The 57,671-nt window shown below is 26.8% G+C and carries 69 protein-coding genes (1 of these 69 running past the window's edge); 10 read left to right on the top strand and 59 right to left on the bottom strand.

What is annotated here, in order from left to right; all coding sequences use genetic code 11:
* Positions 1–305 precede the first annotated feature (305 nt).
* From EJJ37_RS04475 to EJJ37_RS04555, 20 genes are all read right to left on the bottom strand, one after another.
* A complete protein-coding gene (locus EJJ37_RS04475) occupies positions 306–548 on the bottom strand; it encodes a DUF370 domain-containing protein (RefSeq protein ID WP_133014399.1) in 243 nt (80 codons plus the stop codon).
* A 4-nt stretch (positions 549–552) separates the two neighbouring features.
* Positions 553–777, bottom strand: a complete 225-nt coding sequence (locus EJJ37_RS04480) for a hypothetical protein (protein ID WP_133014400.1) — start codon at positions 775–777, stop codon at positions 553–555.
* A complete protein-coding gene (locus tag EJJ37_RS04485; protein ID WP_133014401.1) occupies positions 777–968 on the bottom strand; it encodes a hypothetical protein in 192 nt (63 codons plus the stop codon). Before EJJ37_RS04485 ends, EJJ37_RS04480 begins: the two co-directional genes overlap by 1 nt.
* 91 nt (positions 969–1,059) lie before the next feature.
* Positions 1,060–2,115: a nucleoid-associated protein gene (locus EJJ37_RS04490; RefSeq protein ID WP_133014533.1), complete on the bottom strand. Its 1,056-nt coding sequence runs from the start codon at positions 2,113–2,115 to the stop codon at positions 1,060–1,062.
* A gap of 105 nt (positions 2,116–2,220) precedes the next feature.
* Positions 2,221–2,433 carry a hypothetical protein gene (locus tag EJJ37_RS04495; RefSeq protein ID WP_133014402.1) on the bottom strand — a complete coding sequence of 71 codons (213 nt, stop codon included), beginning with the start codon at positions 2,431–2,433 and terminating at the stop codon, positions 2,221–2,223.
* A gap of 202 nt (positions 2,434–2,635) precedes the next feature.
* A complete protein-coding gene (locus EJJ37_RS04500; protein WP_133014403.1) occupies positions 2,636–3,034 on the bottom strand; it encodes a YopX family protein in 399 nt (132 codons plus the stop codon).
* 35 nt (positions 3,035–3,069) lie between these two features.
* Positions 3,070–3,999, bottom strand: a complete 930-nt coding sequence (locus EJJ37_RS04505) for a DNA cytosine methyltransferase (RefSeq protein WP_133014404.1) — start codon at positions 3,997–3,999, stop codon at positions 3,070–3,072.
* A 34-nt stretch (positions 4,000–4,033) separates the two neighbouring features.
* Positions 4,034–4,174 (bottom strand): hypothetical protein, encoded by a 141-nt coding sequence (locus EJJ37_RS20060; RefSeq protein ID WP_166484660.1) that lies wholly within the window; start codon positions 4,172–4,174, stop codon positions 4,034–4,036.
* A gap of 119 nt (positions 4,175–4,293) precedes the next feature.
* Positions 4,294–4,509 carry a hypothetical protein gene (locus EJJ37_RS04510; protein ID WP_133014405.1) on the bottom strand — a complete coding sequence of 72 codons (216 nt, stop codon included), beginning with the start codon at positions 4,507–4,509 and terminating at the stop codon, positions 4,294–4,296.
* Between the two features lie 60 nt (positions 4,510–4,569).
* Positions 4,570–4,773, bottom strand: coding sequence for a hypothetical protein (locus tag EJJ37_RS04515; protein WP_133014406.1), 204 nt, complete (start codon positions 4,771–4,773; stop codon positions 4,570–4,572).
* Positions 4,774–4,839: 66 nt separating this feature from the next.
* Positions 4,840–5,559, bottom strand: coding sequence for a hypothetical protein (locus EJJ37_RS04520; protein WP_133014407.1), 720 nt, complete (start codon positions 5,557–5,559; stop codon positions 4,840–4,842).
* Positions 5,559–5,702 carry a hypothetical protein gene (locus tag EJJ37_RS20065; RefSeq protein ID WP_166484661.1) on the bottom strand — a complete coding sequence of 48 codons (144 nt, stop codon included), beginning with the start codon at positions 5,700–5,702 and terminating at the stop codon, positions 5,559–5,561. Before EJJ37_RS20065 ends, EJJ37_RS04520 begins: the two co-directional genes overlap by 1 nt.
* 246 nt (positions 5,703–5,948) lie before the next feature.
* Positions 5,949–6,737: an ATP-binding protein gene (locus EJJ37_RS04525; protein WP_243124837.1), complete on the bottom strand. Its 789-nt coding sequence runs from the start codon at positions 6,735–6,737 to the stop codon at positions 5,949–5,951.
* A complete protein-coding gene (locus tag EJJ37_RS04530) occupies positions 6,670–7,548 on the bottom strand; it encodes a phage replisome organizer N-terminal domain-containing protein (RefSeq protein WP_133014408.1) in 879 nt (292 codons plus the stop codon). Before EJJ37_RS04530 ends, EJJ37_RS04525 begins: the two co-directional genes overlap by 68 nt.
* 83 nt (positions 7,549–7,631) lie before the next feature.
* On the bottom strand, positions 7,632–7,961 hold the full coding sequence (locus EJJ37_RS04535; protein WP_133014409.1) for a DUF6906 family protein: 330 nt from the start codon (positions 7,959–7,961) through the stop codon (positions 7,632–7,634).
* Positions 7,962–8,123 carry a hypothetical protein gene (locus EJJ37_RS20070; protein ID WP_166484662.1) on the bottom strand — a complete coding sequence of 54 codons (162 nt, stop codon included), beginning with the start codon at positions 8,121–8,123 and terminating at the stop codon, positions 7,962–7,964.
* A gap of 142 nt (positions 8,124–8,265) precedes the next feature.
* On the bottom strand, positions 8,266–8,820 hold the full coding sequence (locus EJJ37_RS04540) for a hypothetical protein (protein ID WP_133014410.1): 555 nt from the start codon (positions 8,818–8,820) through the stop codon (positions 8,266–8,268).
* Positions 8,821–8,960: 140 nt separating this feature from the next.
* Positions 8,961–9,782 (bottom strand): ORF6C domain-containing protein, encoded by an 822-nt coding sequence (locus EJJ37_RS04545; protein ID WP_133014411.1) that lies wholly within the window; start codon positions 9,780–9,782, stop codon positions 8,961–8,963.
* Between the two features lie 56 nt (positions 9,783–9,838).
* A complete protein-coding gene (locus tag EJJ37_RS04550) occupies positions 9,839–10,153 on the bottom strand; it encodes a histidine kinase (protein ID WP_133014412.1) in 315 nt (104 codons plus the stop codon).
* 5 nt (positions 10,154–10,158) lie between these two features.
* The gene (locus EJJ37_RS04555; RefSeq protein WP_133014413.1) at positions 10,159–10,368 is read right to left on the bottom strand and encodes a helix-turn-helix domain-containing protein; all 210 of its coding nucleotides are present in this window, start codon (positions 10,366–10,368) and stop codon (positions 10,159–10,161) included.
* A gap of 91 nt (positions 10,369–10,459) precedes the next feature.
* On the opposite strand from EJJ37_RS04555, the gene EJJ37_RS04560 reads away from it, so the two are divergent.
* Positions 10,460–10,756 (top strand): hypothetical protein, encoded by a 297-nt coding sequence (locus tag EJJ37_RS04560; protein ID WP_133014414.1) that lies wholly within the window; start codon positions 10,460–10,462, stop codon positions 10,754–10,756.
* Positions 10,757–10,797: 41 nt separating this feature from the next.
* Here EJJ37_RS04560 and EJJ37_RS04565 read toward each other — a convergent pair whose 3' ends face one another.
* Entirely contained in the window at positions 10,798–11,034 is a 237-nt protein-coding gene (locus EJJ37_RS04565; protein WP_133014415.1) for a hypothetical protein, read from the bottom strand.
* A 65-nt stretch (positions 11,035–11,099) separates the two neighbouring features.
* Positions 11,100–11,774, bottom strand: coding sequence for an ORF6N domain-containing protein (locus EJJ37_RS04570; protein WP_133014416.1), 675 nt, complete (start codon positions 11,772–11,774; stop codon positions 11,100–11,102).
* Positions 11,775–12,003: 229 nt separating this feature from the next.
* Between EJJ37_RS04570 and EJJ37_RS04575 the strand changes: the two genes are divergently transcribed.
* From EJJ37_RS04575 to EJJ37_RS04590, 4 genes are all read left to right on the top strand, one after another.
* Entirely contained in the window at positions 12,004–12,666 is a 663-nt protein-coding gene (locus tag EJJ37_RS04575; protein ID WP_243124838.1) for a helix-turn-helix domain-containing protein, read from the top strand.
* A gap of 16 nt (positions 12,667–12,682) precedes the next feature.
* Complete coding sequence (locus EJJ37_RS04580) at positions 12,683–13,138, top strand: ImmA/IrrE family metallo-endopeptidase (protein WP_133014417.1); 456 nt, start codon at positions 12,683–12,685, stop codon at positions 13,136–13,138.
* Between the two features lie 61 nt (positions 13,139–13,199).
* Positions 13,200–13,445 carry a hypothetical protein gene (locus EJJ37_RS04585; protein ID WP_133014418.1) on the top strand — a complete coding sequence of 82 codons (246 nt, stop codon included), beginning with the start codon at positions 13,200–13,202 and terminating at the stop codon, positions 13,443–13,445.
* A gap of 22 nt (positions 13,446–13,467) precedes the next feature.
* Positions 13,468–14,574, top strand: a complete 1,107-nt coding sequence (locus tag EJJ37_RS04590) for a tyrosine-type recombinase/integrase (RefSeq protein WP_166484668.1) — start codon at positions 13,468–13,470, stop codon at positions 14,572–14,574.
* Between the two features lie 57 nt (positions 14,575–14,631).
* On the opposite strand, the gene gpr is transcribed toward EJJ37_RS04590, so the two are convergent.
* A complete protein-coding gene (gpr, locus tag EJJ37_RS04595) occupies positions 14,632–15,606 on the bottom strand; it encodes a GPR endopeptidase (RefSeq protein ID WP_133014420.1) in 975 nt (324 codons plus the stop codon).
* Between the two features lie 175 nt (positions 15,607–15,781).
* On the opposite strand from gpr, the gene rpsT reads away from it, so the two are divergent.
* Complete coding sequence (gene rpsT, locus EJJ37_RS04600) at positions 15,782–16,045, top strand: 30S ribosomal protein S20 (RefSeq protein WP_133014421.1); 264 nt, start codon at positions 15,782–15,784, stop codon at positions 16,043–16,045.
* A 115-nt stretch (positions 16,046–16,160) separates the two neighbouring features.
* Here the strand turns inward: rpsT and holA are convergent, their stop codons facing one another.
* The 4 genes from holA to EJJ37_RS04620 form a co-directional block, all read right to left on the bottom strand.
* Entirely contained in the window at positions 16,161–17,192 is a 1,032-nt protein-coding gene (gene holA / locus EJJ37_RS04605) for a DNA polymerase III subunit delta (RefSeq protein ID WP_133014422.1), read from the bottom strand.
* A 244-nt stretch (positions 17,193–17,436) separates the two neighbouring features.
* A complete protein-coding gene (locus EJJ37_RS04610; protein ID WP_133014423.1) occupies positions 17,437–17,625 on the bottom strand; it encodes a hypothetical protein in 189 nt (62 codons plus the stop codon).
* Positions 17,626–17,674: 49 nt separating this feature from the next.
* Entirely contained in the window at positions 17,675–17,884 is a 210-nt protein-coding gene (locus tag EJJ37_RS04615; protein ID WP_133014424.1) for a hypothetical protein, read from the bottom strand.
* Between the two features lie 121 nt (positions 17,885–18,005).
* Entirely contained in the window at positions 18,006–21,941 is a 3,936-nt protein-coding gene (locus EJJ37_RS04620; protein ID WP_166484663.1) for a SpaA isopeptide-forming pilin-related protein, read from the bottom strand.
* A gap of 278 nt (positions 21,942–22,219) precedes the next feature.
* Between EJJ37_RS04620 and EJJ37_RS04625 the strand changes: the two genes are divergently transcribed.
* Positions 22,220–22,954 (top strand): LytR/AlgR family response regulator transcription factor, encoded by a 735-nt coding sequence (locus tag EJJ37_RS04625; RefSeq protein ID WP_133014426.1) that lies wholly within the window; start codon positions 22,220–22,222, stop codon positions 22,952–22,954.
* A gap of 32 nt (positions 22,955–22,986) precedes the next feature.
* Entirely contained in the window at positions 22,987–24,783 is a 1,797-nt protein-coding gene (locus EJJ37_RS04630) for a sensor histidine kinase (protein WP_133014427.1), read from the top strand.
* An 88-nt stretch (positions 24,784–24,871) separates the two neighbouring features.
* On the opposite strand, the gene EJJ37_RS04635 is transcribed toward EJJ37_RS04630, so the two are convergent.
* The 6 genes from EJJ37_RS04635 to EJJ37_RS04660 all read right to left on the bottom strand — a co-directional run bounded on the left by EJJ37_RS04635 (position 24,872) and on the right by EJJ37_RS04660 (position 31,398).
* On the bottom strand, positions 24,872–26,566 hold the full coding sequence (locus tag EJJ37_RS04635) for a ComEC/Rec2 family competence protein (protein ID WP_133014428.1): 1,695 nt from the start codon (positions 26,564–26,566) through the stop codon (positions 24,872–24,874).
* A gap of 121 nt (positions 26,567–26,687) precedes the next feature.
* Positions 26,688–27,008 carry a hypothetical protein gene (locus EJJ37_RS04640; protein WP_133014429.1) on the bottom strand — a complete coding sequence of 107 codons (321 nt, stop codon included), beginning with the start codon at positions 27,006–27,008 and terminating at the stop codon, positions 26,688–26,690.
* A gap of 44 nt (positions 27,009–27,052) precedes the next feature.
* Positions 27,053–27,469, bottom strand: a complete 417-nt coding sequence (locus EJJ37_RS04645) for a YbaN family protein (RefSeq protein ID WP_133014430.1) — start codon at positions 27,467–27,469, stop codon at positions 27,053–27,055.
* A gap of 51 nt (positions 27,470–27,520) precedes the next feature.
* Complete coding sequence (locus EJJ37_RS04650) at positions 27,521–27,820, bottom strand: nitrous oxide-stimulated promoter family protein (protein WP_133014431.1); 300 nt, start codon at positions 27,818–27,820, stop codon at positions 27,521–27,523.
* A gap of 106 nt (positions 27,821–27,926) precedes the next feature.
* Positions 27,927–29,597 (bottom strand): amino acid ABC transporter ATP-binding/permease protein, encoded by a 1,671-nt coding sequence (locus tag EJJ37_RS04655; RefSeq protein WP_133014432.1) that lies wholly within the window; start codon positions 29,595–29,597, stop codon positions 27,927–27,929.
* Between the two features lies 1 nt (position 29,598).
* Positions 29,599–31,398 (bottom strand): ABC transporter ATP-binding protein/permease, encoded by a 1,800-nt coding sequence (locus EJJ37_RS04660; protein WP_133014433.1) that lies wholly within the window; start codon positions 31,396–31,398, stop codon positions 29,599–29,601.
* 173 nt (positions 31,399–31,571) lie between these two features.
* Between EJJ37_RS04660 and EJJ37_RS04665 the strand changes: the two genes are divergently transcribed.
* Complete coding sequence (locus EJJ37_RS04665) at positions 31,572–32,381, top strand: EcsC family protein (protein WP_133014434.1); 810 nt, start codon at positions 31,572–31,574, stop codon at positions 32,379–32,381.
* Between the two features lie 77 nt (positions 32,382–32,458).
* Here the strand turns inward: EJJ37_RS04665 and EJJ37_RS04670 are convergent, their stop codons facing one another.
* From EJJ37_RS04670 to EJJ37_RS04755, 18 genes are all read right to left on the bottom strand, one after another.
* Entirely contained in the window at positions 32,459–32,743 is a 285-nt protein-coding gene (locus EJJ37_RS04670) for a DUF2325 domain-containing protein (RefSeq protein WP_133014435.1), read from the bottom strand.
* Positions 32,744–32,802: 59 nt separating this feature from the next.
* Positions 32,803–33,441, bottom strand: coding sequence for a DUF3793 family protein (locus tag EJJ37_RS04675; RefSeq protein ID WP_133014436.1), 639 nt, complete (start codon positions 33,439–33,441; stop codon positions 32,803–32,805).
* A gap of 7 nt (positions 33,442–33,448) precedes the next feature.
* Positions 33,449–33,865, bottom strand: coding sequence for a flavodoxin (locus tag EJJ37_RS04680; RefSeq protein WP_133014437.1), 417 nt, complete (start codon positions 33,863–33,865; stop codon positions 33,449–33,451).
* A 226-nt stretch (positions 33,866–34,091) separates the two neighbouring features.
* Entirely contained in the window at positions 34,092–34,256 is a 165-nt protein-coding gene (locus EJJ37_RS04685; RefSeq protein WP_133014438.1) for a FeoB-associated Cys-rich membrane protein, read from the bottom strand.
* 28 nt (positions 34,257–34,284) lie between these two features.
* The gene (gene feoB / locus EJJ37_RS04690; protein WP_133014439.1) at positions 34,285–36,432 is read right to left on the bottom strand and encodes a ferrous iron transport protein B; all 2,148 of its coding nucleotides are present in this window, start codon (positions 36,430–36,432) and stop codon (positions 34,285–34,287) included.
* A 33-nt stretch (positions 36,433–36,465) separates the two neighbouring features.
* Positions 36,466–36,687: a FeoA family protein gene (locus EJJ37_RS04695; protein WP_133014440.1), complete on the bottom strand. Its 222-nt coding sequence runs from the start codon at positions 36,685–36,687 to the stop codon at positions 36,466–36,468.
* A 12-nt stretch (positions 36,688–36,699) separates the two neighbouring features.
* Positions 36,700–36,909, bottom strand: a complete 210-nt coding sequence (locus EJJ37_RS04700) for a FeoA family protein (RefSeq protein ID WP_133014441.1) — start codon at positions 36,907–36,909, stop codon at positions 36,700–36,702.
* A gap of 204 nt (positions 36,910–37,113) precedes the next feature.
* Positions 37,114–37,272 carry a DUF1540 domain-containing protein gene (locus EJJ37_RS04705; RefSeq protein WP_133014442.1) on the bottom strand — a complete coding sequence of 53 codons (159 nt, stop codon included), beginning with the start codon at positions 37,270–37,272 and terminating at the stop codon, positions 37,114–37,116.
* A gap of 139 nt (positions 37,273–37,411) precedes the next feature.
* Entirely contained in the window at positions 37,412–37,768 is a 357-nt protein-coding gene (spoVAE, locus tag EJJ37_RS04710; RefSeq protein WP_133014443.1) for a stage V sporulation protein AE, read from the bottom strand.
* A gap of 20 nt (positions 37,769–37,788) precedes the next feature.
* Positions 37,789–38,808: a stage V sporulation protein AD gene (gene spoVAD / locus EJJ37_RS04715; protein ID WP_133014444.1), complete on the bottom strand. Its 1,020-nt coding sequence runs from the start codon at positions 38,806–38,808 to the stop codon at positions 37,789–37,791.
* Between the two features lie 18 nt (positions 38,809–38,826).
* Positions 38,827–39,291, bottom strand: a complete 465-nt coding sequence (spoVAC, locus tag EJJ37_RS04720; protein ID WP_133014536.1) for a stage V sporulation protein AC — start codon at positions 39,289–39,291, stop codon at positions 38,827–38,829.
* A 192-nt stretch (positions 39,292–39,483) separates the two neighbouring features.
* Positions 39,484–40,242, bottom strand: a complete 759-nt coding sequence (sigF, locus tag EJJ37_RS04725; RefSeq protein ID WP_133014445.1) for an RNA polymerase sporulation sigma factor SigF — start codon at positions 40,240–40,242, stop codon at positions 39,484–39,486.
* Positions 40,243–40,259: 17 nt separating this feature from the next.
* Positions 40,260–40,682 (bottom strand): anti-sigma F factor, encoded by a 423-nt coding sequence (gene spoIIAB / locus EJJ37_RS04730; RefSeq protein ID WP_133014446.1) that lies wholly within the window; start codon positions 40,680–40,682, stop codon positions 40,260–40,262.
* Positions 40,683–40,698: 16 nt separating this feature from the next.
* Positions 40,699–41,034, bottom strand: coding sequence for an anti-sigma F factor antagonist (gene spoIIAA, locus EJJ37_RS04735; protein ID WP_133014447.1), 336 nt, complete (start codon positions 41,032–41,034; stop codon positions 40,699–40,701).
* Between the two features lie 303 nt (positions 41,035–41,337).
* Positions 41,338–43,641 (bottom strand): AAA family ATPase, encoded by a 2,304-nt coding sequence (locus EJJ37_RS04740; RefSeq protein WP_133014448.1) that lies wholly within the window; start codon positions 43,639–43,641, stop codon positions 41,338–41,340.
* Positions 43,642–43,822: 181 nt separating this feature from the next.
* Positions 43,823–44,497, bottom strand: coding sequence for a deoxyribose-phosphate aldolase (deoC, locus tag EJJ37_RS04745; RefSeq protein ID WP_133014449.1), 675 nt, complete (start codon positions 44,495–44,497; stop codon positions 43,823–43,825).
* A 121-nt stretch (positions 44,498–44,618) separates the two neighbouring features.
* Positions 44,619–45,665, bottom strand: a complete 1,047-nt coding sequence (locus tag EJJ37_RS04750) for a DNA polymerase IV (RefSeq protein ID WP_133014450.1) — start codon at positions 45,663–45,665, stop codon at positions 44,619–44,621.
* Between the two features lie 8 nt (positions 45,666–45,673).
* Positions 45,674–46,627: a DUF4003 family protein gene (locus EJJ37_RS04755; RefSeq protein WP_133014451.1), complete on the bottom strand. Its 954-nt coding sequence runs from the start codon at positions 46,625–46,627 to the stop codon at positions 45,674–45,676.
* Positions 46,628–46,882: 255 nt separating this feature from the next.
* Here EJJ37_RS04755 and EJJ37_RS04760 point away from each other — a divergent pair, with 255 nt between their 5' ends.
* The gene (locus EJJ37_RS04760) at positions 46,883–48,190 is read left to right on the top strand and encodes an aspartate kinase (RefSeq protein ID WP_133014452.1); all 1,308 of its coding nucleotides are present in this window, start codon (positions 46,883–46,885) and stop codon (positions 48,188–48,190) included.
* 94 nt (positions 48,191–48,284) lie between these two features.
* Here the strand turns inward: EJJ37_RS04760 and EJJ37_RS04765 are convergent, their stop codons facing one another.
* From EJJ37_RS04765 to EJJ37_RS04795, 8 genes are all read right to left on the bottom strand, one after another.
* The gene (locus EJJ37_RS04765) at positions 48,285–48,623 is read right to left on the bottom strand and encodes an arsenate reductase family protein (RefSeq protein ID WP_133014453.1); all 339 of its coding nucleotides are present in this window, start codon (positions 48,621–48,623) and stop codon (positions 48,285–48,287) included.
* 168 nt (positions 48,624–48,791) lie between these two features.
* Positions 48,792–50,774 carry an FUSC family protein gene (locus EJJ37_RS04770; RefSeq protein WP_133014454.1) on the bottom strand — a complete coding sequence of 661 codons (1,983 nt, stop codon included), beginning with the start codon at positions 50,772–50,774 and terminating at the stop codon, positions 48,792–48,794.
* A gap of 195 nt (positions 50,775–50,969) precedes the next feature.
* Positions 50,970–51,917, bottom strand: coding sequence for an NTP transferase domain-containing protein (locus EJJ37_RS04775; protein ID WP_133014455.1), 948 nt, complete (start codon positions 51,915–51,917; stop codon positions 50,970–50,972).
* A gap of 474 nt (positions 51,918–52,391) precedes the next feature.
* Positions 52,392–53,147 (bottom strand): class I SAM-dependent methyltransferase, encoded by a 756-nt coding sequence (locus EJJ37_RS04780; RefSeq protein WP_133014456.1) that lies wholly within the window; start codon positions 53,145–53,147, stop codon positions 52,392–52,394.
* Positions 53,148–53,376: 229 nt separating this feature from the next.
* Entirely contained in the window at positions 53,377–53,919 is a 543-nt protein-coding gene (locus tag EJJ37_RS04785; protein ID WP_133014457.1) for a GNAT family N-acetyltransferase, read from the bottom strand.
* An 80-nt stretch (positions 53,920–53,999) separates the two neighbouring features.
* Complete coding sequence (locus EJJ37_RS20980; protein ID WP_275547908.1) at positions 54,000–54,125, bottom strand: hypothetical protein; 126 nt, start codon at positions 54,123–54,125, stop codon at positions 54,000–54,002.
* A gap of 577 nt (positions 54,126–54,702) precedes the next feature.
* On the bottom strand, positions 54,703–55,629 hold the full coding sequence (locus tag EJJ37_RS04790; protein WP_133014458.1) for a hypothetical protein: 927 nt from the start codon (positions 55,627–55,629) through the stop codon (positions 54,703–54,705).
* 61 nt (positions 55,630–55,690) lie between these two features.
* Positions 55,691–57,671 carry the 3' portion of an ATP-dependent DNA helicase gene (locus EJJ37_RS04795; protein ID WP_133014459.1) on the bottom strand. Its footprint extends 62 nt past the window's final position, so 1,981 of the gene's 2,043 nt are visible here — the last part of the coding sequence; its start codon lies beyond the right edge, outside the window — the gene reads right to left on this strand; its stop codon occupies positions 55,691–55,693.

The following is a 57,671-nucleotide window of genomic DNA, read 5'->3' on the forward strand; positions in this document are numbered from 1 at the left end:
ATTTAACTGTTCTGCAATCTCTCTTGCATTTAATCCATTGCAATATAATTGCCCTACTAACTCTTTGTTCATTTCTATTCCCCCTTAAAAAATTATATAGTTTACCCCAACCCATTCAAAGTGGACACTTTGAATTTTTAATGCGAAATATACTTGCAAACTTTATGTTATTTCTGATTTATTTTCGTTATACTGATTTTAATATAAACATAAAAAAATAGCACCTCACATTTTTTTATGTTTTCTAATGTTTTAGTGCTATTTTTATTGAATTTCTAAATATTCTATTTATGTTTTCTTATTATTTATTCATTTTCCATACTTAATCTCTTTTTTATTACTTTTGTACCAAATGCAGATGCAACTACATTACCTTTTTTAGTTATTATTATCGATAATGTTTTTCTTCCTTCTGTTGCATCTATAAATTTATCATATTCTCTCGCCACCTTAATTTTACGTTTCATCGGAGCACTATTAGGCTCCATTACTGCTAAAACTTCTTCCGCATTTAAACTATTCCCATATCCAATCTCTATTAACTTCATCTTTTTACTCCTTATTTTCCATACTTAGCTTTTCTTTTAGCATATAATATTTTTCTATTCTTAACTCTTTTTTATATTTTTTATATTTAATATATTTGTCATAATTTATAGAATTAACATACTCTTCCGCCCACCTTACAACTTTTTCAAATATTCCTTTTGTCTTTTCCATAAGCTTATATACAAATTCTTTCATCGCTTCTGCTAAATTATTTAACGCTTCTTCCATTACTCTTCACTCCCAAATTTAATATTTCTTAAACTATATATTTCTGCCCACTCTTGTATCTCTTCAATTTCTTTGTGACATTCTTTACAGAAATTAATAACCATTTGTTTGCCTTTATATTCTATCGGAATCTCATCACACAATTTTCTTTCATTACAAGCTATACACTCGGTCATAACATTAAATTCCATAAAATCGCTCCTTATTTATTGATACTGATTTTTATATGAGAATGAACACTTAAAACTATGCTGCAATAAATGCTCATTCCCTATTGTTTTATTATTTTTCTATATAATTAATTACATGCTTAATTATCATGTTAATACTTCCATCACCGTTTCTTTTAATTTCAAACTTACTAGGATCTTTATATGCTTCTCTATCGATATATAAATCTATATCATTATCAATTTTAATTCTTACTCTCTTAAGCTTCTTCTCAACAAACTGTTTATCTACTTTAATTTCTTCAGCTATTCCATTGCCTTCAATGAATGTTTCAAAGTCCTTCTTCTTATTTGGCTCATCTCTAAATAATTTATCTGCTAATTCATTAATATTTATATTATCCTCTTTTTGCAATTTATCCTTAACCCATGTTCTTATCTTTTCTGCTTCTTCTGCATTTTCAGTTATATTAAATCTTATCCATCTTTCAACTGCATTAATGAATGCTTTAGTTTCTGTTCTACTATCACTAACTTGACTGCAACCTAAGAAAATATTTGAAAAATAATTTTCACTATATCCATCATCTATTTTTCTTGATTTATCATTATCCATTACCCATAAATCAAATTTTTGACCTTCTTTTATAGGTTTTATAAATGCTGCTTTTTTAATCTTTTGCCCTCCGCCTGGTAAAGTTGAGCTATGTTTTATAAGTTCAACCTCAAATTTATCGTCTATAGACTCTACTTGATGTGTAAAACTATTAACATAACCTAAATTAAGTATTCCTAGCATTGGTCCTTGGTCAGTTAGTATTGTTGTAACTATAAGATCACAACTTAAAATATTTGAATCACCTTTCATAATATAAAACAAAGTATTAGCTAAATCTTTTGATATTTCTATTAAGTTTCCATTTATTCCATCTTTAAAATAATCTTCAACTATGTCTTTAATAGGACTTCTTTCATCACAAAATTTCGCTGGAACTAGATCATCACTTTTAAATATTTTATCTATATGCTTATATAAAAACTTGTACGTATCTTCTGTTAACTCTAACGCATACTCATTTAAAATTGGCTCATCTACATTTACATCTAATACATGAATTACTGCATCTTGTATATTAATATCATTAACTCTATCTCCTGTATCTATCATCATTCTTTGCTCCTTATACTCAAATCCATTTTTCTTTTTAGTCTTATTTGATTCATATATCATATTCTCTTTTCTCCTTTACTCATAATATTTTTGAATTGCTAATTATCTTATTGCTATATCAATTCTTCCATTCTTATAAATCCTAACTTTAAATTTATTTTTACAAAAAGGACATACTACATTTTGATTTTTGTACACCTCTTTTGCAATTACGTATTCATCACAATTCATACACGTAAACCAGTGAACTAACTCTCCATCTTTACAAGTTTTATTTCCTTCATCATCTAAAAATACTCTATCTATTTGTTTCACTTTAACTGTTCCTTTCCTAACAATATTTTTGAATTGTTCTTATAAAGAATCTTCTCGCAAACTCTTTAAATATTGATATACACTATTATCTTGAAATGGTCTCCTATTACTTTTCCATTCTGTATATCCACAAACATATTTATTATCTCTATTCATAGGTAAATTCCTCCTAATTAAATACATATTTTTTTTAAATTGTTCTCTAATTGATTTCATAAATATTCCCACAAACACAACTAATTTTTAACCAAAACCCTAAATCTTTTCTTAGTAGATTTTTATGTTTTTGTTCTCTAAAATCAACATAAAACCCTGTATGACTAGCATGTTCATCATCAAAAGGATTTTTATACTCTCCATACCTAACTACTCCTTTTACATCTTCGTTAAACTGGTAGGGTATTAAATCACCTTCATAAACATCTACATTATTTGCATCTTTTAAGCCTGTATATTGATTGATTTCATATTCTTCTAATATCATTCCATTATTTTTATAGATTTCTAATCCGCAACTATCAAATGTTATTATGAATTCTTTTAAATCAATGAATTTATTTTCCTTAAGATCTCTAATTCTAAATTTAATTTCTCTGCTCATTCTCTATCCCCCACACAATATTTTTGAATTGTTCTCTAAATCAACACCTTAAATATGCTTTCAAATATTGTTACTGGTATTGAATTACCCGCTTGTTTATATAAAGCTCCATTTAATTTACCTTCTCTTCCTGGATGTGCTTTTAATGCAGCTTCAAAATCTTCATCATCATATCCTTGCAATATCCAACACTCTCTTTCGGTAAGATATCTATACCTACCATCTCCCAAATCAATAACCCCACTATTAGGACATCTCATTTGTTTAGTAGTTATAGTCATACAATAGTCTTTTATAACTTGTACTCTTCCTCCAAAGCTACCATCTGTTGAATTAATCTTTTTTATCATACTAGGCTGACTTACTATATATTTATCTTCTGTAGTATCTTCTAAATATTCTTTTATATTTCTTAATGGCTTTCTTTCTAGCTTATCAAAATCAAATTTAGTTCCATCTAACATAGATATAGTAAATACCCTTTCTCTATGTTGTGGTAATCCAAAATCAAGACTATTAAGGGTTTGATAAGAATTTGTATATCCTAGTTTCTCCATTTCACTTAAATATCTATTAAAATTATGGATCATGTGCTTACTTAAAACATTTTTAACATTCTCCCATATTACAACTCTTGGTTTCCATTCTCCCATTTGCTTAATAATATTAATTGTTTCCCACATCAAGCTACTTCTAGTTTCTGAACCTTCATCCGCTCCAGCTTGTCTACCTGCAATGCTAAAATCTTGACAAGGGCTTCCATGAATTAATATATCCGGCTTAAGATTATATCCAACTACACTTTGAGTTTTGTATTCTAAATCTTTACTAAATATTGAATTATAACTTCTTACTGCCTTTTCATCTATCTCTACATAGTCAATTGCTTTTACAGGTACATCTAAGTTAATTAATGCTTTTCTAGGTGACCCTATACCTCCAAATAGCTCTAATATCTGTATCACTTTATCACCTCATTTGTTTCATAATATAATCAAATTATTCGCTTAACTCTTTTATCTCTTCTAAATGAGCTTCATCCTTAGTAAACTCTTCATCGCAAACAATGCATCTAAAACTATTATTTTCGCCTTTCAAAATATCAATCGCTCCACAATTCGGACATGTTATTACATACATTCAATATCAACTCCTTTTTAACTTGGCTTCTATCTGTAAATTTAATAACTAACTTTTTCATAATCATTACTCGTCTACAAATAACACTTATTCTAAATAACTAACTTTAATAATTATTTTTAAATGTTGCTATATCCAAAACTTACAATTTCTTGTAAAGCTATAATTGTTTCTTTATTATCAACTAAATCAGTAAGTGTAATATATCCCACGCCCTCATTTCTCATAACCTTCTGAAGACCGCTTAAATAAGCTTTCATATTTGATTCTTCTCCTTCATCCGGCTTAAAATATCCCATATCTCCATTTTTAAATCTTATTTTTATCTCTATCACCTTTATTTCTCTCTTTCATATTTACAGTAATTTAAAAGTCTTATTTCAAATTGTAATCTATTAATCTTCAAAACAATCCGTTATTTCAACTTCATCTATATCGCCATTATCATCTTCTACTATTTCTAAAACCTTTATATTTTTATGTTCTAACGAGTTTCCAATGTAATCCCATCCCATTTGCTTTCCTTCCTTCTCTGCTTTATCTAAGATGCTTTGAAATTCTTCATCACTTATCTTATCTTCATCAACTTCTATAAGCATTTCATGTTAAAACTTTATAACCTCATCAATATATAATCTATACTTCATTACTCTTCCTACAAATTATCAGTTTTCTTCACTAACACTCTTTACATGATCCATATAAAAAGCTGAATGCATTCCATTGAAAATTACATTTACTGTTTTATTACCTGGACCATATACCCTAACTACTTTTCCTATATACTCTTTATTTTGATATTTAACTTTAACTATACTTCCAACTTCTATAGTCTTAATATCGTTCTGATTTTTTTCTTTATCGTGCTGCAATTCTTCATTATCGTTCTTGAAAATAACCTCTTCGTCCTTGTATATAGGATTGGCCATATAATCAACTATCCATCCTTTGTTATTTATCAAATGAACATTTATTCCACAGCTACTGTCCTTTGTTATGACTATATAACTAGAATCACCAAATCTTTTTATAACCTTATCAATATTTCGAGTTTTCTTAAATTCCTCCAGTAATTGCTCTTGCTTATCATTAACCTTAAAATCTTCTTTAGCAAAAAGTATGTTATCCATTGGTAGTAATGCTCTTAATTCATTAGTTCTATAATCCTCTTTGCCATTTCTATAAAGCATAATTCTTTCTTTTTCAGTTTCTATGGAATATCTGCCACCAAAACATTTTATTATTCTTAAAGCTATGCTTTTATATTTATTAATAATTTCATCATCTGTATTTTTATCAATTTCAATAACTTTCTTGACTTCTTCCTTAGGTGTTATTACTGGAAGGTCAAATATTGATACTTGACCTTCTATTATTGATATCATTAATCTTGCTCCTGAATAACATCTATAATTATTATTTTTGTAGCATTATCTGCTACCCATTTACCTAATATCCCATAACTATCAAACTTCTTCTCCTTTGCTTCTCCGTTCCATCTATCTATATATATACAAGTTAATTCCATATAAATTTACCTTCCTTTAACGCTTTATTTACTGCTTCCTTAGCACTTAATCCTTTAAAGTAATATTCAACTGCTTTTATTAAAACTTTTTCTAAAATCTCTTTCTCCATAATCTACCTCTAATAAATATTTCCGAAAGAATCTTAAAACATTCTAAATTTGTAATCCCCACTACTCTTAATAGCCTGTCCAAAGCTCCTTTCTTTAATATTTTTTATTTATATAAATGCCCTAAAGCATTGATAACTATTGCTTATTTTTATTTTCAAAAGCTTTCATTCTATAATTAGAATCTTGCTTAAATGTAACTCCAAACTTTCCATCAAACCTTTCAAGTATTCTTTCTCCCATAGCTTCGTCTAGATTTCTTAGCATATTAGGAGTACATTCTGTAGAAAATAAAGTAGGTAAATTATTGAAATATCTATAATTTAATATTGGATATATATGTTTTGTGTCTACTTCTGTCAATCCACCAACTAATGCTCCATTCCTAACCTTATCTTTAAATAAATCATCTATTATTAGAACTTTAGCTTTTTTATACCTATCTGATATTTTGGTATAATACTCTGTATCTGTTGCACATGATTTTAATTCTCTTATAGCTTCTATATACGATATATATACAACCGGTATTTTTTTATCTACCAAAGCCTTTCCAATAGCAATTACTATATGAGTTTTCCCTGCTCCCGGTTGCCCCATTAATCCAAACCAATTTTTATCCGATTTTATAATTTCATCGAAATTTTCTATATATTCAACCGCTAGTTTTTTTGCTCTAATTGTAGTATCATTGTAAGCATTATAATTTCTTAGCAATTTTACATTCTCGGGATTAACTCCAAACGCTTCCCATATTCTTCGTGTATAATCCAATTGATAACATTCACATCTAGCAATTACTTTCCCCTCATCATTTAATAACCAAGTTGTATCTTTACACTTAGCACATTTATAACTATTAGTAACAGTCGAAGCTATATCTTGTTTCTTTCTCACTTGCTTCAATATTCGTTCTAATGCTTCCACTCTTGTCCGCTCCTTTATTTCTATAATTCCCCTCTAATACTTTTATAAAGTTATTCGGCTTAATAAACCAATCGAATGTAATACACCAACCCCTATCATTTTGCCCCTTTAAAAAGTCTGAATTATTTATACTTTCTATCGCTTCAATTACTTTTTCTATACCAACATCTTTAATCCTAGAATTCAATAACTTAGCTCTAGTGCTATTCGCTCTTATGCTTACTACCTTTGATAAATTTAATTTATTCCAAGCTTCAATTACTGGTAGTAATTTATTACTACTTAATATATCTTTAGATATATTCTTAATATCTATATCTCTTTCTTCTTCTTTTTCTCTTTCTTCTTCTTTTTCTAGAGGAACGACGTCTGACGAAGTATCGGCAGATATGTCGGTCGACGTATCGGCAGATATTGATGCAAGTAATTTTTGTTTTGCTCTTTTTTCCCTTTGATATAATCTATCTCTTTCCTTCCTCTTTTCATATGCATCTAAAGTTTGATGTTTGCTCCAATTAGGAATAGTTATAACCTTGTCTATAACCTCTATCATTTCAAAGTCAGCAAATGTTTTTAGTGCAAATCTTACTGTATTAATATCCCTTCTAAATATAGTTGCCAACATTTCATCTGTATAAGGTATTCTTTCATTTAATAAAAACACTCCGCTATTATTGTTTTTACCAGCTAAACATAATAGCTTAAACCAAATTACTATAATAGAGTCAGCTCCTGGTAAACTCTCTATTAAAAGTATTTTTTCATCATCAAATATATCTGTAACAATTTTTATCCACTTTACAGCTCCCATTTTTCTATCCTTTCTGTTATAATAAAAATGATTTGTTTTATTTGGACTTACCTTTACTTTGGTCGGTGAGGTATGTCCATTTTTTATTTCCTAAAATTCCATAAAACTTTTGTATGAATGTTATAAAATACATAGCTTTCTGCTGTTACTCTTTCAAGTAAAAACTCTCTAGGATCTAAACCTTCATTCATTAAAAATTTCTTTTGCTCTTCATTTAAATTTTTTAATTGGTTTATATCTAACCTCTTAATTACATTTACAGTATTATTTATCACATTCAATATCTTATTATCTGTATATTCAATTCCTAACGATTTACCAAATTCAATATCATCTTTAGCGACTTTAAGTAATAACTCATATTCTTTGTGAGTTAATTCTCCATGTAATTCTAGTAATTTATTAAATAACATTTATTCCACCTCACATTCTTTTAATTCTTGCCTTAAATAATTAATATGATCTGTATAAATATTTTTAAGTACTTCTGTACATTCCTCAGCAAATATATAGCTTTCTAATTTAACTATTCTTTCTTTTAACAAATCTCTTCTGCTTTTAATATTTTTTGTCATTACTAACTCCTTTTTATTCTTTTAATTAGCTTGTCTACTCCATCTAAAATAGATACAATTATCAAGATTAACCAAATAATAATTACTAACACTAGGGGCATTACAAAGGTGCATATGCCCCATATATTTAAGCCTTCCATTTTTAAAGTTCCTTTTCAATTTCTGAAATAGTAATCCAATCACTTTTTTGCTCTTCATTGAAATATATTTTATGTGCTTCACACCACTCTAATTGTTTCTTGGTAAGCTTCTCTTTAGTATTATCTTTATAAATTCCACTTGACGCTAATCCTAAAAAGAATACTAAACTACCTTTACATCTATCTTCTCCAATTTCATCAATTATGCTCTGATGTTCTCTATATCCACATTGAACAAACATACCTGCTTTAGTTAATATTCCTCTTATTCCTCTGCCATCATCAATAAATTTAGGTTCTGTAAACTTACTATAACTTTGTATATTGAATTCTTTATCTTCAATTAATTCAAACTCATTGCAGCCTATAAACTTCTTTTCTCCATATATAATTGATTCAAACAACTCGTCTTTTTCTTCATCTGAAAGTGTATTTGGTCCTAAACATTTTATAAACTTTGTTTTAAGCTCCTCTGTTGTTAAATTTTCATAGTAATACATCTCTCTAAATCTATTTGTAAACCATTCTCCATCAATGCTAAAATGTACTTCTTTCATAATTTTTAATTCCTCCTAAAAATAACTAATATATAATTTTTATAAACCTCTATATGTTTATCTTTATATTTCTTTGTTAATCTTATCTTTTGTTTAAACGTTTTATATGGAATTACTGTACATACTATATTGCTTATCATTTAAACTACTTCTTCAAAATTAATTTGATTATTTATTCTTATAATTTCTTCTTTTAAATAAAATGGTGGCTCATATGCTTGTACAATTTCTTTAGCCTTTTCTAGATACTTTCTCTTTATTGCTTTATATTTCTTTACATTAAATTGTTCTTTTACATGCTTCCAAATATTACTGTAAATTTTCCTAGATAAAGATTTATCTTTATATGCTAAACTATCTTTACCACCTAAAACTTGTGTTCCTTTACTTCTGACTATATCTACTAATTCATCTGGTTCATCACCTATAAGCGGTAAATCTTCTTTGAATGAATTAAAATCCTCTTTAAGCTCTTTAACTTCTTGCTTTACTTCTTTGGTATATCTAAAATTCAATTCCAAAGTTTCTTCCGTAGATAGTTGTTTAAATTGCTCTCTCATTTGGAAATATCCATCAACTAACTTATCGTATTGCTCCCATGCAAAATCATCTTCTAGGATTTTAAGAAGTTTTGAATATCCTCTTTCTGATAGTAGGTAAATATTATTTGCATTTGCATATGATTGATTACTATAACCAACTTCTAAACTCAGTGATTTATATTCACCCACTTTTAAATCAATAATATCTAATCCATCCTTAAACCATTTTCTATTATTGTTTATGTTTCTATTTATATACTTTTCCTCTCTTCCATGGATTTCAGCTATATCTCTAACTAACATAGATTTTTTATCTTTACCAAATCCACCTTCTATATCATGAAAGTTCATTCCATATATATTTACTAATCCATTAACTTTTATATTTGGTTTTCTTGAACCATGTTTTATATTTTCCATTTTTACTTCCTCCATATTATTTATTATGTTTGCTTAACTTCTTTAGGCACTTCATACTATTCTTCAAAGTCACTTAATAAATTTATAACCTTCGAACTTTCTGAAAGTATATTACCTAAAACTTTTCTTAAACTTTCATTTTCTTTCTTAAGTAACTCAATCTGATTTATCAAATTTCTTCGCTCAATAGGTGACATAGGGTCTATATTTATTCCTTCTAGTTTCTCAACAACTTTTGGATGAAACATTATGCCTGGAACTCCTACACAAGGCGATATAACCCCATCTTTTACATATCTTCTTATAGTCCCTTCATCCTTATCCCATCTATAAGCTAACTTTTTAAGACTTATTAATTGAATATCTTCCATACAAATTAACCTCTAATATCAAAATCTTCATATATTTCGTCTGTCGTACATTGATATACTCTAGCCATTCTTGCGATTAATAAAGCTGAAGGTTTTGCATGTCCTTGCTCTAGTTTATAGAATGTGCTTTTACTTATTTCTAATTGTTCAACTACATCATCTGTATCTGTCATTCCTAAAAATATTCTTCTTTTTTTTATTGGTGTTATTTTCATATTTATCCCCTTTCTTATGATAAATTTGTCAAATTAAGTCTTTTTATGGTATAATTTTCTTGTAATTTTAATTGAAAGTGAGGTATTATAGTTGAAAATAAATTTAAAATGTATTAGAGATATTCTAATCTCTATAAAAAATCAAAATTATAATTCAGTATCTTTAGAGTATAGTAACAAAGATATAGAATTTAATATTAATAAACTACTTCATGCGAACTTAGTTATCGTTATCAATAATAAACTTACACTTAGCGATAGTGGATTAACTCTACATGATATACTTATTAATGAATATAAGTTTAATAAGTTAGAAAAACGATTAGCTAACTTTGAATCAATTAGTCTCCTTCTAATTATTCAAGAAGCTAAATTTTTAAATAATTAATATTTATTTGCTAGAGTAAATCCTTAACTCTAGCTTTTTAATTAATCTACTACTATAACTGTATAAGCTTTAGCTTTAATATCTCTCCCATTAACATTTACAATTACATCCTTTGGTTTATCTATTTCTAGACTTGTAACTAACTCTCTATTAAATGCATAAGTTACAAAATCTTTGTAACTTATTAGATTAGAGTTTTCTAATTCTGTTCCTATTCTTGATGGTATTATTAAAATATTGTTTTCATCCTTAGCTTGAATTTTAATTTGTTTATTCATTTTTACCTCCTTATTTTGTAAGACAAATTTGTTACGTTAGGTGATTGGTTTGTCTTAGCTTATCTTTAATCAAAATAACTCATTTGCTTATACGGTCTGTCTTGTTTCGCTTTATTCACGCTTTCATCAATAAGCGACACTATACCCTTAGAAGTTTCAAAGTCTATATCTTCCCACTTCTTCACTCCAAGAACTAAAAATACTCTTGCTTTAACTCTTTCGTATTCGTGATTTACCTTATTAATTCCTAAAGCTTTCTTAATATACTCTGAATAATCACGTTTCTTAGAACAAGTTATCTTACATATACTTTTGTATTCTTCTATTGTTCCTTGCATTTGTTGTATTGTTTCATTAAGTCCACTTATTAGGTTTTGTTGGCTTTGATAATTAACTACTTCCTTTATTCTGAAATAGTTATTAACTAATTCTCTTTGAACTTTCCAAGCCAAATCATCTTGAAGTGACTTTACTAACATTAAGTAACCACTTTCAGTTAAAACTGTTATTCCTCGGTTTGGAATTTCTAAAGTAGGAATTTCGTACTTTAGAGATTTTTTAATTATGAAATAATCTTCATTTTCTATAAAATGTTTCTTATTCTCATAAAAATTACTTTTTGCAGTTCCTTCAACTCTTTCATGTAACATATCAATATCTTTGAATGTTACAACTCTTTGTCCATTAAATTCTTTTACTGATAAATCAGAATTGTTGATTTTTACAATTTGATTATTCATTTTTAACCTCCTTATTTTTTAAGACAAATCTATTATGTTAGATGATTGGTTTGTCTTATCTTGTCTTAATATTATCGTAAAAATAGATATTTTAAAACTGCTATTTATCGTTAAAATAGATAAATGAAGTTAATTATCTTTTATTTTCTCTTAATTTCTTAAAATATCGTAAAATTTTTATTGCTTTTATCGTTATTTGTGATAAAATTATCTCAAGAGGTGAATCGTTATGTTAGGTGATAAAATAAAAGAACTTAGAATAAAGAAAGGACTCACACAACAACAACTTGCTGATGCAACCAATATTAGTCGCTCAGCTATAGGAATGGTTGAAAAAAATAAACAAGGATTAGGAAGAGAGAATTTAATTACAATAGCTAATTTTTTTGAAGTTACTGTTGATTATCTTTTATCTAATGATATTAAAGTTGACATAGATTCAACGTCTAATAAATTAGGTGATAAAATAAAAGATTTAAGAAAAGATAGAAATTTAACTCAAGTTCAACTTGCAAAAGAGATTGGTATAGCTCAATCTACATTAGGTATGATAGAAAAAAATAGAACTCCTGCTGGTAGAAAAACATTAATAAAGTTAGCTGACTTCTTCGGAGTTACTGTTGATTATCTTTTATCTGATGATATCGATAATAAAGAAATAAATATAGATGATGTTAAAAATGTTAAATTATCAAAAAGAGCTGAAAAAGATATAGAAAAAGCACTACAACAAACATTGGAGGATTTATCCAATACACAAGATGGTCTTATGTTTAGTGGTGAGCCTATAGATGATGAAACTAGAGAGTTATTAAAAATAAGTTTAGAAAACTCTATGAGATTAGCTAAACAAATTGCTAAACAAAAATATACTCCTAAAAAATATAAATAAATACAAGGGTGATTTTATGTATACACAAAAGATTGTTGAGAATTTAAAAAGAAAATATAGGACTAATAACCCTTTTGAATTAGCCAAGTGTCTTAACATAATAATTATTTATGAGGAACTTGGCGAAATCAAAGGATATTACAATAAATATGCAAGGCAAAAAATGATTCATCTTAATAATAATCTAAGAGAAGAAGAATTATATTTTACTTGTGGTCATGAATTAGGACATGCTATTATGCACCCTAATTCCAATACTCCAGCTTTAAGAGCTAATACATTATACTCAATTAATAAACTTGAAATGGAAGCAAATCAATTCTCTGTTGATTTAATTATTGATGATGACCATATAAAAAAATATTTAGAAGAACATTTTTATACAGTAGATAACATATCTACTCTATTAGGTATAGATAAAGAAATTATTGAATTTAAAATAAAAAGAATATATAAAAACAAATTTTATTAAATATATTCTTTTTTTTATTTAACTTTATTTAGAACATAAGTTCATTTAAGGAGGTTCAAATATGAATTTTAATGAATACCAAATACCAAAAGAATATACAAATAAGTTTAAAGTTACTTCAAGAGATAAAAGACAGTTCAAGAAATTTTGGAATGACGAATTAATTAAGCTAAATAAAATGAATGAGTTATCTAATTATGATATTGAATTGATACATAAAACTATAATGGACTGTTTTTGGGAAGCTAAAAAATTTTCTAAAGAGAAATATACACCTTTAAAATATAAAAATAGTATTTATAAATAAAATTATGAAAGGATTGATCTACATGGATTACAATGTAACATATAGAAAGAAAAATGGAGGACTCCAAGTTATAGTATCTTATAAAGATTCTAAAGGCAAATGGAAACAAAAAAGTAAGCAAGGTTTTCCAGACACTAGAGATGGAAAAAAACAAGCAAGAATTGAAGCTGATAAAATAGTAGAAACTTTAAAATATATTTCTACTAATAATATCTCACTAGATTATTCTGAAATTACTTATAAAGAATACTGCACCCTTTATATTGAGCATATACGCCTTTATAAGGCTATTCAAACTGTAAAGGTATCAGAAGTCGCCTTACAGAAGTTTAGCGCCTTAGACTCTAAGTTATTAAGAAATATAACTAATGCGGATATCCAATTATGTATTAATGAATTAACTGCAAAAGGATTAAAATATAATACTATAAGAAGTTATTTAGCAAGATTATCTACTGCTTTTAATTCTGCAATAAAACAATTTCATATCTTACATAAATCTCCTATTGTTAATATAGAATTAAAAAAGCCTAAAAAAACTGAAAATATCAGAGCTTTAACTACAAAAGAATTTAATGATGTGATTAAAACTTTTGAAAGCTCCCCTTATGATGATTATACTGTAATCTTAATAATTGCAGGCACTTGCGGTTTGAGAATAGGAGAAATATTAGGTTTAACTTGGAATGATATAGATTTTAATAACAATACTATAGATGTTAATAAACAATGGAAAGTAATAGAAACGCAACCTTATAAAAAATTTGGATTCGGTGAATTAAAAACTCAAAACTCATATAGAATCGTTCCAATGCCTAAATATACTGCTGATTATTTAAAAAAATATAGAAATTCACATTCTATAAACTTTCAAAATAGATTAATAAAAAATAAAAGTAGTGATAGTGTAACTACTTTTGTAAATAAAAAATTAAAAATACTTGGATATAATATAACAATACATGACTTTAGACACACTTATGCTACAAAATTAATAGCTAATGGTGTTGATTTCAAAACAGCTGCTAAATTATTAGGTCATGAAGTTGAACAAACAATGAAAACTTATAGCCATGTTACTCAAGAAATGTTGGATAGAGCCAAAAATCTAATCAACAATATTTTTTAACGAAAATTTTTGACGTATTTTTGACGCTATCCTAATATCCCCTTTAAATTAGTACTTTTAATTCATAAATTTATTTATCTCTTCCATGTCCATATTGGGTTGAACTGCAATATTAATTCCATTTGCTATTATTTTTGATAAGGATTCAATAACTGTATCAACATCTTTTGGAGTAACCATTAAATCCCCAAATGATGGATTCAATATTTCTCTAATAAGCATATTCTTCTCATTTCTATCTACGCTTTTTAGCATATTATAAAAATCTTTTCCTTGTTGTGCTTTACTACATAAATCATCTAATAACAGATCCATAGTATCATTTGCTATAGTTGCAGCATCAACAACAGTTGGAACTCCTACAGCTAATACTTTAACCCCTAAACTCTTCTCATTTATTTGCATTCTATGATTTCCAACTCCAGCCCCCGGTGAAATTCCTGTATCTCCAATTTGAATAGTTCTGTTTACTCTTTCTAGCCTTCTAGAACCTAGTGCATCCACACATATTACTAGATCTGGTTTAATTTTATCAACTAATGATTTTATAACTTCTCCAGTCTCTATTCCTGTAATACCTAACACTCCTGGTGCTATTGCACATACTGGTCTCACAGAATCATCTATTGCATCTGGCATTACTTGTTTTAAATGTCTTGTTATCATAATTTTCTCTGCGACCTTTGGTCCAAGTGCATCTGGTGTAACATTCCAATTTCCAAGACCTACAACTAATACAAGTTTATCCTCAGAAATATCTACAAGATTCTTCATAACTCTTCCTACAACTAATGATAATTCATCCATTGATTCACCATCATAAGGGGTAAATTCAGGAAAATCTATAGTTATATAATGACCTTTTGGTTTACCTAACTCTTTTCCGGCTTCATCACTTTCAATAGTTACAGTAGTAATTTTAACCTCGCCTTCCATTTCTTCATCAACTTTAACACCATCAAGCTCTCTTTTATTTTCCTCTGTATACGCCTGTTTTGCTTCAATTGCAAGGTCTGTTCTAACACTTATCATAATATTCCTCCTAAAATTTATTACTCCTCAAATGTATTTTCCCAAATAAGTTTTAATTTCATACTTGAACTTAAAAACTTTAGGTGTTATAATATGATTTGTTGAAAATGAACTCGTACGCAGATTTCCCCAAAAAACTGCAGAGGCCCTATAAAATATCAAGGGGGTGAATTGAATGGCAAATATTAAATCAGCACAAAAAAGAATTAAAGTTACTGAAAAGAAAACTTTACAAAACAAAATGGTTAAATCAGCTTTAAAAACTGCTATAAAGAAGTTTGAAGCTGCTGTAGCTGCTAACAATGCTGAAGAAGCTAAAGCTTTATTCGTTAAAGCTACTAAGTCTTTAGACATGGCTGCTCAAAAAGGTGTAGTTCACCAAAACATGGCTGCTAGAAAGAAATCAAGATTAGCTGCAAAATTAAACGCTATGGCGTAATAAATAAGAAGCCGGTGATTTTTCACCGGCTATTATTTTACACTTTTTAAATTATGAAATATTGTTATATTTTTTTATCTATTTTTATTTAATTAAACTTTATTTAAAAACATATCTATTTAACCATAAATGTTTTAAATAACATAAGCTCCATTTCCATTTGCTTTTCTGAAGCAGAAGATTTTAACTTTAATTCAGTCTCTACACAAACTCGAATAAGTTCACTTAATTGTTTCACAGTAAATTTAGCTGCTTGATTCATTAATTTTTCACAAACAAATTGAGGTAATCTATATTTAGACATAAAAAAATCTATTCTTTTTCCTTGTACTAAATATACTTTAATTTCATATAATCGTCTAAAATGATTTCCTATAGATGATATTATCAACATATGCTGATCCGCTTTAAACAATAATTCATCTAGCAAATCTAATGCCTTTTCAACCTTTCTAATAGAAATATATTCTACAAGATCAAATATATCATCCTCACTTTTATTTTGAATTAATTTATCAATATCTTCCTTAGTTATTTCTCTTCCGATAGTATAACAATCTAACTTATCAACTTCTCTTTTTATAATATCAAAGTTATTTTGTACCTTATCTGCAAAATATCTTAGTTGTACCTTTCCTATAGTTCTACCTTTCTCTTTAAATAAATCATCAACCTTCTTATAATATCTATCCTTCTTTAATTTATCACAGTGAACTACTTTCACATACTTATCAAGTGTTGTTAGCTTTTTATTTTTCTTAGGCGTATCTCTTTTATCATTAAATAAATAATACATAATAAGAACCGTATGAGATGGTAAGTCTTTAATATATTTTAAAATTTCAGTATAAGTTTTAGCTCCATCTTTATCTGGCTTTTCCTTCAAAAAATTAGCCCTATATACTACTACAACCTTCTTATCACCAAAAAAAGGCAATGTTTCACAAGCATTTTCTATATCCTCAAATGTAGCTGTTAATCCATCTAGTTTTATAAGATTCAAATCTAAAAAGTCTTTTTCAACAACTTTATTTATTATAGAATTAACACTTATCTTTATAAGTTCTTCATCTAAGCCACAAAATATATAACCATTTGATATATCATTTTTCTTTATTTCTCCATCTAGTATATCTATATTAATCAACCCTTATTTTCACTCCTAACTAATTCTTTATTAATTTATCTTTAAATACTATTACATTTTTATATTCAATTAGCATATTTTTTTAATTCTATATTATCTTCTTATTTTAATGTACTTTTATATTTTCTTCAATTTATTCTAAACTAATTAAATAAATTTTTATTTAGTTACTATTAACTTCTTATAAATTACAAAAGAGGAATTCGTATAATTACGCATTCCTCTCTAATATACATTAAAATATTTATTTTTTAAACACATCATTTGATAAATCATTCATATAGTCTAAATACATAGTTTTTTGCTTAGACAATATAATTTTATCTATAGCCTGACTTAAAAGAATTACTTCTTCTGTATTTCCATTATCTATATATATATTACTTAATACTTCCCTAATTTTATCTAAATCCTCATCCTTAATCTTAAACATATTACTCCCTCCCTATTGTCTCTTCCCTTACTGCAACTAATACACCATATTATTTATTTTTAAATATCTTTTTATAAATAGACCAAATATACATTACTATTATCCCTATAAGTCCACCTAAAGGAGAAAAGAATATTATATCTTTTACCACTATTCCTATAATACTGCCTACTAATATTCCAATTATTATTGACATTGTAAAATTTTTAAAATCTTTATCAGTTAATATAAATTTCTCAAATATATTATTTTTTTCCATAATCCACCCAAAATTACTATATTTTAAAATATATAAATAGTTTTACCCTTAATAATCCTCTTATAAAAATGGTGATTCCCTAACAGAAATCACCATTTAAAAATAGTCTAATTAAATTAGATTATCTTTTAGATTTATATCCAATACTAAATAATCCAAATCCAGCTAGGCTAAGAACTCCTCCTAATAGTAAATATATGATACTATTATTTCCGCCAGTTTGCGGTAAAGTATTATTCTCTGTATTATCAGCAACACCATTTGAATCATTTGCTTCTTCTATTTCTACTGAATCTTCTGATTCTTCCGGAGTGCTCGGATTAATTGGCGTATCTGGATCCTCAGCCTCAGTCTCTTCCCCTTCACTTTCTATCTTCATATTTGTCATTTGAGCTTTTACTATCTCTCCATTTGTCTTAATTTCAAATGGGAATAATGTTTCATCTATTACATATCCCTCTGGAGCATCAAACTCTTGATAATAGTACTTTCCATATCCTAACTCAAATGTTGCAATACCTTGGTCGTTTGTTCTTCCTTCTGCTATTACATTTTTATTTTCATCATATATTCTAAATCCTGCATTAGGTAGTAATGTTCCATCTGCTATATCTGTCTTCGTTATTTCTAATTTTCCTACTATCTTCGTATTTGTCATTTGAGCTTTTACTATCTCTCCATCTGTCTTAATTTCAAATGGGAATAATGTTTCATCTATTACATATCCCTCTGGAGCATCAAACTCTTGATAATAGTATTTTCCATATCCTAATTCAAATGTTGCAATACCTTGGTCGTTTGTTCTTCCTTCTGCTATTACATTTTTATTTTCATCATATATTCTGAATCCTGCATTAGGTAATAATGTTCCATCTGCTATATCTGTCTTCGTTATTTCTAATTTTCCTACTATCTTCGTATTTGTCATTTGAGCTTTTACTATCTCTCCATCTGTCTTAATTTCAAATGGGAATAATGTTTCATCTATTACATATCCCTCTGGAGCATCAAACTCTTGATAATAGTATTTTCCATATCCTAATTCAAATGTTGCAATACCTTGGTCGTTTGTTCTTCCTTCTGCTATTACATTTTTATTTTCATCATATATTCTGAATCCTGCATTAGGTAATAATGTTCCATCTGCTATATCTGTCTTCGTTATTTCTAATTTTCCTACTATCTTCGTATTTGTCATTTGAGCTTTTACTATCTCTCCATCTGTCTTAATTTCAAATGGGAATAATGTTTCATCTATTACATATCCCTCTGGAGCATCAAACTCTTGATAATAGTATTTTCCATATCCTAATTCAAATGTTGCAATACCTTGGTCGTTTGTTCTTCCTTCTGCTATTACATTTTTATTTTCATCATATATTCTGAATCCTGCATTAGGTAGTAATGTTCCATCTGCTATGTCTGTCTTCGTTATTTCTAACTTTCCTGCTATCTTCGTATTTGTCATTTGAGCTTTTACTATCTCTCCATTTGTCTTAATTTCAAATGGGAATAATGTTTCATCTATTACATATCCCTCTGGAGCATCAAACTCTTGATAATAGTACTTTCCATATCCTAACTCAAATGTTGCAACACCTTGGTCGTTTGTTCTTCCTTCTGCTATTACATTTTTATTTTCATCATATATTCTAAATCCTGCATTAGGTAGTAATGTTCCATCTGCTATATCTGTCTTCGTTATTTCTAATTTTCCTACTATCTTCGTATTTGTCATTTGAGCTTTTACTATCTCTCCATTTGTCTTAATTTCAAATGGGAATAATGTTTCATCTATTACATATCCCTCTGGAGCATCAAACTCTTGATAATAGTACTTTCCATATCCTAACTCAAATGTTGCAATACCTTGGTCGTTTGTTCTTCCTTCTGCTATTACATTTTTATTTTCATCATATATTCTGAATCCTGCATTGGGTAATAATGTTCCATCTGCTATATCTGTCTTCGTTATTTCTAATTTTCCTACTATCTTCGTATTTGTAATTATAAAGCTTGTATCATTATTAGTTATAGTCTTAATATATCCCTCTGGTACATTAACTTCATCAACTGTCCATTCATATGTACCATCTAAATCATTCCACTGATACTTCCAATCATTATCATTACTTAACTTAACTACATTTCCGTAGGCTTTACCATCTCTATATAATTGAACTTCTACCTCATTCGGTATAGAGCCTACTGAATTTCCATCTTCCCATACTTTTTCTACTGATACTGATATATTTGGAACAACTACAATATCTTTTTTAGCATCTTCCATAGTTACTTCTATGGTAATGTTATTTTCAAAAGGTGTAATACCAACTAAATTTTGATATGTTTTTCCATCTTTTCCTGTTCCATTAACCCATCTAAAAAAATCTACAACAGAATCTGCATTTTCAGCTTTAGGTGCTAAGTATGCTTTAACTAAATCATTATAGTAATTTGTTAAGGCTAAATATTCACCAGATAAACCGCTTGTACTCTTTAAACTTGTGTCACCTGAAAGTACAGCATCTAATACTGCTTGAGTTCTAGAATATGCTTGACTATTGCTTAAATTATACTTTTTTTGATATCCATAGTAATCTGTAGGATATCCTGCTAATAAGACTTCTGCTAATTGTTCACGAGTAAAGTCTACAGTCTGATTTTCTCTTAATATTTCATCATTTACACTACTTAACATCCAATGTCTATAATGAGGATAGTTTGAATCTGCTAATGATGGTGGTGTAGGATTCAACACTACATCTGGATTATCTAAATCATGATTAATACAATATACTATCCCTATAGTTTGTCCATCAGTAATATATCTTTCACTATTATATCTATACCCAACGTAATCTGTAGTATCTTCAATAATATTAATATTATCTGAATTTACTATACTACTATCTACTGTAAATGTAATAGGATCTGCTATTTCATACCCTTCTGGTGCTGATTTTTCAACAAGAGTATAAGTTTTTCCAGCTTCAACTTTAATTTCTTTTGACTCTCTTGTTGTTGTCCATTCTTCTATTAATTTTCCATTATTAGGGGTTCCTTCATATAGGCTTAGTTCTGCTCCAACTAACCTATTTTCAGTCCCTTCTTCCACTTTATTTATAACTACCTTTGCATTAGTATTTTTAGAAGGTAATTCTTTGTTTTCATTTTCTGCACTGATAGAAATCTTCCCTTCATTAGAAGTAATTTTAGATCCTATCATATCTTGATATGTATTATCTGCTGATTTATAAAATCTAACATCTGTTGTTTCATAATTATATGTTAATGTTTCTGAAAAATTTCCTTCTACCTCACCGGAATAAACGATGTAAATTGAATCTCCAATCTTAACGGATGAATTAACTACATTATTAGTTTTAGCATCATAAATAGTAATATTTTGTGGTAAATTACCAAATGATATTGATCCAGTATAATCTCCCTTAACAGTTAAAATATTAGATTTCCATACTCCATCTAGTTGATTCAATATAACTTCCTCATCTATTGAAACACTACCGGTATATCCATATGTTCCTTGTTCTTTCTCTGCATAAAAATATAACGCATGTAAATATGAATTTCTGCTAATATTAGAATTAGTATGGTCATTTCCATTAGTTAATGACCAAATTGCATCTTGCGTATATTCTCTAGCTTTATCTTCTGATATACCAAACTCCTCCATAAACCCTAATGCATTATTTGGGTAGCCTGCATATAATATAGCTGCTATTTCTGATTTCACCTCAGAATTAACTGTATTAATTTCTGTTGAAAAATAATCATATTTTTTATAACCTGATGTACCATTAGATGATGGTTGCTTTAAATCCTGATTGTAACAATATACAATTTCTTTACTTCCATCATCCTCAATAACATAAAAAAATCCATTAACACCGTTATCTTTATTATAACAAGTGTAAGTAACATCACTTTTTAATGCTTCATAAGCATTTACTGATATAGATGAATTTAAAATAATAATCATTACTAGCAATAAACACTTTAATCTACATAATACTTTATAGTTTTTTTGTGTCATTTTATCCCTCCTAAAAAATATTTCAGCCATATATTTGCGCCATTATTATAACAAGAGTTATATTAACCTGTAAATATATTAATATATTTACAGGTTAATATAAAACTATATAAAATAAATCTTACTTATTTAGTATATTTAAACTATTAAAATTTTGTTATATTACGTTGTAGAAAAGGATTTTTTTGCATTAAAGTAGATTTTTCCATAAAGTTATATTATTATTAATTAATAATGAGAATAGATATTAATTATTCTATATTTATTGGAGGTATTAAATGTTTCAGATATGCATATGTGATGATAATACTAATTTTTTATTAAAATTAAATAATAAAATATTTGAGATTGCTTCTAAAAATAACATTGAAGTAAATATAATTAAATATTCATCTTGCAAACATCTTCTATTTGACATAGATGAACATAAAAACGATATAGATATATATTTCTTAGATGTACTAATGGATGGTTTTACCGGAATAGATATAGCAAATGAAATTAGAAAATTTAATATAACTTCACAAATTATATTTTTAACTTCAAGTAAAGATCATGTTTTTGATGCTTTTGATGTTATGCCGTTACATTACTTAATAAAACAGGAGTTAAGTGAGAAAAAATTAGAAGAAGTATTTATGAAGGCTATAAATCTTATAAAACCAAATAAAAAAAATCTTTTTAAATATAAAGTAGGACATACCATTAAATGCATAGACACAAATAAAATAGTCTTTTTTGAAATAAAAAATAGAATAGTTACTATAAACTTTATAGATGGTACTACTGATCAGTTTTATTTTACAATGAAAAACTTAGTCAATGAAATAAATAGCAATAATTTTATACAAATCCATCGTTCTTTTTTAATAAATGCTTATTACATAAAATCAATAGAAGGTAAAACATTACTTTGCAATAACTCTACTGTTCTACCAATTAGTGAGAAATACCTTAAAAATCTAAAAACGCAATATACTAAATTTCTCTTAAATGATTTTAATACTAACTAATTAAACATTAATTTGTAATAGGAGATATAATTTTGAAAATTAAAATTCACAATATAAATTATTTATTAATTGTATTATTAGGTTTATTTTTTGTATTAACTTCACTAACATATACAATGGAAAACTATAAATATGTGTTTTCAAATGATTTTTCTAAAAATTGGCTATTAAATATTAATGGAACAGATATTAATAAAACTATAGATTTACCTTATTTCACACGAGAAAACACTCGAGAAAATATAATTAGTATCGAGAAACAAATACCTACTGATTTCATAAAAAACCCTTATTTAAGAGTAGGATCTTCTCAACAAGAAGTTAGAATTTATTTAGATAACAATCTTATATATAAGTTTGATTCTATGAGAGCTATTAATAATGGTAAAACCGGTGGAGCTTTATGGTTATTAGTAGATTTACCTAATGATTGTTTTGGAAAAACATTAAAAATCGAGCTTATATCATCATATAATAAGTTATCCGGAAACTTATCTCGAGTTAGATTCGGAAATAAATCGGAACTTTTGGCCGAATTATTCTTTGATAGCTTTCCTGATGCGGTATTATCATTTTCGTTATTTATTTTATCTATAATATTTTTAGTTGCTTCTATATATTATAAAAAGGTTTATAGTATTACCTTTAATGGATATTATGTTGTATTAATGTTTTTATTATCATCTATATGGGTATTGGCAGAATCTCAATTTTTTGTTTTTATGTTTAATAATTATGCACTAATTTATTTTTTACAATTTATTAGTTTATTTTCTTTTCCTATATTTTTATATAAGTACATATTTCTAGAGTATAATATAAAACATAAAAAATATATTTTTATACTTTACAAAATTCATTTTTATTTATTACCAACTTTTTTGTTACTTCAATTTATAGGATTATTACCATTATACTCATCTCAATGGACTTTTATATTAATATTTTTCATTACATTCTCTATATGTATAACTATAATCATGTTTGAAGTAAAAAGAGAAAAAAGACTAAAAAGCTTAATAAATATTTTGATAATACTATTTATTTCTTTTATTTTAGACACACTACTTTATGATTTTAAATTACATATATTTGATATTAGCTTTTTATCTATAGGTATTTTCTTAATAGAATTATATATTTTAATAATTATCTTTCAAGATATTTCAAAGCTAAAAAAAATTAAAGATGATAATAACTTTTTAAACTTACAATTAGATTATCAATTAAAATATTATCATAATCTAAAAGAAAAAAACTCAAACCTTAAATCTTATAAACATGATATGTTAAATCACTGGAGCACTGTATATAATTTAATCAATAATAGTAATATAGAAGATTCTAAAGAGTATATATCAACTATGATTAGTAATTTTTCTAATGAAAAAAAGACAATAATTGATACTGGTAATCCTATATTAGATGCTATATTGACTGAGAAAATAGAAATAGCTATGAGAAAAAATATACAAGTTTCTACAGATATTTTTATAAATAAAAACTTAAAAATAGATTTACTTGATTGCTGTACAATATTTAGTAATATATTAGATAATGCCATTGAGGCATCATCTAATATTGAAAGCAATAGATATATAAAAATAAAATTAATATCAAAAAATAATATGCTAATTTGTAAAATAAGTAACTCTATCGATAAAAATATAACTATTAATAAAAATCTTGAAACAAGTAAAAAAGATAAAGCTTCTCATGGTATAGGATTAAAAAATGTAAAAAATGCAATTAAGAAATATGATGGTGAATTATCTATTAATTATACAGAATCTACTTTTATAGCATCCTTTATATTATTAGGAGTCTAACATAAAGTTTAAATGGCATGCGATCAATATATTATCTTACTCATGTCATTTAAACTTTATTTTTAACTAGTTCTATCGCTACTTCTAACTAATTTATTATTATTTCATCATTAAATACTTTAATTTCCTTTAAATCACCTTTTCTAAAGTCTATTATATCATATTCGTTATTTAAACTTTCATAATTTACAAATAACAAATATTTATTATTTACTGTCTGCAAAATATAATTTTCACCATACTTTTTTAACTTAACTATTTTCCCAATATTAATTTCATCTATTTCCTCATATATATAATCTGATAAAGAAATCATTGCAAGTTTTTCCTTATCAACTTCATCTTTTGTTTGAATAAGCACTCTATCTCCTTTATAACTTATTAAAAGCCCTCCCTCATTATAATATCTTATCTTCGGTAATGGAGAATATATTGCTACTAATATATAAAAAAATATAATTAAAGGATAATATAAAAACCTTTTAAACCCTTTTTTATAAAAATAATATGTTATTAATAAAGCTATATAAAAATATGCTACAGTATAATGAAAATACATTAAATCAAATGACATATCATCAATTTTATACATAATTATATCAATATATTTAATTATATAATGACATATATAAATAATGTAATTAAATATACTTGGAATTTCTACTATAAATATTAATATATTTCCTAAAACCACTAGAACATTTATAAAAGGAATTACAATGATATTTCCAACTATAAAATTCAATGATACTTCATTAAAATATAATATTATAATTGGCAATGTTAATATTTGTGCGCTTAATGAAATTGCAATAGTATTTCTAATAGAGTTAGGTAATTTATATAACTTTTTATTTAAGTCCTTGTTAAATAATATTATTCCCAAGGTAGCTAGAAATGAAAGTACAAATCCAAGATTATAAATATAATATGGCTTTTCTAATATCAGTATTATCCCTGCTAAAGATAATGCTGCTATAGGGTTATAATTACGCTTAACTATTTTCCCAACATTTAATATTACTATCATTATATATGCTCTTACAGCCGGCGCTGATGCCCCTGAAAACAATACATATACTAATGCTAATACTAAACTTAATTTTACGCCTAAAATCCTACGTAATACACTATATACTAAAACTAAATGCAAACCTGAAATTGAAATAACATGAGATATTCCTAAATTTTTCATTAATTCCTTGTGATCTTCATTTAATTCGCTTTTATATCCAAATGATACCGATGTTATTAATGCAGCTTTTCTTTCGCCTAGCTTACTTTCAATGCTTTCAAATACGTACTTTCTTCTTTTATAAAGCTTATCAATAAAATCAGACTTTAAAATTTTATAATCTTCTATTTTATAATCTCCAATTACTCCACTGCATATATTCTTATTTTCAGTAAACTTACCTTTAACTAAAAGTTTATTTCCTACTTCTATTTTCTCACTAACATTAGATAAGCTAACTATTCTTCCATTAATCTCTCCTTTTCCATAATAGTTTTTAACTTCAGTTATTCTTACCTCTTCAATTTCTCTTGGAGTATAATTATAAAAACATATAATATTATTTAATGCTACAATAAAAAATAAAGCTAATATGAACATTATATATTTACCTTTAAAATACATTATAAAAATAAAAAAACTGACAACATAAAAACCTGCCAGAATAGTATTCTTGCTATACATTTCATAACTAAAATATGATAACATAAACACAATAAATATATATGGTAATGGATTATTAAAGTAATTATTATTCACACTATCCATCTTGGCAACACCTCATTAAATAATCATTACCAAATTTCTAATATATAAATCACAAACATAAAAAAGAGACTTTACTTAGTTAGTAAAGCCTACAACTATCTACTAGATTATATATAATTAATTACAAAAATTTAATAGCTATAGGTAAATATATGAAAAATCCTATAGTAAATACAATATGAAGCTTCTTATAAAGCTTGTAATTCTTCTTCATTACCATACCAGTTATTCCGATAGCAAGCATAATTACAGAAAATCCTATATACTTTATAAATCCTTCTTGTCCAAATCTATTAATTAATTCTCCTATCATTGCTAGTACTGAGATAGCTCCTAAACTTATATGTGCTTTTAAATATATTTTTCTCTTTACCTTTAATAATTTTAATACATAATAAACTATTAATGATAAACAAAAAAACATAGATGATATTCTTTCCATTTTTACTTATCCCTACTTTCTCTTCTGTAAATTAATACTTTTCATTAAGCCATTTCTCTTCTTGCAGCTTCCATAGCCCTCTTTTCTTCTGGAGTAATTGTCTTAACTTTAAATATAAAGTAATATAATTTAATTATTATTAATACTATAATAGTTATTCTCATAGGTAATACATCAACTAATATTAAAGGAAAAGCTAACATAAAATTAACAAAACTTAATAATATAACTTTTTGTTTTAATGTCATAGCTCTTTCTTTAACAAAACTCTCTAAGTGCTTTTTATAAATATTTGTGTTTGTAAACCATGTATGAAATCTCTCAGAACCTTTTGCAAAACAAAATGATGTTACTAATAAAAATGGTGTTGTTGGTAATATAGGTAATATTACTCCTATAAGCCCTAATCCAAGTGCTATAAAACCTAAAGTTATATAAAAATATTTTTTTGCTTTATTCATGTTTTACTCCCCTTTTAATTAATACTTTTTATATTTCCTAATATTTATCCCTTATTTATTTAAAGCATGTCTAACTAGTTCAACTGGATTATAAATAATAAGTCTTGGTCCAGAAAACTTCATTACTTCCTTTACCTTTTCCTTCATATCTTTTTTGTAACAATGAATTGGACATCTTGAACAAGTAGATTTGTTTTCACCAAACTTACAAAAACTAAGTCTTTTATGTGCATATTCTAATAACTCTGAACATTCTTCACATAATTCACCTTTATTATTACCATGCTTCTTTTGACAATATATATCTATCATTAGTTTTATAGTTCTTTTTTCTCTATCTATTCTTCCCATAATGACTGTCCCTCCAGATATATTAATGATAATCATTATCATATACTTTTTTTAATAAAGGCTGTATCAAAACTCATAATTTCATTATGATACAGCCTTTATTTAATTAGCTTAATACTAACTTACTATTTTCAAGCTTATATGTCTTATTACAAACAGCTGTTGTTGACTTTCTATGTGAAATAAGTACTATTGTCTTATCTTCACAATTTTCTTTTATTGATTTTAGTATTTCACCTTCATTTAATGTATCTAAATTACTTGTAGGCTCATCTAATATTAAAACATCACCTTTGCTTAAAAAGGCTCTAGCAAGTCCTATTCTTTGTTTTTCACCTGAAGAAAGATTTCCTCCAAGCTCTCCTACCTTTGTGTCATATCCTTTTGGTAAAGTTTCTATAAACTCATGTATAGATGCCATCTTTGCTGCTTCTATAACTTCTTCTTTTGTAGCCTTTAAATTACCAATCTTTATATTATCTAATATAGATTCATTAAATAAATATGTTTCTTGACTTACTAAAGTCTGACTATTTCTAAGTGATTTAGTATTAACCTCTTTAATATTCTTATTATCAAGATTAATCTTTCCTTCATTTACATCCCAGAATCTCATCATAAGTTTAACAAATGTACTTTTACCTATACCACTTTCACCTATAAGAGCAATCTTATCTCCTCTTTTTATGTGAACTGATGTATTATCAAAAATCTTCTCTTTTCTATTTGGATAAGAGAATGTTACATTATCATAAGCTATTGATTCACCATTTATTTTATGTCCATCTGCAACTTCTTCTACATGTGGTTCTTCATCAATTAATTCAAATAATCTTTCTGCACAAGCAAAAGTTTGAAGTAATGTATTTGAAAGGTTACTTAAAGCAACTACAGGTCCAAATGATGATGCTATTATAACTATTCCAACAAGCATCCATGTAAATGATATGTTTCCTATTGAATATTGTGCAAATCCAACTCCAACAAAAGTCAATATTGCAATCATTATAGTTAAATCTGTAATCGCTCTTATTATACCTTCATGCTCTTTAATTTTATCAAGACTTTCATTTATTCTATGTGATTTTGAATTAATTTCATTTAATCTCTCATCACCAGATTTAAATAATAATACTTCTTTTAAACCCCTTAAAGAATCAAGTATATAGTTATTACACTCACCAAACATATTTCTATAAGCAACACCTGCTTCTTTTCCTAAACTAGAAGAAGCATAAGGAATAACGAATCCAACTATTAGGAAGAATATTACTGATAAAATTCCAAACCAAGGATTTATCATAAATAATATTATAGATATAATACTGTTTGTTATTATGGCAATTGATATTGGAGCTATTGTGTGAGCATAAAATACTTCTAAAAGCTCTATATCTGAAGTAATTAATGAAATAAGATTTCCCTTTTCTTGTCCTTCTAATTTAGCTGGAGCTAATTTTCTAAGCTTAGCAAATATCTTATCTCTTAATATGTAAAGTATTTTAAAGGCAATATAATGTCCTGATAATTGTTCAGCATATCTTAAGAAACCTCTTAAAACTGCTGAAACTATCATAACTACCATAGCACCAGTAAAACTTATAAATGTAATATCACCTATAAATGCCCCTATTGCTATTGCTCCAAAACTTGCTATTGCTATTGCCGCTAAAAATCCTATAACACCCATACTTATAGTTATTGCCATAATTGGAGCTAAAGGTTTTAACTCAACTATTAATCTCTTCATTATTTGGAAGCCTGATCTTCTTTTCATATTAGCAAACCTCCCTTATCATTTCTAATTCATTTTGTTTATTAACCATATCATAGTAGCATGATTCATTTTTCATTAATTCATCATGTGTTCCACTTTCAACTAAAATTCCTTTATTCATAACATAAATATTCTTAGCATTTGTTACATTAGCCAATCTATGAGATATTACTAATATAGTTTTATCTTTAGAAAGCTCATAAATTGCTTCCCAAATACTTTCTTCACTTTCAACATCTATGTTAGAAGTAGCTTCATCAAAAATTATCATTGGTCTATCTGCTAAAATAACTCTTGCTAATGCTAATCTTTGTTTTTGTCCACCTGATAATGCACTACCAGCTTGACCAACATCAGTTAATAATCCATCTTTTAATCCCTTAACAAAATCATATAATCTTGCAGTTTTTAAAGCATTATTAATTTCTTCTTCTGATGCATCTCTCTTAGCCATTAATAAATTATCTAAAATAGTTCCATTAAATATATAACTATTAGTAGAAACTAAAGCTATATTCCCATAAATATTATCTAATGATATTTTTTCTATATTTTTATCATTAATATTTATTTCTCCATTAGTTACTTTGTGATTATTTAAAATAAGTGATGCAATTGTACTTTTACCTGAACCACTTTCACCTACTATTGCAACTAATCCGCCTGATGTAATTTCCATATTGATATTATTCAATACTTTTCTTTCACCATCATAACTAAAGTCAACATTCTTTAAACTAACTTTAACATCGTTAAGTTTCATTTCTTCATTAACTTCAATATCTTTTACTCTTTCTTCAGCATCTAAAATACCAAACATTCTATCACTTGCAGCCATACCATTCATTGCTATATGGAAATATGATCCTAGTAATCTAAGAGGTATAAAGAATTCAGATGAAAGTAATATTATTATAAGTAAGCTTCCAACTTGTATTTCTCCATTTTTAAATTGAATTAACGCAACTATAGTTCCAACTGCAGCTCCACCAAAAGCAACTAAATCCATTATAGTTATTGAATTAAGTTGCATACTTAATACTTTCATAGTAATTTTTCTAAACTTTTCAGCTTCAACATTCATTTTTTCATGTCTTTCTTCATCAATATTAAATACCTTTAAAGTAGTTAATCCTTGAAGATTTTCTAAGAAAGTTCCACCTAAATCTGAATAAGACTTCCAGTAATCTTTTAATATTCTTTTAGCTATTTTCATTATAGCTATTATTGATACTGGAATAAGTGGTACACAAAGTATAAATACTAGTGCTGCTTTAAATGATATAAAACTCATAAAAATAAATAATGTTACTGGAACTAAAAGTGAATAGAAGAATTGAGGTAAATATTTACCAAAGTAAATTTCAAGTTGTTCTATACCTTCAACAGATACTTGAACTACTGCAGAAGTACTTTCAACAGAAGTATATCCAGTTCCTAATCTTAATAACTTTTTATAAATAAGTTCTCTTAATGTTACTCTAGCATTTCCAGATGCCGCATTTGAGAATTTAGCATATAAAATATTACATGAATATCTTGTAGCTAATAAAATTGCTATAATTATAATTCCTGATAATAGCGAAATACTTCCCCATATTTTAAAATTCATCATAGCTACAAAAACATTATTTCCATTAAGATCTAATCTTTCGCCTATATAAATTTTATTAATAAATTGACCAATTAGTATTATAGTAACTATATTACATAGAACTGAAATCCAATTAACCAATATAGTTAATGCTATGTACTTTTTAGAATCTTTACATAGGTTTATTAACCTTTTATTTATCATCATAATATATATTCCTCCTTTGAATCTTTTAATCATTTGAAATATACTTTCAAATGATATTTATTATTACCTAATATAATATAACCTAATTGATAATTATTTTCAACACTTTCATTAATAAATTTTCTATTTTTGTATTATAATTAACTTATAGTACATATTTTAGGAGTAATAATATGAGTAAATTTTCAACCAAAAATAACTTAATTGAAAAACAACTAAAACAACTTAATAAAAAGGAAGAAAAATTAATACTAGAAAAAGAGCCTGGTATTATAAAAAATAAATTAGACCCTTTAAAAACAAAAATTGAGGAGAAAATTCCTGAAAAACTTCAATCTACTTTAAATATAGCTTTTGAAAAAGGATTTAAAACAGTATTTGATAAAGGTCTAGGTATAATTGAAAAAACCTACAATAAAGAAGATATAAACATGGAATTTGATATAAACTCTTATGCTATAAATAAATATCCCACAAAAAGAAATCTAAAAAAAATTGATAAATCTGCAAATAAAAAAACATTTATAAATAAGTCTGTTAGTGCTATCGAAGGTGGTGCTCTAGGTCTATTAGGAATAGGCATTCCTGATATCCCCATATATATAGGAGTAATTTTAAAGTCCATTTATGAAATTAGCTTAAGCTATGGATTTGATTATAATTCTTCTGAAGAGAAGGTCTATATCTTAAATATAATTTGTGCTTCAGTCACTTCTGGTACTGAAAGAAAAATGTATTTTAATAAATTAGATACTATAGCTAATGAAATAGATAATGGTAAATATCATAATTATAATATTGATGAAACATTAAAGGAAACTTCTAATAAAATTTCTACTTATATGTTAACTTCAAAATTTATACAAGGTCTTCCTATAGTAGGAGTTGTTGGTGGAGTTACTAATTTTAAAACATTACATGATATAAGCACTATAGCTAAACTCAAATATAAACAACGATATTTAAATAAACTTTTGCTTTAATAATAAAAGCGTCTAGATATAATGTTAAATTATAATTAGACGCTTTTTTAAATATAACTTCTTCATATATTTATTTTTTAATTCAATACTATTTCCTTAATAAGTGATTCAACTGCATTTAATGTACTTTTATGATTTCTTATAACCCTTATATTTTTCTTATCAGCTTCTCTCTTTGCTGTCAATACAAGTTTATGTGATACTACATCTGTTAATAATATAACTGCATCTGGCATTCCAATTTTATCCTTTAAGCCTGTTTCCATTTGAGTGAAAACCTTTGCCTTACAATTATATTTTTTACATACTCTAATATAATCTTTAGTCATTTTATCATGGCCACCAACTATTACTACACTCATTTTTTTCTCTCCTTTTAATTATTGGTTATTACTAACCCTTATTAATTAGAATCATTCTCTTATGCACTAGCTCCTTCATATTCTTGAAATAAATTTCTTATAGAATATGCTACATTATGAGATGAATCTCCTTTTAAAATATAATTTACAGTATGCTCCTTAACTTTATCATACCTACTGAAAGTTTCCTTTGCCTCTTGTAAATTATTATATACAAGCCAATATCCACAACTTAAACATTTCTTATTTTTACAATTCATAAAATCCATAACATCATTTAATGGAAATCCTAAAAATATGCCTAATTCATGTGGGCAATTAAACTCCTTATATCTGTTCTTTAACATATATAAATAATTATTTATATCCTCTTTATTTGAATATCCTAATTGCATTAAGAATTTTTTATTATCTTTTCTGAATATATAATTTGATAATTGCTTTTTATTATATATTAATATAATTAACGCATTACTACATTCTCTTAAATCTATATATTGAATATCAATAGCTTCTAAAAAATCAATTCCGTACTTTATCCATTTATCATATAAATTTTCTTTGTCTTTCTTTATTGTGATGGTTGCTGATGGTTTAACTCCTGAGATTACCAGAGAGGCATTATAAATTAAAAATTTTTCAATGCACTCTCTATCTCCCATATTAGCAAGACTTTTATAAAATTCAACTTGCTTCAATTTACTTCTATGCCTTTGCTATAGTCATTCCTAATTCAATACACTCTGAAGAGTTATCCTCAGGCTCATATTGAATTATTAATCCATCACCAATTAAAGTGCAACCTAAAGATTCCATTCTCTCTTGCCAATCTCTCATCCATTGACCATCTCCCCATCCATATGATCCGAATAAAGCCACTTTTTTTCCTGAAATTTTAGATGATATCTCTTCTACGAAAGGTTCAAATTCATTTTCTTCTAATACCTCATCCCCCATAGCTGGACACCCAAGTATAACTATTTCTTCATTATCAAATATATCTGCATTTGCATTTGATACATTAATTACCTCTGCTTTTTTTCCTCCATTAGCTATGCCCTCTGCAATTAAATTTGCCATTTTCTCAGTATTACCAGATGCTGAATAATAAACTATTTTCATATTCTCTCCTCCTAATCAATATTGATATTCATTCTCAATTACTTATTATAATATAGTATTCTCTTTAGCATGTCAATATATAACTTGAAATTTTTTGAAATTTTTTTCTATATGTATCTTTTACTCTTAACCAAACCTAAATCTTCAATAAGCTTAATTTTAGATAAAAATTATAGGCTGTATCAAAATAATCTTTGATACAGCCTATTTTTAAATATTAAAGTAGTTATTTGTGCTTAAATTCTATTTCGCCATTGCATAATTTTTTACTAGAACAGCCCGAGCAACCGCATCCACAACCACCATTATTATTTTTACTCTTTTTAACCATACTCCATACAGCTAAAAATAATAAACCAAATACTATTGCTCCAATAATAAATGTAGCCATTTAATCACTTCCTTATTCAAAACAATAATTATGCACTTACTTTTCTACCTTCTTTATTACTTCTAATATCTCTTCCTGATCCAACTGCTAGTGCAATAGCCAATATTGCAATTAATATTGAGATTATAGCTCCCACTACACTACCATTTCCTAATAATAAACTACCAACTTGGTTTATTACTAATGCAACTATATATGCAGTTAATGTTTGGAATCCAACTGTTATCCACATCCATTTCCAAGATCCCATTTCTCTTCTAATTGCACCTATAGCTGCAAAACAAGGAGCATTAAGTATATTAAATGCTATAAATGCTAATCCACTTGCTGCTGTAAACATTGTTCCAATTTGAGTTAATAATGTTGGTGTATCTTCTGCCGCTTCTGCAATTCCAAATAATACACCAAATGTTCCTACAAGATTTTCCTTAGCTACTAATCCTGTTACAGTTGATACTGCTGATTGCCAATTTCCAAAACCAAGTGGCGCAAATATTGGAGCTATTACTTTTCCTATACTTGCTAATATACTATCTTGAGCATCTACCATTTGTAATGTCCAATTAAATGAACTAGTAAACCAAATTACAGCACAAGCAACAAATATGATAGTTCCTGCTTTTTTAATGAAAGCTTTTGCTCTATCCCACATATGAATTAAAACACTCTTCATACTTGGAATATGATATTGTGGAAGCTCCATAACAAATGGTGCTGCTTCACCTTTAAACATCTTAGTCTTATTTAAAATAATTCCACAAATTATAATCATAAAAATTCCTAAGAAATAGACAACTGGTGCTACCCATGATGATCCACCAAAAATAGATCCTGCAAATAATGCAATTATAGGCAATTTGGCACTACAAGGAATAAATGTAGTAAGCATTATTGTAAGCCTTCTATCTTTATCATTTTCTATAGTACGTGTTGACATTATTCCCGGAACTCCACAACCAGAACTTATAAGTACAGGTATAAAAGATTTTCCTGATAATCCAAACTTACGTAATATTCTATCCATAATAAATGCTATTCTAGCCATATATCCACAATCTTCTAATAATGATAATAAAAAGAATAATAACATTATTTGTGGTACAAACCCTAAAACAGCACCTACGCCAGCGATTATTCCATCATTAATTAAACTCTGTAACCAAGGTGCTGTACCTACATTTTCTAAAAAGGTAGCTACATTTTCACCAATTATTTCTCCAAATAAAGTATCATTTGTCCAATCGGTCAATATTGTACCTAATGAACTAACTGCTATATAATATACAGCCCACATAATCAAAGCAAATATAGGTAATGCTAATATACGATTGGTAACTATTTTATCTATTTTATCTGATACAGTATGTTTTGATGTGTTATTTTTCTTAATAACTTTTGAAACAAGTGTTCCAATAAATTCATATCTTTCACCAGTAATAATTCCTTCTGCATCATCATCAAACTCTTCTTCACACTTTACAATAATTGATTCTATTTTTTCCTTAACATCATTATTTAATGTTATTTTATTTATAAAATCACTATCACGTTCAAAAATTTTAATAGCCATCCATTGCTCGTTGCTTCCTGAATAATTAATATTATTACTTCTTATTAAACCCTTAATATCTTCTAGTGCATCTTTTACTTCTTTAGAAAAGTTCATATTAAAATTGTTACTCTTATTATTTTTAGCTATCTCAATTGCCTTTGAAGCAACATCCTTAGTTCCATCTCCCTTTAATGCACTTGTTTTAACTACTGGACATCCAAGAATTTTAGATAACTTTTCAATATCAATAATATCTCCTCTTTTTTCTATAATGTCCATCATATTTAATGCTATTACTGTTGGAATACCTAATTCTAATATTTGAGTTGTTAAATACAAATTTCTTTCAATATTTGATGCATCTATAATATTAATAACTACATCTGGTCTTTCATCTAGCATAAAATTTCTAGTTACAACTTCTTCTAATGTATATGGTGATAACGAATATACTCCTGGCAAATCAACTAATTCAACATCCTTGTATCCTTTAATTTTTCCACTTTTTTTCTCTACGGTTACTCCTGGCCAATTTCCAACATATTGTTTTGCACCTGTAAGGTTATTAAACATAGTTGTTTTACCGCAGTTTGGGTTCCCTGCTAACCCTATTTTTATTGTCATCTTTCTTCCCCCTATATATTTTTCAACTTATAATTACTCAACTAATATCATTTCAGCATCATATTTACGTAATGTTAGTTCATATCCTCTTATATTAACTTCTATAGGATCTCCTAATGGTGCCACCTTTCTAACATAAATTTCACTACCTTTTGTAATTCCCATATCCATTATTCGTCTACGAACAGCACCAGTACCTTCTATCTTTTTAACTTTTACAGTTTGTCCACATTGCACATCTTTTAATGTTGCCATTTCCAATCTCTCCTATACCATTATTCTACTTGCCATACTTTTATCTAAAGCTATTCTAGCTCCTTTAATATTTACTATTAAATTTCCACCCAAATCAGAAACTATTGTAATACCTTCACCAATAACAAAGCCTAAACTGTTTAAAAACTTTTTTGTTTCAGCATTTCCTGTTATTTTTTTAATTTTAACTTCTTCTCCTACTTGTGATAATATTAATGACATTTCTTTTCACCTCTTATACTGATAATGATTATCATTATTTACACTTTCATTATACTCCTTTATTTGTAAAAGTAAATATATTTTTCTATTAAATATTAATTTTGTATAAATTAGAAGATTATTTTATACAAAAAAAATAAGTAACTTAGTATAGAAATATTTTTCTTTACTAAGTTACTTAATAGTTTTTAATCTAAATTTAGATTATTTTAATACAAATGATTGGCAATCTGTACATTCAACAACTGTTGGGTTTGCTTCATGAGTACCAACTTGTATTGCATCTAAAGTACAATAATTTTCTGAACAGGCATGATGTTTACATTGTTGTACACTACATTTAATGCTTGAATTCTTTTCCATAACTTTCACCTCCAACTCTTTATTACTCTATTATTTTTCCCATAAGAGGTCTTATTATTCTAAAAGATTAATATTAAAATTTTATGAATTTTCTATATGTATTTAAATTTTTTATATTCAATTTTAATTATTAATTATATTATTGTTTTGTTTTTGGATTAAAAATAAGAGCCATCAAATATCCAAAAAAGATTGCTGCTGTAATTCCTCCTGCAGCACCTTCAATACCACCTGTAAATGCTCCTATTAATCCATTTTCTTTTACACCTTTTATAGCTGCTTTTGCTAAACCATTACCAAAACTCGGTAAAGGTATTGTTGCTCCTGCACCTCCAATTTCGATTAATTTATCGTAAATTCCAAATCCTCCAAGAATTGCTCCAAGAGTAACAAAGATAACTAATATTCTAGCTGGAGTTAATTTTGTTGTGTCCATTAATATTTGTGCCACAACACATATTAATCCGCCAACAATAAATGCACTTATGTAATCCATAATAAATTCTCACCGACTTTCTATTTATATTCAATAGCTACTGCATGAGCTATTCCTGGTATACTTTCTCCTTGAAGAGATGATGTTGTACTCATTAATGCTCCTGTTGAAACTAATAATAAACTTTTTATTTCTCTTCTCATTAATTTTTTATAAAAATATCCACATGTTACAACTGCTGAACATCCACAACCACTTCCACCAGCATCAGTCTTTTGCCTTTCATCATCAAATATTAAGTCTCCACAATCCACATAATTATCTTTTACATCATAACCATAATCCAATAATAATTTAGTTGTTATTTCCTTTCCTATCTTACCTAAATCTCCAGTTGCAATTACATCGTAATCTTTAGGAGTTCTTCCTGTATCTTTAAAATGATTATAAATTGTATCTACTGCTGCTGGAGCCATTGCAGCTCCCATGTTATTAGCATCCTTTATTCCATAATCCTTTACTAACCCTGTAGTTACATATGTCACTTTAGGAAAATCTCCATTTCTAGCTAAGACCATTGCTCCTGATCCTGTAACTGTCCATTGACATGTTGGGCATCTTTGGCTTCCATATTCTAATGGAAATCTAAATTGTCTTTCTGCAGAACTAAAATGTGATGAAGTAGAGGCTACAATATAGTTTCCAAATCCACCATCTAAAAATAGCGATGCCATACTTAAAGACTCTGACATTGTAGAGCAAGCACCATACAATCCTATAAATGGTATATTTAATTCTCTTGCTGCAAAACTTGATGATGTTATTTGATTTAATAAATCACCTGCAAATAGATAATCTATATTTTCTTCTCTTAAATTCGCATTGCTTATAGCACTTTTTATTGCTGTATACATCATTTCTGATTCTGCTTTTTCAAAACTATCCTTACCTAAAGTATCATCATTTAATATTTGATGAAAATACTCCTTTAAAGGCCCATCACCTTCCTTAGGTCCAACTATAGAATAAGTTGAAATTATTTTAGGCGGATTTTCAAGTTTAATAGTTTGTTTTCCTACCTTTTTATTTTTTATATTCATTGACATTCACTCTCCAATTTAAACAATTCCCATAAGTCCTAAAACATAATATACTAATCCTATTATTACTGATGTTCCTATTCCATAAACTAATACTGGTCCTGCAATAGTAAACATTTTAGCTGCTACACCAAAAACAAAACCTTCTTTTTTAAATTCTATTGCCGGAGATACCATTGCATTAGAAAATCCTGTAATAGGAACTATAGTACCAGCACCAGCAAAGCTTGCTATCTTATCATAAACTCCTATTCCTGTTAATAATGCACCAATAAATATCATTATTATAGGCAACCAAAGTTTAGCAGTTTCTTCATCTATACCAAATTTTGTTAACATATTTAGTATAAACTGCCCTATAGTACATATAGCTCCACCAACTAGAAAAGCTAATAGAATATTTTTAAAATATTTTGGTTTAGGAACCATTTCCTTTGAAATATTTTCAAAATCTTTAATTATTTTCTTTTCTTCCTTAGCCATTTTTCCCATGTATTTACGTCTCCTTTCTTTCATAAATTTATTATTCCTCTTAATTTAAAATTAACTCATATTATTATAATTTTCATTATTTTTACTTTTGCATAAAAAAATCTACATTAAATAATTTTTTATTATTTAATGTAGATTTATTTAAAAAATTTTTTCTTTTTTAGTTTATACATCTTCTTATGTTCATTCCTCATCTAATTGTTTTCTCATCTCTAAAAGTACCTTTTTCTCTATTCTTGACACTTGTACTTGACTTATACCTAACATTTTAGCAACCTGGATTTGTGTCTTGTCTTTAAAATATCTTAATACAATGATTTGTCTAGATTTAACATCTAAATTGTTTAATGCCTCTTTTAAAGCTATTCTTTCAGTCAAGTTTTTATCTTCTGCTGCATTTTCACTTAACTTATCAATAAGTAATACTGGTGCACCATCATCCTGATGAATTACCTCATAAAGATACTGCATACTTGCAGAAGACTCCAAAGCAAATAATATTTCTTCTTTATTTATCCCCGAAAATTCAGCTAACTCATCTATACTAGGATCTCTATTTAGTTTTTTAGTTAATGCTTCTTTATCAAAATGCAACTTTTTAGCTAAGCTCTTAACATTTCTACTTACCTTTATAATTCCATCATCTCTAAGAAATCTTTTTATTTCTCCAATTATCATTGGAACAGCATAAGTTGAGAACTTAACATTATACTTATCATCAAAATTATTAATTGCCTTAACAAGCCCCATACATCCTATTTGATAGATATCTTCGTAATCATACCCTCTATTTATAAACTTTTTACTTATAGAAGTCACTAAAGGTAAATTTGCTTCTATGAGCCTGTTCATCGCCTCTGCATCTCCAGCTTTGGCTAGGGGTAATAATTCTGAGTTATCCTCATAGCTTAACTTTTCTTTTTTTAGTTTACCCTTTTCCATACCTCTCCCCTCATACGCTAATTAAATTTCTTTGTCATAACAATTCTAGTACCTTTACCCTTTTGACTTTCTACCTCTAAACTATCCATAAAACTTTCCATAACAGTAAATCCCATTCCAGATCTTTCAAGATCGGGTCTTGAAGTATAAAGAGGCTCTCTAGCTTTATCAACATCATCTATACCTTTACCATAATCCGTAATTATAATCGATACTTCTTTTCCAGAAATTGTAGACTCTATTTTAATTATACCCTTTTCATAATTTTCATAACCATGAATTATAGAATTTGTTACAGCTTCAGAAACAGCTGTTTTAACATCTGCAATTTCTTCAATAGTTGGATCTAATTGAGAAACAAAAGCTGAAACTGCAACTCTAGCAAATCCTTCATTTTGAGATCTACTTTCAAATTCTATACATACTCTATTTTCTTCCATGTTATTAACCCCTCCATTAAATGTTCGCAAGTGCTTCATTGACATTATTATAAACAGTAATTATTTTATAAAGCCCTGATAGTGTAAATACTTTATCTACTCTTTTATTAATATTAGTTATGCATACTTTTCCATCCCTATTCTTAATCTTCTTTAATCTGCCTATAACAACACCTATACCCGAACTATCCATAAATGTTACTTCTTTAAAATCCATTATAACTTTTTTTATGTTATCTCTCTCTATTCTATCATCTATCTTTACTCTAACTTCTTCTGCACTATGATGATCTAATTCTCCAACAAGAGTAACGACTAATTTATCATCAACTTTATTAAATTTCAAAAACATAATAATCAACTCTAAAAATAAATAATTAGAGCACCCTCCCATCTTCCTTCTTTTTCCATAATTTTAACATAATATTTGTTTTGTCGTCAATGTATTTTTTACCTTTTTATGGATATAAAGTAAATATAATTAAATTAATAGTAATTTAGAGATAAATAATTAAGTTTTTGAATATTTCTTACTTTATTAAATGAAAAAACACATTCTTCTAAACGTAGAATGTGTTTTTTCAAATTGCTTAATATATACAAGCACCTTTAAATTTTAATTCTTTAATTAATTTAAAATATTACTTTACAATATTTATTTATCTTTTTCTTTGCCCTTATATTTTTCTAATTCCTTTTGTAGAGTTTTATAAAATTCTTTTATATCTTCACCTTCATCTAATAAAAGCACTTCAATTGCATCATTTAAATTATTCATTGTATATATATGAAATTTGCCTTCTTGAACTGCTTTTTCTACTTCAGATTTTAATATTATTTCGTCTTTATTTCCTTCTGGAATTAATACCCCTTTTTCTTCTACTGTATCTAACATACTACAAACCTTAAAGAATCCCTCAATCTTTTCATTAGCTCCACCAATTGGTTGAACATCACCAAATTGATTAATAGATCCAGTTACTGCGATATTTTGCTTTATTCCTTTCTTACTTAAAGCAGAAAGAATACTTATAATCTCTGCCACAGAAGCACTATCACCCTCTACCATTCCATATGTCTGTTCAAAGCTTAAATGAAAATCTACAGGTATATTCTCATAAGGATTTAACAAGTTTGTTAATAATCCTCTAAGTATACTTATTGATTTTTCATGAATCTTTCCACTTAAATTACTTTCTTTTTGTATATCAATAATTCTTCCTGAACCTTTACATGCAACACAACTAATTCTCATAGGCTTTCCAAAGGTACAATATCCACTATCAAGTACAGCTAATGCATTTATTGCTCCTACTTTTCTACCATTAACAGAAATTAATATTTTATTATCTTCATACATGCTCATTATTTCACTTTCTATTAATTCCTCTTCATATGCAACATCTAAAATATCCTGTTTAGTTATTATCATACTCTTTCTTTCTTTTGCCGAGTTATTAGCTAGTACTAATATTTTATCTATGGCATCATCTTCTGCAAGTATTCTATTTCTACTACTACTTTTCCTACATAAATATTTTAACATTTCACTCATAGCTTCATCATTAAGATTAAATAGCTCGTTCTTTCTAACCTTATTCTCAATCATATTCTTTAATTCAATTACTGAATCATTATTAACTTTTACTATAGGTGAAAATTCTGCTCTTAATGGGAATAACTTTTTAAAGTCTTCATCAGAATTATATAAAAGATCATAAGTTTCATAATCTCCTATTAAAATCACCTTAAACTTTACTGGAATAGGGTTCGGCTTTAATCCATTTATATTTATAAATTCTAAATAGCTTTTATTAGTATCAAATGATACTTTATTTGAAAGTAAAATTTTCTTTAAATAATAATAACTTAATGTATTTACAGCCAATGAACTTAATCTTAGAATAAGACACCCTTCATTTGCTTTTAAAATTGAACCTGCACTTATTAAAGAAATATTAGTTGTATACATTCCATTATGATTTTCATATTCTATTAATCCTATTAAATTATTTAAATTAGGATCCTCTTCAAATATTACAGGTGGAGAAGAGTTATTTGTATTATCTACAATTACTCTAACATCATATTTATTTAATATTTCATATATTTCACTTTCATCCTCTTCTATGCTCATTGTATAACAATCAATTAAATCTTCCTCTATACAAGTGAATAACCTTTCTAAATATTCATATGAATCATCGTCTGTTATAAATTCTAAAAGTGCTTCATCCTTTTCATCTTCCATTTGAGTAGCCAAAAACTTTGAATATATTTTTTTTAATTTCTTTATTGATTTAACTTCAATATCCTTTAGCTCTTCTAAAATACTTTCAGCTTTCTTTTTCAAATTACCCGCTTTAGCTACTATAACATTTTTATTTTCATCTTCTAAATCATCGTACTCTTTTTCTGTCATAGCTTCATCGCCACTCAAAGGTATAAATGCAAATCCTTTACTAGTGGCCTTAACTTCAAACCCCTCTTCTTTCGCCATTTTAGTTAATTCATTTATATAACTATTTCTTTTATTTTGAATATCTTCTACTAAATAATCCTTCTCATCATTACTAGAATCACCATAAAAATCGTCTACAGCTTCTAAGTAACAATTTTTTATATCATCAACAGTTTCCTTTAATTTTTTTCCTTTTCCATTTGCAACAAAAATTGCTTCAGGCCTGTTAACATCCTCCAATGTAACATAACATATATCCCTTGGTGCTTCTAAGTCTTTATACTTTTTCTCTATAAAAGTTGTTAGCTCCTTTAATTTATCCTTTGAGAAGGTATCTATTAAATAAAGATTATAACCCTCTTTATCTATATTAATTGCCCTCTCAACCTTTTTATAGGCATCATTAAACTCTTTAATACCTTTTGTACCTTTATCAACATCAGTATCTGTCACCTCTAGTTTAAACATTATTTCTGATGGAGTTAACTCTCTTTTCATAACCCTCCTATCTAAGGCTAGAAACTACTAACATAAGTCGTCTCCCCTTTTTTTACAATGATATATATTATATTAATATTCTTATATTATGAATTTAGGCAATATTTTTTAAAAAGTATACTATATTCTTAAATATAATAAAAAGGAAGCATATATATGCTTCCTTTTTATTATATTTATTTTAATAATTTGAATTTGATTTTATTCCTTCACAAATAGCAATTGAAGCTGATGCTCCTATTCTAGTTGCTCCATTTTCAATCATAGCTAAAGCATCTTCTCTGCTTCTAACTCCACCTGATGCTTTTACTCCCATATCTGGTCCAACAGTTTCTCTCATTAATTTAATATCAGCTGCTGTTGCTCCACCAGTTGAGAATCCAGTTGATGTCTTAACAAAATCAGCACCAGCTTCCTTTGATAATTGACAAGCTATAACTTTTTCTTCATCTGTTAAAAGGCAAGTTTCTATTATTACTTTTGTTAAAGCTTTATTTTTAGCCGCTTCAACAACTGCTTTTATATCATTTTTAACGTACTCTAAGTCTCTTTCCTTTAACTTACCTACGTTAATAACCATATCAACTTCTGTAGCACCCTTTTCAATAACATCTTTTGTTTCAAAGGCTTTAACTTCTGTAGTAGTTGCTCCTAAAGGAAAACCTATTACAGTACAAACTTCAACATTAGTTCCTTCTAATGCAGTAGCTGCTACTGGAACCATTGATGGATTTATGCAAACTGAAGCAAAGTTATATTCTACAGCTTCTTTACAAAGTTTTAAAACTTCCTTTTCAGTTGCTTCTGGTTTTAATATTGTGTGGTCAATCATTCTAGCTATTTGTGCTTTATCCATTATAATACCTCCATTTATTTTGAAATTTTTCTTAAGTAGCCCTTATCTATTATAATTGATGTATCATTTATTGGAAAGATTTTTATAAATCATTTTATATAATTATTTTTTGACTCTTTATCTAAAATAATTTTAGCTGTTCTACTTTTTCTTCCTTTATACTAGATACAGTAATTCCAATTAACCTTATAGTTCCTATAAAATTCTCATCTTTAACAATTTCCTCTGCTATCCTATAGATAGTTGTAAAATCATTAGTATAATAGCTTAAGCTTCTACTTCTTGTATGACTTTCAAAATTACTAGTTTTATATTTAAAAGTTATAGTTTTTATATATACATTCTTTCTTTTTAAATCTTCACTTATTTCTAAGCAAAAATTCTTTACATAATGAAGAATTTCCTGAATATCTTCAGTGTCAAACTTTAATGTATTTTCTCTACCATAGGATTTTCTATCTCTATTAACTGTAACTTCTCTATTGTCAATTCCTCTTATTCTTTCATATATATCTATTCCATACTTTCCAAAGTACTCTATAAAAAATTCTTTTGGTAATTCATATAAGTCCTCTATCTTAAACATTCCCATGTTATTTAACTTTCTAACAGACTTTTCACCTAAACCATAAATTTTAGATATTGGTAATGGTTTTAATATATCTGGAATCATATTTTCAGTTATTATCTTTATTCCATTTGGTTTATTCCAATCAGATGCTAACTTTGCTAAAAATTTATTATAAGATATACCAATAGATAAAGTTAAACCTACTTCTTCACGTACTCTCTTTTTTATATAATTAGCAGCCTCTAATCCATCATTAAACTTTCCTTCACTTAAATCTAAATAAGCCTCATCTATTGAAAGTGGCTCAATAATTGGAGTTACCTCCCTAAAAATTTCAAATATTCTATTAGAAATTTCCTTATATCTATAATATCTTACTTTTAAATATATACCATGTGGACAAAGTCTTTGTGCAATAAAAATAGGCATTGCTGATCTAACTCCAAACTTTCTAGCTTCATAAGAACAAGTGGATACAACACCTCTTTCACTAACTCCACCAACTATTACAGGTTTTCCCTTAAATTTAGGATTGTCTGCTTGTTCAACTGATGCAAAAAATGCATCCATATCCACATGTAAAATTATTTTTTCCATTATTTCACCTAGTATACTACTTCCTCAAAAATACCTTTATTTTTGCTATTAATAAAAGAGAGTACCCCTTGCGCTAATAATTCATCAATATATCTCTTCTTATCAGACATTGTACAAAAGGCTACAATCACTATAGCAATTATAGTTCTAAATCCTTTATCTATATAATATTCATATTCTCCCTCTTCATCACATAAATATTCAATAACACCTTCAACTATATCTACATTTCTCCTTGGATTATAGTTTGCAACAACTCCAAGCAATGGCAAAAATTGATTTGCTATTTTTATGTTCCTCTTTTTAAGATATAACATAAATTCCATAGTTCTATACATTTCACCTGATGAACCATTTAAAATAATTGCATTAGCTAAACCTTGTACACCATTTTTGGATCTTATGTGTGAATTTGAAATATGATCAAAAATATTCTCTATAAAATCATCTACAGTTTCTGCTTGAATATTATTAATAACCCATAAAGTACAAAGTAAATAATCATCCTCATTAGTTATATTATTATACTTTTCTTTAAGTATTATATATAACTCTTTTATATCTTTTATTATATCCTTTTTCTCTTTATATCTACAGTATTTACTAATTGTAAAGGCCGTTAAAGCTAAATATGAACCTGATGAAAATCCTTCTTCCTCTAATATTTCCATAGTTTCGTACATATCTTCTATTAATTCTTCTTCTTTTTCATTATCAACCGTTGCTATTAATAGTGAAAGTATATTTAAAGTATCTCCCCTAAATGGAGACATTATTGTTGTTGATGCTTTAATATTTTTTCTAATTTCTTTAACTCTTTCAACTGGTATTTCCTTTTCATAGTGTGAAAAAACTAATGATGCAAAATGATTTATTATATCTCCATCATTTCTTAACTCTTCTTTTGCCAACCTATAGTTATCAACCGTCATTTGTATTCTGTCAACCAGAAACTTGTCCATCTATTTACATCTCCCCATAAATTTAAAATTATTTAAAAACCTGTATTAAAATTCAACTACTGTAATTAATACTAAATTATAATTCTACACACTTATTATACTATGAATTTATGTCATTTTAATAACATTTTATATATTATTTTCTAGTAAATATCCATATTATATTCCAGTATATAGTTGAGTTTTTTGTCATTTATTGCTAATATAATTATTAAGGTTAACTTTTAACTTTGTTTACATTAAGGGGGCAAAAAAATGAATACTATAGTAACAAAATTTGGAGGTAGTTCTCTTGCAGATTCTATCCACTTTAAAAAAGTAAAAAATATTATTGAGGGCAATTCTGATAGAAAGTATGTTGTTCCATCAGCACCTGGAAAAAGATTTTCTAAGGACTTTAAGGTAACAGATTTACTTTATCTATGTCATGCACATGTAAAATCCAGTATTCCTTTAGATGATGTATTTAAGTTAATATCAGATAGGTATCATACTATAGTTACTGAATTAAATTTAAATTTAAACTTAGATTATTATCTAAACATAATAAAATCTGACATAGAAAATGGGGCATCTGCAGATTATACTGCAAGTAGAGGTGAATATCTTAATGGAATAATCCTTGCAAACTACTTAAATATTGATTTCATTGATGCAAAAGATGTAATTAAATTTAATAAATATGGAACTTTAAATATTAAAGAAACTTATGCTTTACTTAAAGATAAGCTTTCTCAGCATGAACGTGCTGTTATCCCTGGATTTTATGGTTCTGATGAAAATGGAGAAATAGTAACTTTTTCTAGAGGTGGCTCTGATGTAACAGGTGCATTAGTTGCGGCAAGTATAAATGCAAATCTTTATGAAAACTGGACTGATGTTTCTGGCTTTCTAATGGCAGATCCTAGAATAGTTAATAATCCTAAAAAAATTAAAACTATAACTTACGGAGAACTTAGGGAATTATCATATATGGGAGCTTCTGTTTTACATGAAGATGCTGTTTTTCCTGTGAGAACTTCTGGAATTCCAATTAATATTAGAAATACTAATAATCCTGATGATGAAGGAACACTAATAGTAAAAAATGAAACTAAACATGAAAATACTATTACCGGTGTTGCTGGTAAGAAAAATTTTACTGTTTTATCTATAGAAAAATCTATGATGAACTCTGAACTTGGATTCTGTAGAAAAGTTCTTACTGTTTTAGAACACCATGGTGTATCTTTTGAAAATATGCCATCTGGTATTGATACTGTAAGTGTGGTTATTTCTGACTCTAACTTAAAAAATAAAACTGAAATTATTGTTGAAGAAATTAAACGTTCTTGTAATCCTGATTCTGTAGTTGTATACCCTAATATGGCTTTAATTGCCACTGTAGGTACAGGTATGGCTTATAGCAAAGGTGTAGCCGCTAGAATATTTAATGCTCTTGCTGAGGCTGATATTAATATAAGAATGATTGATCAAGGTTCAAGTGAGATAAATGTTTTAGTTGGAATTGAAAATGATGACTTTGAAAAAGGGATAAATGCTATATACAAAGCGTTTAACTAGTGACAAGTTTCAAGTGACAAGCTTCAAGTTTAAGAAACTCCATAAGGAGTTTCAACCATAACTTGCCACTTGTCACTTATCACTTGTCCCTATCTTACTCCCAGCTTTTCCATATTTCAGGTTGATTTCCAACTGTAGCTTCCTTACCATTTCTAACAATTGGTGTAGTATACAATGATGGATTTTTTAACAACATATCTTCTCTAGTTTCTGCTCCTCTTATTTTATCCATATTTAACTTCTTATAATCTTTCGAATTTTTATTTATTAAATTTTCTAGTCCTACAGCTTTTTTAACGCTTTGGAGCTCACCCTTACTTAATGCCTTTTCTTTCAAGTCTATAAATTGATATTGTATTCTTCTTTCTTTGAAAAACCTTTCAGCCTTCTTAGTATCATTACATTTTTTTGTCCCAAATATTTGTATATTCATTTTTATTCCTTTCATCTTTTAAATAATGATTATTATATCATAAATTTAACTTTTATTATTCTAGTAATATATAACTTTATATGAAGCAGATATATTTATAATCTAAAATGAGCCGTATCAAAAATTATTTTGATACAGCTCAATTCTAGTATTTCTCACTTATTCATATTAATTAGTAACTTCTTTATACTCTCTGCTTACTAAAGCATACATCTTTTCTGCATTATTCATACAATTAATAACTATACTATTAAAATATAAATCTTTACTAATTACTCCATAATCCTTAGCCTTCTTTGACATAATTTGATCTACAGTTAACTCATTACTTTCTAATGTTAGATGAATTCTACTTAAAATAATTTCTATATTATCTAATACCTCATTTATATTTCTATCTTCTTGTAAAATCTCATTATTATTAACAACTATATATGAAATCTGCTGAATTTCATGTATAAGTTGCTTGTTTATCTCTAATAAATTATTATAGAAAGATTCTTCATATTCATTTTTCTTTTTGTAATTTTTGATATCTAAATTTATTTGATTTGATCTTATTAGTAACTCCTTTAAGTATGTACTATCAAATTCATTTCTATTTTCTAAAGCCTTTCTAAGCATTAATACCATTTCTCTATCTATTGTAATTAGTTTTGTTACATTTAGCTTAAATTCGTAACTACTCTTATTAGGTAAAATATACTTATTTGCTAATATTGAAATAACAGCTGCAATAAATATATATGCTACTCTAAGCTCTATTGCTTCATTTCTATCCATTGCTAAAGTAGCTAAAGTAAGTCCATAACAAGTAGTATATGAAGTCATAATCCATGTTGATGGTACTACTGAATACATACATATTGTCATTAAAACTATTATTATAATATGAGCATTAGCTGTATGGAATATACTAAGTAATAAGAATGTTAATATAGATCCTAGAATTGTACCTAGAATACGATTATTAATTCTCTCTGCACTATCCTCATAAAAAGGAGTAACCATTAAGAAAGCACTCATAGGAATCCAATAAGAATGATTCAATCCTGTTAATCTAGATATTAAGAATGTTGTTGTTAATACAAAAGATAACCTTAATGCAAAACGTAATTGAAACATATCTAATTTAAGGTTATACTTAATTCCACGTATTTTATGTGCTATTTTAGGTATTCTCCAATTATCTTTTATATTATCAAAATTTGTTATAGTCATATTTGAAAGAGCTACTCTTAAAATATTAATAATATATGCTATATCATATTCTACTTTCTTATTTGTAAAATATTGTTTATCTATAAAATTATCTAATAATCTTATTAAATCTGTATTATTTTTTTCATTCATGTCTTCTGATATCTTTTTTAATAATTTATTTAATTCATTTAAATATAAAATATCACTATCATTTAAATTATCAGAATTCTTATGGATAGTTTTTATGACATACTGAAATTTTTGAAATACTAACATAAAATAATAGTTATTTGAACCAAAACTATCTACTAAATACTTATAATTTCTACTTGAGTATATAAGATTATTTAATTTGTAAATTATCCTATTAAGCTCATCTATATCATTTTTCAACTTTTCCTTTTGAACTATCTTATTTATTTGCTTAGATAAGTTTAACAATCCATTTTCCGCTAATTCATAACTATTTTTATATCTATCCTTTAATGAATTTATAAATAATCCTAAAGTTATAAGTACCATACTAAAGATTAAGGCTGAAAATCTTTTAGGTAAATGTGAAAACTCAATAGGACTTAGTTGCAAGAATACAAATGCCATTACATACACAAAATATCCTTTAGGTGTAAAACTATCTGTATATAAATAAACTATAATAGCTGGTAAAATAAGGTTAATAAGTACACATAACACTATATTTAGATTCGCAATATAGGAAAAAATTGATATTAATAATATCATAGAAAATATTTTTAATAACCTTTTTAAATTAAATTCCTCTTTTGATTTAATTATAAATAAAAGTACTAAAAAAGGCATTATTATAACTTCAGTTACTCCAAATATTTTTAAAATAGAAAAAAATAAAATAATGGCCATAATTATAGTCGGTAGTCCATCTACAAAGCCATCTTTCATTTTCACAAACTGTTTTTTTACTACTTCCACTTGTAAATTCACCTCTATAATATTTATACTTCCCTATATCAATATATTCTTTTCATAGATACTTGTCAATATTTGTCCATTATGGCTTGCTTTGTTAAATATTAAAATTTTTTCTCTTCTGTCCCCATTGAAATTAAAACCTATTTACCCATTTCTGGAAAAATCATCCCCTTTAGTATTATTCTTTTATCCTTCCTAATGCAACTCCCTTAAGTTAAACAACCTATCAAATTCATTTTTGGCAAATTGGCGTACATTTTCTTCAAAAACTTCATATTTTTCTAGAAACTCAGTTCCTTCTTTCGTTAAATATGTTTTACCACCATTTTTACCACCATGCTTTCTTTCTACTACTTCATAACCTAATTGTTTTTCCATATAATTTATCATATTCCACGCCTTACTATAAGATAATGCCATTTGCCTACATGCATTTCTTACAGAATGTGTATCTTGAATTAAAAATAAAAGCAATTTTGTTCTTGAATCAAAAAATAAAGATTCTTTTTCAATACTTATTTTAATAAAAGAATGCATCATATCATCATTGTGTTTTTCTAAAAGGTTGTCCAATCTATTAATATCATCTGTATTATGTAAAATCCCCTCATCTTCTACATCTACCCATTTTCTTTTAACTCCTATTTTCTGAATAGCTCCTCGCATTCCCATGTCTCCATCATATTCAAGAATTTCAGGAATCAATTCAGAAGCTATTAAAATAGGATGTCCAGATTTTCCATTATAAGATGGAGAAACAACCTTTTCATTATAATTCAACATACTTTCTATAGTCCCTGAAGTAAACATTGGAATATTAGCAGGATTAAATATAATCTGATCACATTTATCTTTTAAATAATTCAAGCCTATTTTTGCATAATCAAACATTTGAGAATTTTCATAGTCTTCATTTTTTAAAAATATAACTCCGAAGCTAGCAAGATCACGTTCAATTTCATAAGATTCATAACCAGTAACAACTACAATAGGATAAATTCCAGCTCTTTGAAAAGTTAAAACTATTCTTTTTATTACAGAAATAGACCCAACCTTTAATAATGGTTCAGATTTATCACTTTCAAATATTTTTCTAACAGCAGCAATTACTCCTCCTGTTATTTTCTTTTTATTAGTTAGCATATGTACACTTCCTACTCCTAATATATTTTAATTTAATTAAATCTAATATATATTTTACATAAATCATATTATAAGCTCAATATTTGTAATTTTTTATTAATATTTACAAATCATTTTTTTTTAAAGATTTAAAAACCGCCCTCCTCAACTCCTATTCTCATCTCTATTTTTTCTTGCTTTAACGCAAAAAAGTCTCATATGAAACTATTTTAATTTCATATGAGACCTTATTTTTCGAAACTTTTTTATAATTCTTTTCGTAGCTATTTTATAAAGTTCGAAAATTTTTTTATAAGTAAACATAGTAGCTAATAAATACTTATTAGCTACAGAGATAAGGATAAATTTTATTACTATACAGCAAATAATTCACACCTCAACAAATTTGTTTTTAATATTAAAAATAAATCATCAATAAAACCAAATATAAACTCACATTCAAAATATAATTCTAATAATTTAATTTTAATGCTATTATTTTTTTCTGGAAACTATTATATATCTGTGCTCAATACTCTCTACATATCCCTTAGAATTTATATCTTCATTTAATTTACATAGTTCCTCAAAGCAATTCTCTACAGAGAAATTTGGAAATTCCCATTCAATAATTTTAGCAAAATAAACAATTGCCCCAATATCTCTAAAACGTAAATAAGGAAAATATTCATTAGCATATAAAATTTCAAATAAGTTATTTTCTAATTTTTTTAGGTTATTATTTAAAGTATTATTTGAATATAATGGCTTAAAGCCTTTTATTAATGCCTTAGATAATATTTCATTATTCTTTCCACCTACTTGTTGAGTAATGAAAATTCCATTAGTCTTTAGTATTCTACTTACTTCATTAATATCAAAGGATTCGTGTCTATTGATAATTATATCAAAAGTATTATCTTCAAAAGGTAATTGAGAATCATTAAAAACCTGCTTCACTTCAATTCCAAGTGGTTCTAAATTTTGTTTGCATAGCTCAAAATTAGGTTTCCACATTTCTGTAACAGATGTGTTATTGTAAGGATGATTAAGTGACAATAAAAACTCTCCACCACCAGTACCCATATCTAATAATTTATAATATGACCTTAAATATTTCTTTAATATCTCCTCATAATTCCAAGGTAATTCTTCATCATCCCATCTATTTTCTAAATAAGAGAAGTCCCACCCCTTAAATGTATCCTGTTCTTCTTTTTTCCATACTTCTTTTAATTTACTATAATTCATAACTGCCCCTCTTTTCATATATTTTTTAATTAATAGAAAATTGATGCAGTTTACTGATAGTATATATAAATTTATTCTTGGTACGATCTACTATCAGCTATTATAACTGCATCAAGTAGTTAATTCGTTCTTTTCCCATCTTGAGATTTCACCCACTTTCAAATTCAAAATTTGTCTATTAGTTATATAATAAGTAATTCACATAAGTTTAAGATTGTTTATTATTTACTTAGTTATTTTCATATTCATTTTTAAAAATACTATAATATAATACATTAACTACCATATTGTCTAATCTTTCTAAAGTTTCTTTTCTTGTAAATTTATATTTGAAACCACATTTTTCATTAACTCTTTTAGAGTTATTATTAAAATCAAAATGACCACACCAAATTAAATCTAAGTTCATTTCAATAAATCCATACTCAAGCAACGCTTTTACTGCTTCTGGAACATAATTATTTCCCCAATATTTTGGATTTAAAACATAACCAATTTCCCTTTGATTTAAATATTCCAAAGAAACATCTGGTTTGCTATTATGTAATCCTATGCCACCAATTACTTTATTCTCTTTCTTTAAAACTATTGCATATGAATCATTATTACTTATGAACATATTTATTATTTCTTTACTTTCATCTTCTGATTTATGTGGTTTCCATCCAGCATTTGGACCAACTAATTCACTTTTGGCATATTCATATAAATCGCTACTATCACTAATGGTCCAAGGTCTTATAATTAGTCTATCTGTAATAATCTCTTTCATTTTAATTCCCCCTTTTTAATTCGCTATATAATACAATTATTCATTAACTATTTAATAATATATTAACACAAATTTCAACTTTATCCCATAAATTCCTTATTATATATATATGCTATTACACCAATATACTCTATACTATTAAAATATTCATCATCTATTAAATATCTATCATCATTCTTATAAAGTTTTCTACTAATTGTTTTCACTATTTAAAAGTGTCACTTTATATAATTTTATATTATTTTTACAATTCTAGCATATTTAAATTTCCCACCCTCTCTTCCCTACTTCTCACCTCTCATTTTCCTTGGGTTAACGCAAAAAGAGCCCCATACAAAATCATTACAATTTTATATGAGACTCTATTTTTCGGAACTATTTTATAAAGTTCGGAACTTTTTTATAAGTAAACAATTAATGTTCACTCAAAAAAAAGTCTCGAAAAAACTCTCACCTGCCTCTAGACTAGATTTCATCAAGGATTAGCGTCACTTTTTTAAGTGCAGTAATAAAAAAGTCTCGAAAAAATATTTTTGTATTTTTGAGGAGTTATCCACAAGGGCAAACCTTCGGTTGCAGAGAAAAGGATTGCTCAGTCATAAAAATGTCTCGAAAATTTCTCACCTCTCTTCCCTCCTTCTCACCTCCCATTTTTCCTACCCTAACGCAAAAAGAGCCCCATACAAAATCATTACAATTTCATATGAGACTCTATTTTTCGGAACTTTTTTATAAGTAAACATAGTAGCTAATAAATTCTTATTAGCTACAGAAATAAGGTTATCATAATGATTTTTTTACATTAATAGTTTTTATTCTATCCTCTGTAATTTTATAAATTGATATATATTTATTATCAGCTACAATCTTCTCTGCAACCTTACAAAATTTTTCTTTTGTAACACCATTTTCCCCTATATTATAATCAGATAAAAATCCACATAAATAATCAGGAATTCTATTCATACCCTCCCAAAATATCTTACCATCTTCATCACTTCCAACTACAACTTCAAATTTTTTATATTCTTCCCCAAATTTATATACACATAAACAATGCCTTTGAACATTATATAGCACAAATGCTAAACGATTATAAGCAGTAGTAATTTTATCAATATCCGAAAACCAACCAACTAATTCAATTTCTATATATTGTTTCAATAAATGCGTTATATATGAAACAATAAAAGAAATGTAAATTATTTCTCTAAATAATTTTATGTTAGCTGATGGACGTTTTATTTCTTTTAAAGCGCTTTGTAAGATACTTCTAACCTCTAGGTAATATTTTTTATCTGGCTCATTGTTAATCCATCTATTCACCATTTGTAATATTTCCCTTAAATATATCTCTATATTTTTTCTATCAAATCCTCTTATTATAAAATTCTTTTTATCTAAAATAAAATTGAAAGAATATGTTAATCCACAATGATAAAAATTACAAAACTCATCACTTATTGCCCTTGCTTTTTTAATATCCGTTTTTGCTATTAGTTCTATATAACTTTGTATTTCCCTAAAGTCATATACATATGGAAATAATGTAAATGTAATAACATCATTATTCTTATTTTTATCTCCTATACAATAATCACTACATATTACCCATTTTTTAATGTCTTTATACCTATTTATATACTCTCTAAAATCACTTTTTTTATTATTCTCAATAGCCTCATTCAAGCTTTTAAAAACTCTATTCATATTAAAACACTTCCCTAACTTAGTATCAAGTATCTCTTAATTAAATTTATTAATGTACTTTTTATATAAATTTATTTCTTATAAATTCCTTTAAATCCTCTAAATTATTTGTTTTAACCTTTATAGGTAACGACTCAAAAACTATGTTTTTATACTCCATTTTAGAACTATCACTTATTCTAGAGTCTAATATAGTTACTATTCCTTTATCTGTAGCATTTCTAATTAATCTTCCTACACCTTGTCTAAGTTTTATTATCATTTCTGGTACATCAACTTCCATTAATGGATTTTCTACTAAAGTCTTTTTATAATCACTAACAGGGTCTGGTACTGAAAACGGTAATTTAAATATTATTAAACTTGTTAATGCTTCACCCTCAATACTTACTCCTTCCCAATAAGCTCCCGTACCTAATAAAACTGAATTTTTATCTTCTTTAAATTCTTTTATCATCAAATCTTGAGATACACCTTCTTCTTGTACTAATAGTTTGAACTTTAAATTTTTTTCATTTAATCCATTATATACTTTATTCATATCTTCTTTTGATGTAAATAAAATCATAGTTCTTCCATTTGTTAATTCTATTAATTCAGTAATTACCTCTATGCTTTTTTCAATAAATTCATTTCTTTGTTTTCTTGGATGTGGCATATCTTCTCTATAGTATAAAATTGAATTTTCAGCGTAGTTATATGGCGATTCTTTAGGTTCTGATAAAATAGCTTGTTCATTAACAGGATAACCTATATTTTTAATAATATATCTATACCTATCTTCATTTTCTCCACTTGCCTTATCTGTTAATGTTGCAGATGTTAAAATCGTATTAAAGTTAGGATTGTTAAAAAATAACTCTCGTATCATTTTTTGAAGTTCCTTTGGACATTCAACAATTGTAATATTATTAATATTGCTCTTCTTACCTTTCATTTCAATCCAAAATAAATAATTAGATTGATTATCTAATAAATTTTTTGTAAGACCTTCTATCTCAAATAAATTTTCCATTATATTATACTGTTGTTCTTCCACCCTATCATTCTCTACTAATTGAACTTTAATATTTAAATCTGATACAAACACTTTTAAATCATCTAATTCTTTACTTATCTTTTCTATTGTTATGTAATATCTCTCAATATCACTATCTATATTACCTATACTTTTTTTCTGCTGTATTACCTGCCTTAATAATTCATTAAATATTTTTTCAACTATAGAAAAAATATCATTACCTATTTCCAACTCCCTTTCATATCTATTTACAAAATTAATTGCTTCTCTTAATTTATTTACTAGGCTTTTATATAAATAACCTTTTTTTAACGAATTTCTAACCTTTTCTTCTAAATTATGTGCTTCATCAACAACTATTAAAGCTGTTTTATTTGACAATATACTTCGTATTCCTTTTTGTTTTTTTCTTAAATCCATAGTTAATAAATCGTGGTTGCATAATATAATTCCTTCTGTTGTTATTAACTTACTTCTTAATTTCATATACTCACAACTATCATATAATTCACAACGTTTCCCATTACAATATTCATCATCAACATTAATTTTATTCCAAATAGAATCTTTTACAGCATAAGGTAATTTAATTCTATCAAAGTTCTCATCTTTTTTAAGCCATAATTCTAACCATTCTTCTATAGTGATATTTTCTTCTAAATATTCCAATACCCTCTTACTGCACTTAAAATGAGACTTGCCTTTCGCTAATATTACATCTGGATAAATATGAATTATCTTACTTATTTTCTTTATATCATTTACTAATTGCTCTTGAAGTATTATTGTTGAAGTTGATATAACCACAGGCAAATTAGTATATAAATTAAAATATATCAGTGGAACTAAATAAGCATATGATTTACCAATCCCAACACCAGCTTCAATCATAATATGCTGATTATCCCTTATAGCTTCACTTATATCTAATGCCATATTTTCTTGGCCCTCTCTAGATTCATATCCCAATCTAGGTAATTTTTCTATAAATAAATCATAAACTTTACCTGAAATCTTTTCT

The sequence above is a fragment of the Clostridium cuniculi genome, from assembly GCF_004353185.1.
Classification (GTDB): domain Bacteria; phylum Bacillota; class Clostridia; order Clostridiales; family Clostridiaceae; genus Clostridium; species Clostridium cuniculi.

What these genes read in the sequence shown, in the direction of transcription:
- EJJ37_RS04475 (WP_133014399.1), bottom strand. Translation starts at nt 548, where the DNA reads ATGAAGTTAATAGAGATTGGATATGGGAATAGTTTAAATGCGGAAGAA.
- EJJ37_RS04480 (WP_133014400.1), bottom strand. Translation starts at nt 777, where the DNA reads ATGGAAGAAGCGTTAAATAATTTAGCAGAAGCGATGAAAGAATTTGTA.
- EJJ37_RS04485 (WP_133014401.1), bottom strand. Translation starts at nt 968, where the DNA reads ATGGAATTTAATGTTATGACCGAGTGTATAGCTTGTAATGAAAGAAAA.
- EJJ37_RS04490 (WP_133014533.1), bottom strand. Translation starts at nt 2,115, where the DNA reads ATGATAGATACAGGAGATAGAGTTAATGATATTAATATACAAGATGCA.
- EJJ37_RS04500 (WP_133014403.1), bottom strand. Translation starts at nt 3,034, where the DNA reads ATGAGCAGAGAAATTAAATTTAGAATTAGAGATCTTAAGGAAAATAAA.
- EJJ37_RS20060 (WP_166484660.1), bottom strand. Translation starts at nt 4,174, where the DNA reads ATGTATGTAATAACATGTCCGAATTGTGGAGCGATTGATATTTTGAAA.
- EJJ37_RS04515 (WP_133014406.1), bottom strand. Translation starts at nt 4,773, where the DNA reads ATGCTTATAGAAGTTGATGAAGATAAGATAAGTGATGAAGAATTTCAA.
- EJJ37_RS04520 (WP_133014407.1), bottom strand. Translation starts at nt 5,559, where the DNA reads ATGATATCAATAATAGAAGGTCAAGTATCAATATTTGACCTTCCAGTA.
- EJJ37_RS20065 (WP_166484661.1), bottom strand. Translation starts at nt 5,702, where the DNA reads ATGGAATTAACTTGTATATATATAGATAGATGGAACGGAGAAGCAAAG.
- EJJ37_RS04530 (WP_133014408.1), bottom strand. Translation starts at nt 7,548, where the DNA reads ATGGGAGCTGTAAAGTGGATAAAAATTGTTACAGATATATTTGATGAT.
- EJJ37_RS04535 (WP_133014409.1), bottom strand. Translation starts at nt 7,961, where the DNA reads ATGTTATTTAATAAATTACTAGAATTACATGGAGAATTAACTCACAAA.
- EJJ37_RS20070 (WP_166484662.1), bottom strand. Translation starts at nt 8,123, where the DNA reads ATGACAAAAAATATTAAAAGCAGAAGAGATTTGTTAAAAGAAAGAATA.
- EJJ37_RS04540 (WP_133014410.1), bottom strand. Translation starts at nt 8,820, where the DNA reads ATGAAAGAAGTACATTTTAGCATTGATGGAGAATGGTTTACAAATAGA.
- EJJ37_RS04545 (WP_133014411.1), bottom strand. Translation starts at nt 9,782, where the DNA reads ATGGAAAATATAAAACATGGTTCAAGAAAACCAAATATAAAAGTTAAT.
- EJJ37_RS04550 (WP_133014412.1), bottom strand. Translation starts at nt 10,153, where the DNA reads ATGGAAGATATTCAATTAATAAGTCTTAAAAAGTTAGCTTATAGATGG.
- EJJ37_RS04555 (WP_133014413.1), bottom strand. Translation starts at nt 10,368, where the DNA reads ATGAAAATAACACCAATAAAAAAAAGAAGAATATTTTTAGGAATGACA.
- EJJ37_RS04565 (WP_133014415.1), bottom strand. Translation starts at nt 11,034, where the DNA reads ATGAATAAACAAATTAAAATTCAAGCTAAGGATGAAAACAATATTTTA.
- EJJ37_RS04570 (WP_133014416.1), bottom strand. Translation starts at nt 11,774, where the DNA reads ATGAATAATCAAATTGTAAAAATCAACAATTCTGATTTATCAGTAAAA.
- EJJ37_RS04575 (WP_243124838.1), top strand. Translation starts at nt 12,004, where the DNA reads ATGTTAGGTGATAAAATAAAAGAACTTAGAATAAAGAAAGGACTCACA.
- EJJ37_RS04580 (WP_133014417.1), top strand. Translation starts at nt 12,683, where the DNA reads ATGTATACACAAAAGATTGTTGAGAATTTAAAAAGAAAATATAGGACT.
- EJJ37_RS04585 (WP_133014418.1), top strand. Translation starts at nt 13,200, where the DNA reads ATGAATTTTAATGAATACCAAATACCAAAAGAATATACAAATAAGTTT.
- EJJ37_RS04590 (WP_166484668.1), top strand. Translation starts at nt 13,468, where the DNA reads ATGGATTACAATGTAACATATAGAAAGAAAAATGGAGGACTCCAAGTT.
- gpr (WP_133014420.1), bottom strand. Translation starts at nt 15,606, where the DNA reads ATGATAAGTGTTAGAACAGACCTTGCAATTGAAGCAAAACAGGCGTAT.
- rpsT (WP_133014421.1), top strand. Translation starts at nt 15,782, where the DNA reads ATGGCAAATATTAAATCAGCACAAAAAAGAATTAAAGTTACTGAAAAG.
- EJJ37_RS04610 (WP_133014423.1), bottom strand. Translation starts at nt 17,625, where the DNA reads ATGTTTAAGATTAAGGATGAGGATTTAGATAAAATTAGGGAAGTATTA.
- EJJ37_RS04615 (WP_133014424.1), bottom strand. Translation starts at nt 17,884, where the DNA reads ATGGAAAAAAATAATATATTTGAGAAATTTATATTAACTGATAAAGAT.
- EJJ37_RS04620 (WP_166484663.1), bottom strand. Translation starts at nt 21,941, where the DNA reads ATGACACAAAAAAACTATAAAGTATTATGTAGATTAAAGTGTTTATTG.
- EJJ37_RS04625 (WP_133014426.1), top strand. Translation starts at nt 22,220, where the DNA reads ATGTTTCAGATATGCATATGTGATGATAATACTAATTTTTTATTAAAA.
- EJJ37_RS04635 (WP_133014428.1), bottom strand. Translation starts at nt 26,566, where the DNA reads ATGGATAGTGTGAATAATAATTACTTTAATAATCCATTACCATATATA.
- EJJ37_RS04640 (WP_133014429.1), bottom strand. Translation starts at nt 27,008, where the DNA reads ATGGAAAGAATATCATCTATGTTTTTTTGTTTATCATTAATAGTTTAT.
- EJJ37_RS04645 (WP_133014430.1), bottom strand. Translation starts at nt 27,469, where the DNA reads ATGAATAAAGCAAAAAAATATTTTTATATAACTTTAGGTTTTATAGCA.
- EJJ37_RS04650 (WP_133014431.1), bottom strand. Translation starts at nt 27,820, where the DNA reads ATGGGAAGAATAGATAGAGAAAAAAGAACTATAAAACTAATGATAGAT.
- EJJ37_RS04655 (WP_133014432.1), bottom strand. Translation starts at nt 29,597, where the DNA reads ATGAAAAGAAGATCAGGCTTCCAAATAATGAAGAGATTAATAGTTGAG.
- EJJ37_RS04660 (WP_133014433.1), bottom strand. Translation starts at nt 31,398, where the DNA reads ATGATGATAAATAAAAGGTTAATAAACCTATGTAAAGATTCTAAAAAG.
- EJJ37_RS04665 (WP_133014434.1), top strand. Translation starts at nt 31,572, where the DNA reads ATGAGTAAATTTTCAACCAAAAATAACTTAATTGAAAAACAACTAAAA.
- EJJ37_RS04670 (WP_133014435.1), bottom strand. Translation starts at nt 32,743, where the DNA reads ATGAGTGTAGTAATAGTTGGTGGCCATGATAAAATGACTAAAGATTAT.
- EJJ37_RS04680 (WP_133014437.1), bottom strand. Translation starts at nt 33,865, where the DNA reads ATGAAAATAGTTTATTATTCAGCATCTGGTAATACTGAGAAAATGGCA.
- EJJ37_RS04685 (WP_133014438.1), bottom strand. Translation starts at nt 34,256, where the DNA reads ATGGCTACATTTATTATTGGAGCAATAGTATTTGGTTTATTATTTTTA.
- feoB (WP_133014439.1), bottom strand. Translation starts at nt 36,432, where the DNA reads ATGACAATAAAAATAGGGTTAGCAGGGAACCCAAACTGCGGTAAAACA.
- EJJ37_RS04695 (WP_133014440.1), bottom strand. Translation starts at nt 36,687, where the DNA reads ATGGCAACATTAAAAGATGTGCAATGTGGACAAACTGTAAAAGTTAAA.
- EJJ37_RS04700 (WP_133014441.1), bottom strand. Translation starts at nt 36,909, where the DNA reads ATGTCATTAATATTATCACAAGTAGGAGAAGAAGTTAAAATTAAAAAA.
- EJJ37_RS04705 (WP_133014442.1), bottom strand. Translation starts at nt 37,272, where the DNA reads ATGGAAAAGAATTCAAGCATTAAATGTAGTGTACAACAATGTAAACAT.
- spoVAE (WP_133014443.1), bottom strand. Translation starts at nt 37,768, where the DNA reads ATGGATTACATAAGTGCATTTATTGTTGGCGGATTAATATGTGTTGTG.
- spoVAD (WP_133014444.1), bottom strand. Translation starts at nt 38,808, where the DNA reads ATGAATATAAAAAATAAAAAGGTAGGAAAACAAACTATTAAACTTGAA.
- spoVAC (WP_133014536.1), bottom strand. Translation starts at nt 39,291, where the DNA reads ATGGCTAAGGAAGAAAAGAAAATAATTAAAGATTTTGAAAATATTTCA.
- sigF (WP_133014445.1), bottom strand. Translation starts at nt 40,242, where the DNA reads ATGGAAAAGGGTAAACTAAAAAAAGAAAAGTTAAGCTATGAGGATAAC.
- spoIIAB (WP_133014446.1), bottom strand. Translation starts at nt 40,682, where the DNA reads ATGGAAGAAAATAGAGTATGTATAGAATTTGAAAGTAGATCTCAAAAT.
- spoIIAA (WP_133014447.1), bottom strand. Translation starts at nt 41,034, where the DNA reads ATGTTTTTGAAATTTAATAAAGTTGATGATAAATTAGTCGTTACTCTT.
- EJJ37_RS04740 (WP_133014448.1), bottom strand. Translation starts at nt 43,641, where the DNA reads ATGAAAAGAGAGTTAACTCCATCAGAAATAATGTTTAAACTAGAGGTG.
- deoC (WP_133014449.1), bottom strand. Translation starts at nt 44,497, where the DNA reads ATGGATAAAGCACAAATAGCTAGAATGATTGACCACACAATATTAAAA.
- EJJ37_RS04750 (WP_133014450.1), bottom strand. Translation starts at nt 45,665, where the DNA reads ATGGAAAAAATAATTTTACATGTGGATATGGATGCATTTTTTGCATCA.
- EJJ37_RS04755 (WP_133014451.1), bottom strand. Translation starts at nt 46,627, where the DNA reads ATGGACAAGTTTCTGGTTGACAGAATACAAATGACGGTTGATAACTAT.
- EJJ37_RS04760 (WP_133014452.1), top strand. Translation starts at nt 46,883, where the DNA reads ATGAATACTATAGTAACAAAATTTGGAGGTAGTTCTCTTGCAGATTCT.
- EJJ37_RS04765 (WP_133014453.1), bottom strand. Translation starts at nt 48,623, where the DNA reads ATGAATATACAAATATTTGGGACAAAAAAATGTAATGATACTAAGAAG.
- EJJ37_RS04775 (WP_133014455.1), bottom strand. Translation starts at nt 51,917, where the DNA reads ATGCTAACTAATAAAAAGAAAATAACAGGAGGAGTAATTGCTGCTGTT.
- EJJ37_RS04780 (WP_133014456.1), bottom strand. Translation starts at nt 53,147, where the DNA reads ATGAATTATAGTAAATTAAAAGAAGTATGGAAAAAAGAAGAACAGGAT.
- EJJ37_RS04785 (WP_133014457.1), bottom strand. Translation starts at nt 53,919, where the DNA reads ATGAAAGAGATTATTACAGATAGACTAATTATAAGACCTTGGACCATT.
- EJJ37_RS04790 (WP_133014458.1), bottom strand. Translation starts at nt 55,629, where the DNA reads ATGAATAGAGTTTTTAAAAGCTTGAATGAGGCTATTGAGAATAATAAA.